This window comes from Streptomyces sp. NPDC090083, from assembly GCF_044747445.1.
In the GTDB taxonomy this organism is placed as follows: domain Bacteria; phylum Actinomycetota; class Actinomycetes; order Streptomycetales; family Streptomycetaceae; genus Streptomyces.
The window spans coordinates 56,028-113,698 of the sequence record NZ_JBIVED010000007.1 but is presented as its reverse complement, the minus strand read 5'-3'; the positions used below and the strand labels follow the sequence as shown (position 1 = coordinate 113,698).

The window sequence follows — 57,671 nt, the reverse complement described above, 5'->3', positions numbered from 1 at the left end:
CTTGGCGGCGGCGACCCAGATGTTGCCGGGCCCGGTGACCATGTTCGCGGGCGGGCAGGACTCGGTGCCGTGGGCGAACATGGCGACGGCCTGGGCACCGCCGACGGCGTAGACCTCGTCGACGCCGAGGAGGGCGCAGGCGGCGAGGATCGTCGGGTGCGGCAGTCCGCCGAACTCGACCTGCGGCGGCGAGGCGAGCGCGACGGACGGGACCCCGGCCTCCTGGGCGGGCACCACGTTCATGATCACGGACGACGGGTAGACGGACCGGCCGCCCGGGGCGTACAGCCCGACCCGGTCGACCGGCACCCACTTCTCGGTGACCGTGCCGCCGGGCACGACCTCGGTGGTGTGGTTCGTGCGGCGCTGCTCGCGGTGGACGAGCCGGGCGCGCCGGATGGACTCCTCCAGGGCCGCGCGGACCTCCGGGTCGAGCCGCTCCAGCGCGTCGCCGAGCGCCTGGACCGGCACCCGCACCTGCTCCAGGCGTACGCCGTCGAACTTCTCGGCGAAGTCGATCAGCGCCGCGTCGCCCCGATGATGCACGGCCTCGCAGATCGGACGCACCTTCTCCAGGGCGGCCGAGACGTCGAAGTCGGCTCGGGGCAGCAGGTCGCGCAGGGCGGGCCCGTCGGGGAGGGCGTCACCGCGCAGATCGATTCGGGAGATCACGGGGACAATTCTCTCAGACGGAGATCGGGCCCCGTTCGCGCGTATCAATGGCTGATACAGAACGTGGCCGGAACCCGGAAGATCCCCTTCACGTCTAGTGTTCCGGGCGTCACGGAGCGGGCATGAACAGCCGTGCGAAACCCGTGAGCAGCCGAGAGGGACGGAAAAGCAGTGACCGAGGGTGCCGGCATCCGCGCGGGGGATCTGCCGGACGATCTGACCGCCGCCGAGGCCGGCATGTGGCAGGCCTTCCGCAATGGCAGCGTGTACGACCTGAGCAGTGGCGACACCGTCGTCGACGATCCGCACGGCGGGCATCCGTGGGGCCCGGAGCGGACGGTGCGGGCCCGCATCGTGTGCTGGCTGCTGCTGGACGGCCCGCCCGCGCTGTCGGGCCGCGTGTCCTCCCTGAAGCTCACGGGTGTGCAGATCAGCGGCGTCCTGGACCTCGCGGGCGGCACGGTCGCGCCGTACGTCGAGCTGAAGGGCTGCCGTTTCGAACGGGAGGTGCTGCTCCCGGAGGCGCGCTTCCAGACCCTGCGGATGGTGGACTGCTCGGTGCCGCGGCTGGAGGCGGCCCGGGTGCACACGGAGGGTGACCTGCATCTGCCGCGCTGCCGCTTCCACAACGGGGTGCGGCTGACCGACGCGCACATCGGGACCGATCTGCTGCTGAACCAGGCGATCGTCTACCGGGACCGCAGCGGGCGCTCGATCGCCGCGGACGGCATGACCGTCGGGCAGGATCTGCAGGCCGAACTCCTGGAATCGCACGGCGAGTTGAGCCTGCGCAGCGCCAAGGTGGGCGTCTCGCTGAGCCTGCGCGGCGCCCGGCTGGCCAACCCGTACACCCGACTCGCCCTGAACGCGCCCCAGTTGACCGTGGGCCGCACCCTGTACCTGACCCCGGCCGGTGTCGGTGGTCCCTGGCTGAGCGGCACGACTCCCGCGCGCGGGACCCGCATCCAGCGGTTCGCCTGCCAGGGCGGGGTGCGGCTGGACGACGGGCGGTTCGGGGACGCGGTGGACCTGGAGCGGGCCCGGTTCACCTTCACGGACGACCAGGAACTGTCGCTGCTCCGCGTCCAGACGCCCGAACTGCGCTTCCTCGGGGAGCAGCCGCAGCGCGGCAAGGTGGTGCTGTCGGGGGCGCGGATCGTCAACCTCATCGACCGGGCGAGCAGTTGGCCGGGCCCCGGCAACCTGCACATGGGCGGTTTCGCGTACGAGAACCTCGTACCGCAGGGCCCGTTCCCGCTGGACGCCCGCCTCGGCTGGGTGGCGGCGGCGACACCGGAGTACAACCCGGAGCCGTACGAACGGCTCGCGACCGTGCTGCGCAACGCCGGGGAGGACGAGGACGCGCGCGAGGTGCTGCTCGCCAAGCAGCGCAGGCGCCGGGAGAGTCTGCCGGTGGCGGCCAAGGTGTGGGGGTTCGTGCAGGACTGGACGGTCGCCTACGGGTACCGGCCGGGCCGGGCCGCGGTGTGGATGGCGGTGCTGTGGGCGGCGAGTTCGCTGGCCTTCGCGCACGCCGACCACGCGCCGGTGAACGGGAACGGGCATCCGCCGTGGAGCCCCGCGCTGTTCGCGCTGGACCTGCTGCTGCCGGTGATCGACCTGGGGCAGGCGGGCCAGTGGCAGCTGCACGGCGGCTGGCAGTGGCTGTCGGTGGTGCTGATCCTGCTGGGGTGGATTCTGGCGACGACGGTCGCGGCGGGCGCCACACGGCTGCTCAGACGCGGCTAGGGCCCGGTCCGCAGCCCGCGCGCACAGCGTTCGAACAGGTGAACAACAGTCACCTTTTGCCTGCCCTTGACCGAAGCGCGTACAACTTTCAGCGGGGTGGCCAATCGGTCTGGCGCACTCCGGATCCGCGGTCTTTCAATGGTCGACACCATGGCTCTGCTGCGCGCGTTCATCCGCACCGCCCGGATGGCAAGGAACACCTCGCGGCTCGCCGCCGGACTGCCGGCCGACGACGAGGTCCTCCTCGACGCGCCCGACGACCGGCTCGGCCCCGCCCTCGTCGCGGCGGGCCGCGGCGAGTACGGCCCGGCGGCCGGCCTGCTGGCCGCGACCCGGGCCGCCGCCGGCTGGGAGGACCGCGACCGCTACACGCGCCGGCTCGCCGCGTTCGCCCGCTGCCGCCCCGAATGGCTCGCGGACTGGCGCGCCGCCGCCCCGCACGACCCGGACGCCCTGCTGGTCGAGGCGCAGCGCGCGGTGGACCGCTGCTGGGAGTCGCCGGCCCGCGCCGAGCTGCTGCGCGAACTGAGCCCGCTGATCACGGCGGCGGCCGAGGCCGAGCCGCGCGACCCGGTGCCGTGGCGCATCGCGCTGGACCGGGCGCGGGGCACGCACGCCGGGCACGCCGAGTTCGAACGCCTGTGGGGCGAGGCGGTCCGCCGCTCCCCGCACCACTACGGCTGCCATGTGGCGGCGCTGGAGTACCTGTCGGCGGCCTGCTGCACCCAGTGGGGCGACACACCCCACACCGCCCGCTGCTCCCACCGCGAGTGCTTCGACTTCGCCGAACCGGCCGCACAGGACGCCCTGCCGGGCTCGCTCGTCCAGGCCCTCCCGGTCCGGGCCGCCTTCGCCTGTCTGACGGGCGGCTGCGCCCCCACGGTCCCGCGCGCCCGCCTGGACGCGGCGGCCGACCTCGCCGTCGCGCTCTCGGCCTCGTACGCGGCGGCCGACCCGTGGCCCGCCGAGGTCCGCAACCTCCTCGTCTACGTCCTGATCCGCCTCGAACGCTGGACGGACGCGCTCGACCAGCTCCGCCTGACAGGCCCGTACGCCACGTCGTTCCCCTGGGACCGGCTCTCCGACGACCCGCTGGGCCAGTTCCTCGAAGTCCGGGACGGCGTACGGATCGCGGTGGCCTCGGAGCTCCCCCTCGGCGGCCCGATTCCGCCCGCTCTGCGGGCGATTCCGACCCTGCCGTGGGCGTTCGAGGACGCACCCGGGTATCCACGGAGTGAGCACGGCGGTCGTGCGCGCTCCGGCGACCATTAGGCTTTTGCGCCGTGACCACCGTCCGGCTGCCGCTCTTCCCCCTGAACTCCGTGCTGTTCCCGGGGCTCGTGCTTCCTCTGAACATTTTCGAGGAGCGCTATCGCGCCATGATGCGCGACCTGCTCAAGACGCCCGAGGAGGAATCGCGCCGGTTCGCCGTCGTCGCCATCCGCGACGGCCACGAAGTGGCGTCTACCGCCCCGGGCATGCCCGACCAGACGGCCGTGCCCGAACGCGGGCCCGCGGCCGGCTTCGGCCCCGACCCGCTCACGTCCTTCCACCCGGTGGGCTGCGTCGCCGACGCGGCGACGATCCGGGAGCGTGCCGACGGCAGCTTCGAGGTGCTGGCGACGGGCACGACCCGGATGCGGCTGCTCTCCGTCGACGCCTCCGGCCCGTTCCTCACCGCCGAGCTGGAGGAGCTGCCCGAGGAGAAGGGCGACGAGGCCGGCGCGCTGGCCGAGGGCGTGCTCCGCGCGTTCCGCCAGTACCAGAAGCGGCTGGCGGGCGCCCGCGAACGCACCCTGTCCACCGGCGAGGCCGAACTTCCCGACGAGCCGGCGGTCGTCTCCTACCTGGTGGCGGCGGCGATGATGCTCGACACGGGGACCAAGCAGCGCCTCCTCCAGGCCCCCGACACCGCCTCCCGCCTGCGCGACGAACTGAAACTCCTTCGCTCCGAGACGGCCATCATCCGTAACCTGCCGTCCCTGCCGGCGTCGGACCTGACCCGTGGCCCGACCAGCCTGAACTGACGCGGGAGTCCCCTGATGGCCAAGAAGCGGAAACAGCAGCAGTCGGGCGGCACCCCGGCGACGGTCGCCCTGACGGCCGCGGGAGTGCCGTACGAACTCCACGCCTACGACCACGACCCCGCCCACCCCTCCTACGGCGAGGAAGCCGCCGAGGCGATGGGCGTCTCCCCCGACCGTGTCTTCAAGACCCTGGTGGCGGACGTCGACGGCACCCTCACGGTCGCCGTGGTCCCGGTGGCGGGCCATCTGGACCTGAAGGCCCTCGCGTCGGCGGTGGGCGGCAAACGCGCCACGATGGCCGACCCGGCCCTCGCCGAACGCACCACGGGGTACGTCCGCGGCGGCATCTCCCCGCTGGGCCAGCGCAAGAAGCTCCGCACGGTCCTCGACGACTCCGCCGGCGCGCATTCTACGATCTGCGTCTCGGCCGGCCGCCGCGGCCTGGAGGTGGAACTCTCCCCCGAGGACCTCACCGGCCTCACGGAGGCGGTACTGGCGCCCATCGGACGTGCGTGACCCCTCGACGGCGGGTCCGTCCTCGGTTAAGCACAAGGGACATGTCGAAGAAAACGCGGAAACGAAAGTGGCGCGTCCGAAAACACCGCGCCAACCACGGCCGCAGGCCGGCGTAGGCGCCTGGAATCGCCACGCCGGACGCGCGTTTCAGCCCGTCCGGCGGGTGAGGACGAGGCCGTCCAGGCCGAAGCGGGGCTCTGGGGGGTGGCAGCCCCCGGGGACGGGACGGGCAGGGGCGGCGGGGGCGAAAACCCCTCGCCGTACCCACCCCTCACGTCAAGCCGTAGGAGTCCCGTACCCGTCCTTGGGAACAGGCCCCTGCTGCAGATACACCGGCTCGGGATCCCGGGGCCCGAACAACGCCGTGAGCCCCAGGTGAACGACGAGCGCGGCCACCGGCCACGCCAGCAACGCCCCCTTCGCCCCCATCTTCAGCGGCGCGGAGAACGTCACCCCCTTGCCCACGGCCTTGGCATGCGCGAGCACGTCCTTCGTGGGCCCGAACCACACCCCCAGCCGCCACGCGATGAACGACGCGAGCAGCCCGCCCAGAGCCAGCCCGGCGACCAGCGGCACTCCCCCACGCCTCCGCAGCAGGAAGACGACGAGCGCGCTCACGACCCCGAAGGCGACGGCGAGCAGAGTGAACGTTCCGTCCACCCCCACGGCCTGCTCCCCTTCGGAGTCCTTGAGGTAGACGACCCAGTTCTTGTCGACGATGTCCCCGACGAGCGGCACATGCGGCGCCAGCCACCACCAGAGCACTCCGAGCAGCACCCCGCCGACCGCCGAGGCGACGGTGACGACGACGGCCTCGACCGCTTCGGTCCTCCAGCCGGGCCCGTCCTGATCGGGCTGCCCGGCGGACGCGTCCTGCGGGCCGTACGCGGGATGTCCGGCGCCCGGGTCGCCCTGGTTGCCCGGGTCACCCGGCGGCTGCCACGGCTCGTGCGAGGACTGGTCACGCGGTGGCGGAGGCGGAGTCAGCGGTGCGGTCACGTTGCCATCGTGCCAGGCCCGGCTGTGCGGCGCGTCACCGGACGGCGGCCCGGCGGTAGGCCCAGGTCGCCACGGCCAGCGAAACGACCCCGACCCCGGCGCATACGGCGAGGTCACCGAGGACGAGCGCCCAGTCCGGATGCTCCCCGAACGTCTGGGCGAAGGCCTCCACGCCGTACGTCGACGGCACCAGATCCCGCAGGAACCGCACCGCGTCCGGCATCCGGTCGGCGGGCAGCACCCCCAGCAACAAGGCCGCCGACATGCCCAACTGCCCGAGCAGCGTGGCGAGTTCGGGCCGGGGCGCGAGCAGCCCGAGGGCGGCGCCGAGCCCGGCGAGGGCGGCCCCGGCGAGCGGGATCACCGCCGCCAGGATCCAGATGTTCCCCATCGGCAGTCCGAACAGCACGCACCCGAAGACGGCGGTCAGCGCGGTCCCGGGCACGGTGAAGGAGGCGTACGCCCCCGCCGCGCCGAGCACCACGGCCGCGGGCGGCACCGGCAGGGTGGCGTAGTGGTCGAGCCCGCCGCTGCCGCGCAGCTGCCCGAAGTACTGGGCGAGGAGGTTGAGCCCGACGTAGGCGACGACGAGCACGGCCGAGCCCGCGACCACGAACTGGGCGTCGTGGCTGCCGCCGTCGACGACCCCGCGCATCATGATCAGGATGCCGACCGACTGGAAGGTCGCCACGAACAGCAGCGGGATCCGCGCGACCCGCGCCCGGGACAGCTGCGCCCGGTACACGGCGGCCATGGACGGCCACAGCCTTGCCTTCGGCCCCAGCTCGGCCGCGCCCGAGGCGGTGGCCTCCGGCACGGCCAGGGAACCACTCGGCAGAACATCGGCGGTTACGACACTCACGTCGCGCTGCTCCTCTCGACGCCGGCAGTCGCCCTGTCCCATACGGATACGACGGCTCGTGTACTCATGCCTTCACCAGCCCCTGCGCGTTGCCGCCCAGTGCCAGGTACACGTCCTCCAGGCTGGGCGTGGCCAGGGTGAAGTCGTCCAGGGCGGCGAACGCGGCCCCGCCGGTCACCGTGGCGACCGCGACCCGGGCCTCCTCGGGGGCCAGCCGGAGCGTCCAGCGGCGGCCCGACTCGACGGCGCGGTCCCGCAGCGCGGCGACCTCCGGGACGTCCAGCGGCGGCTTCTCCCGCCACACCAGCTCGACCCGCACCTCGCCCGCGACCTGTTCCTTGAGCCCGGCGGGGGTGTCGCAGGCGATGACCTTGCCCTGGTCGAGGACGGCGACCCGGTCGAGGACGGTCTCGGCCTCGATGACGTTGTGGGTGACGAGCAGCACGGTGGAGCCGCGCTCGGCCCGGCGCCGGTCGACGGCGGACCACACGGCCCTGCGCGCCACCGGGTCCATCCCCGTGGTCGGCTCGTCCAGCACCAGCAGCGGCCGCTCCCCGACCAGCGCGGCGGCCACACACGCCAGCCGCCGCTGCCCGCCGGACAGCTTCTTCAGCGGCCGCCCGGCGATGGCCGTGAGCCCCAGCTCGTCGAGGACGGCGTCCCGCTCGGCCCGTGCCTCGCGCAGGTCGAGGCCGCGCAGCCGGGCGGTGGTCTCGGCGGCGAGCGACACGGTGAGTTCGTCGAGGGCGGTGGACTCCTGGCCGAGGTAGGCGAGGATCCGCGCGGCCCGCTCCGGGTGGCGCACGATGTCGTGGCCGAGGATCTCGACGCTGCCGGCGTCGGGCCGCATGAGCCCGGTCAGCTGGCGTACGAGGGTGGACTTGCCGGCGCCGTTCGGCCCGAGCAGTCCGAAGATCTCGCCGCGGCGGATGTCGAGGGTGACGTCGTCGGTGGCCCGCACCTCGGGGGTGCCGGGCGCTCCGCGCCGGCCGCGCACCGGCGGATAGGTCTTGCTGAGCCCGCGCACCGCGCACACGACATCGTCACCGTGTCGACATGCCTGTCCCGCGCGCGTACTCACAAGGAACGAGACTACGGGGTCCGGAGCCCCTGCCCGCTCGCGGGTCGGTCGAGAACCGCAAATACCCCGGTAAAGAGCGTCAATCCCCCGCCGGGGCGTGCTCGGCCGCCGTCCGTACGTCGATCTCGCGCCAGAACCCGGCCCGGATCGCGTACCGGTCGTGCTCGTCGATCTGGTCGTCCTTGTGCGCGAGGAGGCCGAACCGGGCGGCGTAGCGCAGCAGTTCGCCGTCGATGCGGTGCGGGACGCGGGGGTACATCCCGGACAGTTTCTGCAGCTGGCCGCCGTGGTCGCCGAGGCGGCCCATCCAGCGGCGGGCGAAGACCTGGCCCACCTCGTAGGGGTCTCCGCCGACCGTGGTGATGTCCTCCTCGCGGTCGGCCCAGCGCTGCTCGGCGGTGGTCAGCTGCGCCAGCGTCGGCATGGAGGCGACCTCGGGCGGCTCGGCGGCGCCGCCCGGCCGGTCGACCCACCCCTTGTCGGAGGACCAGCGCAGGGTCGCGCCGGCGGGCTGCTGGGCGGGCGCGGCGGCGCCGGGGGCCTTCAGGCTCGCCAGGTCCTTGGGGGTGGGCACGCCCTTGGGCGCGGGCACCCGCTCCTGCGTGCCGTTCTCCGAGCCCGGCTCCGCGGTCGCGTGCTCGCTCTCCTCGGCCGGCCGCTCGCGCGCGGCGGGCGCGGACTCGGGCAGCGGCGCGGACAGGATGGCGGCGATCTCCGGCCGCGGCACGGGCGGCGGCGCGCACACCCCGCCGAGATCCTTCGCCCGGACGGCCTGGGTGATCCAAGCCCGGTCCAGCACCCGCCGCTCGTCGGCCTCGGCGACCAGGTCCTCGGACTGGTTGTAGTCCCCGTCGGCGGCCTGCACGGCCCACAGGTGTACGGCGACGCCGTGCTCCTTGGCGGCCATCATGCCCGGCAGCAGATCGCCGTCGCCGGTGACGAGCACGACGTCGGAGCAGGCGCGGTTGCGGGCCAGCTCGGTCAGCTCGGCGTGCATGGCGGCGTCGACGCCCTTCTGCGCCCAGCGGCCGTCGCTGCGGGTCAGGGCGCCGAGGCGGACGGTGACGCGGGGCATCACGCGCAGTCTGCGGTGCTCGGGCTGGGGGACGCGGTCGGGGGCGCCGTCGAACCAGTAGATGCGCAGCAGGGGTCGTTCGGTGTCGGACTCGGCGCGCTCGCGCAGGCCCTGGATGAGGGCGGCGTGATCGACGGTGATCCTGGAACGTGAGGGCTCTCCGGCGAGGAGACTGGCCGCCGCCCCCAGCAGATACCCGGCGTCCACCAGGACGATGCAGCGGTCCACGCGACTCACCCTCTTCCCGGTCGGTTTGCTTCGGGCTTCCTTCGAGTCTGCCCGACCGCACAGGGGTTAACGGCCCGAACTCGATCTTCGGCGTGGCGTGTGCGGATTCGGCTCCTCCACCAACCCTGTCACAGACCGTGATTATCCGAAATGCGATCTCTGTAGGGCTATGTGAATCTGGTCCCGATCCTGGCCCCGAGATCCCTTCAGGAGGTAGATCACCATGGCCAAGAACAGGAAGAACAACCGCGATCAGCAGAAGTCCTCGGCGCCCGACCGCGCTGCGGAGCAGACCAGGTCGTCATCGGCACAGGACCAGGCCGAGCAGCGCATAGCCCAGGCGACTCCGGGCGACATGGCCCGCAAGAGTCGCGAGAAGCGCTTCGGCCACAACTGATCCCTGTTTTTGCGGCTGTCGAGATTCAGGCACGCACCGAGGGGCGCATCCGTCGACGGATGCGCCCCTCGGTCGTGTCTCTCGCTCAGCCGGCCAGGCAGGCCGGGCCGAGCAGCACCTTCAGGTCGCCGAACAGGGCCGGGTCCGGCTTCACCCGGTGCCGGTCCAGGCGCAGGAGGGTGGTCTTGGTCGGGCCCTGGAGCTTGATGCGGACCTCGCTGTCGCCCCGGTGGTGGCTGAGGATCTCACCGAGCCTGCTGATCATCGGCGGGGTGACCCTGGTCGCAGGGATCGTCAGGATCACGGGCGCGTTGGTGCCCGCGTTCGACAGGTCGGGGACCATCAGCTCCATCGCGACCAGCCGCGGCACGTCCTCGCGCTTGTCGAGCCGGCCCTTGACGAACACGATGGCGTCCTCGACGAGTTGGGTCGACACCAGCTGGTAGGTCGCCGGGAAGAACATGCACTCGATGGAGCCCGCGAGGTCCTCGACGGTGGCGATCGCCCACGCGTTGCCCTGCTTGGTCATCTTGCGCTGGAGGCCCGAGATGATGCCGCCGATGGTGACGACCGCGCCGTCCGCGTGCTCGCCCCCGGTGAGCTGGGCGATGCCCGCGTCGGCCTTGTCGGACAGCACGTGCTCCAGGCCGAACAGCGGGTGGTCGGAGACGTACAGGCCGAGCATCTCCCGCTCCTGGGCGAGGAGATACGTCTTCTCCCACTCGTCGGTGGTGAACTCCACGTCGAGTCCGAAGCCGGGCTCGCTGGTGTCCTCGTCGCCCATCCCCCCGAAGAGGTCGAACTGTCCCTCGGCCTCCTTGCGCTTGACCGCCACCACGTTGTCGATCATCGGCTCGAAGTGCGCGGTCAGGCCCTTGCGGGTGTGGCCCAGGGTGTCGAACGCCCCTGCCTTGATGAGGGATTCGGTGGTCCGCTTGTTGCAGGCGGCGGCCTCGACCTTGTCCAGGTAGTCGGGGAACGAGCCGTACTTCCCCTTCGCCTTGCGGGACCTGATGATCGAGTCGACCACGTTCGTGCCGACGTTGCGCACGGCCTCCAGGCCGAAGAGGATCACGTCGTCGCCCTGGGCGGCGAAGTTGTGCACCGACTCGTTGACGTTCGGCGGGAGCACCTTGATCTTCATGCGGCGGCACTCGTTGAGGTAGATCGCGGACTTGTCCTTGTCGTCCTTGACCGAGGTGAGCAGGGCCGCCATGTACTCGGCCGGGTAGTTGGCCTTCAGGTAGGCGGTCCAGTACGAGACCAGGCCGTACGCGGCGGAGTGCGCCTTGTTGAACGCGTAGCCGGCGAAGGGGACCAGGACGTCCCACAGGCCCTGGATCGCCTCGTCGCTGAAGCCCTTCTCCTGGGCGCCCTTCTGGAAGAGGACGAAGTTCTTCGCCAGTTCGTCGGGCTTCTTCTTGCCCATCACGCGGCGCAGGATGTCGGCCTCGCCGAGCGAGTACCCGGCGACGATCTGCGCGGCCTTCTGCACCTGCTCCTGGTACACGATCAGGCCGTAGGTCACCGCGAGGACCTCCTCCAGGGGCTCCTCCAGCTCCTTGTGGATCGGGGTGATCTCCTGGCGGCCGTTCTTGCGCTCCGCGTAGTTGATGTGCGAGTTCATGCCCATCGGGCCGGGCCGGTACAGGGCCGAGACGGCGGAGATGTCCTCGAAGTTGTCGGGCTGCATCTGGCGCAGCAGGGAGCGCATCGGGCCGCCGTCGAACTGGAAGACGCCCAGCGTGTCGCCGCGGCAGAGCAGTTCGAAGGTCTTGGGGTCGTCCAGCGGGAGGGCGAGCATCTCCAGGTCGATGCCCTTGTTGGACTTCACCATCTTGATGGCGTCGTCCATGATCGTGAGGTTGCGCAGGCCCAGGAAGTCCATCTTCAGCAGGCCGAGCGACTCGCACTGCGGGTAGTCCCACTGCGTGATGGTCACGCCGTCCGTGTGGCGGACCCACACCGGGGCGTGGTCGACGATGGGTTCGCTGGACATGATGACGCCGGCCGCGTGCACACCCATCTGCCGGACCAGGCCCTCGACGCCCTTGGCGGTGTCGATGACCTTCTTGACGTCCGGTTCGTTCTCGTACATCCCGCGGATCTCGCCCGCCTCGCCGTAGCGGGGGTGCTTGGGGTCGGTGATGCCGGAGAGGTCGATGCCCTTGCCGAGGACGTCGGCGGGCATCGCCTTGGTGAGCCGGTCGCCCATCGCGTACGGGTAGCCCAGCACGCGCGCGGAGTCCTTGATGGCGTTCTTGGCCTTGATCTTGCCGTAGGTGCCGATCATGGCGACCTTGTCGGCGCCGTACTTCTCGGTCACGTACCGGATCACCTCGACGCGCCGGCGCTCGTCGAAGTCGATGTCGACATCGGGCATGGAGACGCGCTCGGGGTTGAGGAACCGCTCGAAGATCAGGCCGTGCGGGATGGGGTCGAGGTCGGTGATGCCCATGGCGTACGCGACGATCGAGCCGGCCGCGGAACCACGGCCGGGGCCCACCGCGATGCCGTTGTTCTTCGCCCACATGATGAAGTCGGCGACGACGAGGAAGTAGCCCGGGAACCCCATCTGGATGATGACGTCCATCTCGTAGTCCGCCTGCTTCTGGCGGTCGTCCGGGATGCCGCCGGGGAAGCGGCGCTCCATGCCGCGGCGGACCTCCTCCTTGAACCAGGTGACCTCCGTGAACCCGTCCGGGATGTCGAACTTCGGCATGAGGTTCTTGGCCTCGAACATGCCGGAGGTGTCGATCTGCTCGGCGACCAGGAGGGTGTTGCGGCAGCCCTCCTGCCAGGCGTCCGAGGAGTCCACGGCGTACATCTCGTCGGTGGACTTCAGGTAGTAGCCGGTGCCGTCGAAGCGGAAGCGGTCCGGGTCGGAGAGGTTCTTGCCGGTCTGGATGCAGAGGAGGGCGTCGTGCGCGACCGACTCGTGGGCGTACGTGTAGTGCGAGTCGTTCGTCACCAGGGGCGGGATGCCGAGCTTCTTGCCGATGTCCAGCAGGCCGTCACGGACCCGGTGTTCGATCTCGATGCCGTGGTCCATCAGCTCCAGGAAGTAGCGGTCCTTGCCGAAGATGTCCTGGTACTCGGCGGCGGCCTTCAGGGCCTCGTCGTACTGGCCGAGGCGCAGCCGGGTCTGGAGTTCGCCCGAGGGGCAGCCGGTGGAGGCGATGAGCCCCTCGGACCACTGGGAGATGGTCTCCTTGTCCATGCGCGGCCACTTCTGGAGCCAGCCCTCGGCGTACGCGTCCGAGGAGAGCTTGAAGAGGTTGTGCAGGCCCGTCTTGTTCGCCGCCCAGATCGTCTTGTGGGTGTAACCACCGGAACCGGAGACGTCGTCCCGCTTCTGGTGCGGCTGGCCCCACTGGATCTTGCGCTTGTTGCGCCGGGACTCGGGGGCGACGTACGCCTCGATGCCGATGATCGGGGTGACACCCGCCTTCTTGGCCGAGTGGAAGAAGTCGTAGGCCCCGTGCAGGTTGCCGTGGTCGGACATCGCGATATGGGTCATGCCCATCTCGTTGCACGCGTCGAACATGTCCTTGAGCCGCGCGGCACCGTCCAGGAGCGAGTACTGGGTGTGGACGTGCAGGTGCGTGAACGGCGGCTTTGACACGGCTTGGCCTCCAGGGAAAACGAGGGACGACGGGCAGCGGGCGGTCTGGGGGGACGAGACCGAATCCTATGCCTCGCCACTGACACACGAGATGAATACCGTGACGCGGAGCGTCTCGTCGGGGAGTGGTGGCCGGGTGACGGGTGGGCGGGCACTCCCACGTACCTTCGAGCGTTGGAAGGTGACGACAGACCCGTCACATGTCACGCACCACCTGTACCGGGAGGCACAGAGCGATGTCGGTTCCGCAGCTCAACGACGAGCACCGCGGCGAGGAGATCCTTGCCGTCTTCGACACCGCCTTCGGCGAGCTCCTGGCCGCCGACCCGGCCGCGTTCCGGGTGAAGTTCCGGAAGATGGCAGCGTCGGCCTTCGCGTTCTACCGGGGCACGGCGGCGCTCTTCTACCACGACCTGGACGCCGAGAAGCGGGGCGGCCCGTACCTGGACGACCGCACCTCGCGCGTGTGGATCCACGGCGACCTGCACGCCGAGAACTTCGGCACCTACATGGACTCGAACGGCCGCCTGGTCTTCAACGTGAACGACTTCGACGAGGCCTACGTCGGCCCCTTCACCTGGGACCTCAAGCGCTTCGCCGCCTCCGTGGCGCTCATCGGGTACGCGAAGGCGCTCAGTGACGAGCAGATCACCGAGCTGGTGCAGGTCTACGCGGGCGCGTACCGCGAGCGGATCCACGCGCTGGCGACCGGCGCGAAGAGCGACGAGGTGCCGCCGTTCACGCTGGACACGGCCGACGGCCCGCTCCTGGGCGCGCTGCGCACGGCCCGCTCGCTGACCCGCTTCGAGCTGCTGGACTCGATGACGGAGATCCGTGACTTCGAGCGCCGCTTCGCACCGGGCGGCGGCTCCATCGAGCTGGACGCGGCGACCCGGTACAAGGTCCTCGCCGCCTTCGACGGCTATCTGGAGACGCTCCCGGAGTCCTCCCTGGACCGCCCGGACTCGTACCGCGTGAAGGACGTCGTCGGCCGCCGAGGCATCGGCATCGGCTCGGCCGGACTGCCGTCGTACAACATCCTTCTGGAGGGCAACAGCGACGCCCTGGAGAACGATGTGGTGATCTACATCAAGCAGGCCCAGACGCCGGCCGTCTCGCGGCACATCACGGACCCGGCGATCCGGGACTACTTCCAGCACGAGGGCCACCGCACGGTCATCTCGCAGCGCGCCCTCCAGGCGCACGCGGACCCGTGGCTCGGCTGGACCGAGCTGGGCGGGGCCGGGCAGCTGGTCGCCGAGGTGTCGCCGTACGCGGTGGACCTGGACTGGAGCGACATCGACGACCCGGAGGAGATCGCCGCCGTCGTCGCGGACCTGGGGCGGGCCACGGCGGCGATGCACGCGGCGGCCGACGACCAGTCCGGCGAGTCCCTGGTGCCGTTCTCCACGGAGCGGGCCATCGACGCGGCCATCGCGGGCGACGAGGACGGCTTCGCGGGCGTGCTCGTCGACTTCGCGCACACCTACGGCGCACGCGCGCGTGCCGACCACCAGACCTTCGTCGACCTGTTCCGCAACGGCCGGATTCCGGGTCTGTAACCATCCGCGCGCTCACAGGAACCCTTTAGCGGTGCCTTACCGGAGCACGTGACAGACTCTTCTCCGCTATGGACATATCCGGGATCCAGCTCAGGGCCGTGCGCGCGGCGCTGTTCACGGCACTGGTCGTGACGCTCAGCACCGCGTCGCACGTGCTGCTGTCCCGGGCCCCCCTGCCGCTCGGCACGGTGGCGGCGATCACCGCCACCGTGTTCGTCATCGCGTACGCGCTGGCGGGCCGCGAGCGCGGCTTCGGCCGGATCGCCGCCCTCCTGATCCCGCTGGAACTGGCCGCCGACACGGTCTTCACCACCGGCCAGCACGCCTGCTACGGCAGGGCGGGCGGCCCGGTCGCCGGACCGCTGCGCGCGGTCGGCCTGGACGTGCTGTGCAGCGGCGGCGACGTGGGCACCTCGCTGGCCCGGGTGACGGGCGAGCCCCCGCAGGCGGCGGCGCTGCTCGCGCACACCGACGCCACCGCCGCCTGGCTGCTGCTGGCCGCGCACCTCTGTGTCGGGCTGCTGGCCGCCGCCTATCTGCGCCGCGGTGAGCGCGCGATCTCCGAACTGCTGCGCGCGGCGACCGCGGTGGGCTTCCGCCCGCTGCTGCTGGCCGTCGCCGCGGTGACGGGCCGCCGCACCGCGCCGGTCCGCCGGCTGCTGCGCCCGACGCACCGCACGGCCACCGCCCGTGAGCGGCTGCTGGTGCACTCCCTGGGACGGCGTGGACCGCCGTGCTCGGTCCTCCTCGCGGTCTGAACGCACCACAGGTACCTGAGCACCTCCGAGTCCCCCACACGTATTCCGCGTACGACGTGTACGCGTCCCATATGGAGATCACCAACATGAGCAAGCGGAACAGCGCAGCGGCGAAGTCGGCGGCCCGTGAGCGGCTGCGCGCCGAGCGCGAGCGCCAGGCCAAGCGCGCGAAGGTCAAGCGGCAGCTGGTCGTCGCCGGTTCGGTCGTCGGCGTCCTCGCGATAGCCGGCGGCATAGGCTACGCCGTCGTCCAGAACAACAAGCCCAGTTACTGGGAGGGCCTGAAGGACGCCAAGGTCACCGCCCCGGCGAACACCTCGGGCACCAAGGGCACGACGGTCGTCATCGGCAAGGCGAGCGCGAAGAAGACGCTCAAGGAGTACGAGGACCCGCGCTGCCCGGTCTGCGCCCAGTTCGAGCAGACCGTCGGTTCGACCGTCGTCAAGGACGTCGACGATGGCAAGTACAAGATCCAGTACATCGGTGGCACGTTCATCGACAACCACGACAACGGCGTGGGCTCCAAGAACGCGCTGAGCGCCCTGGGCGCCGCGCTGAACGTCAGCCCCACCGCGTTCCTGGAGTACAAGTCGGCGCTGTACTCGACGAAGTACCACCCGGAGGAGACGACCGACAAGTTCAAGGACGACAGCTACCTGATCAAGGTCGCCGACACGGTCTCCGCGCTGAAGAACAACACGGCGTTCCAGACCGCCGTGAAGAAGGGCACCTACGACGCCTGGGCGATGGCCATGTCGAAGACCTTCGACAACAACAAGGACGGCGTGACGGGCACCCCGAGCTTCGTCATGAACGGCAAGATGCTGACCGCCGACTCCTCGGGCAACCCGCCCATGTCGGTGGCCGACTTCAACCGGGTCGTGGACGCGGCGCTCAAGAGCTGAGTCGACGGGCGGTGGAAGAGCGGGCGAACTTTTGCGAGTTCGCCCGCTCTCGTTGATACCGGTCAGTAACCTGATCGCTCGTGACCAGTCGATACAGAGCAACCGAGGGTGTCAACCCGCCCTCCCCGCGCCGCCGTACGGTCGTCAAGGCCGCGGCCGCCACCGCCGTTCTGGCCGGCCCGCTCGTCGCCGCGCTGCCCGCCGGAGCCGCCACCGAGACGCCCGCCTTCCTGCACGGCGTCGCCTCCGGGGACCCGCTCCCGGACGGGATCCTGCTGTGGACCCGGGTGACGCCCACCGCCGAGGCCGTCCCGGGTTCGGGGCTCGGCCCGGACACCGAGGTGAGCTGGACCGTCGCCCGGGACAAGGCGTTCACGAGCGTCGTCTCCCGGGGCTCCCTCACCACGAGCGCCGCCTCCGACCACACCGTCAAGGCCGACATCCGCGGCCTGGAACCGGCCACCGACTACTGGTTCCGCTTCTCGGCGGGCGGCACCGACTCCCCCACGGCGCGCACCCGCACCGCGCCGGCGGCGGACGCCGACGTGACCGGCCTGCGCTTCGGCGTCGTCACCTGCGCCAACTGGGAGGCGGGCTACTTCTCGTCGTACCGCCATCTCGCGGCCCGCGGCGACCTGGACGCGTGGCTGCATCTCGGGGACTACATCTACGAGTACAAGTCCGGCGAGTACGGGACGCGCGGCACGGTCGTACGGCCGCACGCGCCCCTGAACGAGATCATCACGCTCGCCGACTACCGCACCCGGCACGGCAGATACAAGACCGACCCCGACCTCCAGGCCCTGCATGTGAAGGCGCCGGTCATCGCGATCTGGGACGACCACGAGTTCGCGGACAACGCCTGGTCGGGCGGCGCGGTCAACCACACCGAGGGCGCCGAGGGCACCTGGACGGCCCGTCAGGCGGCCGCGAAACAGGCGTACTTCGAGTGGATGCCGGTCCGCCCGGCGATAGCGGGCACCACCTACCGGCGCCTCCGCTTCGGCAGGCTGGCCGACCTCTCGCTGCTCGATCTGCGCTCCTTCCGCTCGCAGCAGGCGAGTTCGGGCAGCGGCGCGGTCGACGACCCGGACCGCACGATCACGGGCCGGGCCCAACTCGACTGGCTGAAGGCCGGGTTGAAGGCCTCGGACACCAAGTGGCGGCTGGTCGGCAACTCGGTGATGATCGCGCCGTTCGTCATCGGCTCGCTCACCGCCGACCTGCTCACACCGCTCGCCAAGCTGCTGGACCTGCCGCAGGGCGGCATCGGCGTCAACACCGACCAGTGGGACGGCTACACCGACGACCGCCGTGAACTCCTCGCCCACCTGCGCTCGAACGCGATCGGCAACACGGTCTTCCTCACCGGTGACATCCACATGTCCTGGGCCAACGACGTACCGGTGGACGCCGGCACGTATCCGCTGTCGCCGTCCGCGGCGACGGAGTTCGTGATCACCTCGGTGACCTCCGACAACCTCGACGACCTCGTCAAGGTCCCCGAGGGCACGGTCTCCGCGCTCGCCGCGCCCCTCATCCAGGTCGCCAACCGGCACGTCCACTGGGTCGACACGGACCGCCACGGCTACGGCGTCCTCGACATCACCGCCGACCGCGCGCAGATGGACTACTACGTCCTGTCCGACCGCACCTCGCCGACCGCGACCTCGTCCTGGGAGCGGTCGTACCGTACGCGCAGCGGCACGCAGAAGGTCGAGCGGACGTACGACCCCGTGTAGCTACAGGCTGTCGAGGAAGCCGAGCGACACCCGCCAGGTGGCCTCGGCGGCCTCCTCGTCGTAGTCCGGGAGGCCGGGGTCGGTGTACAGGTGGCCGGCTCCGGCGTACCGGTAGATCTCCACGTCGGCTCCCGCCCGGCCCATCTGCAGGTACCAGGAGCTGAGCCAGTCGTCCGTCTCGAACTGGTCCGGCTCGGCGACGTGCAGCTGCACCGGCAGACCGTCGACGGAGGCGGTGGCCGCGATGTCCGAGGTGCCGTGCAGGAGCAGCAGCCCGCGGGCCTTCTCGTCGCCGAGGGCGAGGGTCTGCGCGACGGAGGCACCGAGCGAGAACCCGGCGTAGACGAGCCCGCGCTCCGAATAGGGGGCGGCGGCCAGCACGGCCCGCTTCAGCAGTTCGTCCTTGCCGATCCCGTCGTTGAAGGCCATGCCCTCCTCGACCGTCTCGAACGTACGCCCCTCGAAGAGGTCCGGCGTCCACACCTCGTGGCCCGCCGCGCGCAGCCGCTCGGCGGCCTCGCGGACAGCCGGCCGGGGACCGTACGTCGAGTGGAAGAGCATGATGTTCATGAAGCCATCGTGCCAGTACGGTCGGACGCATGGAGAACGTACTGCGCCCGCTGATCGTCATCGGCGGCTCCGTCGTCCTCACGCTGCTCATCGGCTGGGTCACCGACCTGCTGCTGCGGAAGGCGGACGCCCGACACGACGACACCACCCTGTGGGGACTGCTGCGCCGAGGCCGCGTGCCCTACCACCTGCTGCTCTGCGCGGCCTTCCTCAGAGGCTCCTACGACCAGGCCCAGCTCCTGGAGGAACACCGGGTCGGCATCGGCCAGACCCTGACCCTGGTGCTGATCGGCGCCACCGCCTGGCTGATGATCCGGATCGCCGCCGCGGTCGTGGAGGCGTCGTACTCGCGCTACGCCCGCGTCTCCCACGACGCGGCCCGGGTCCGCCGGGTGCGGACCCAGGTGACCTTGATCATGCGGGTGGTGGCCGCGATCGTCGGCGTGGTGGCGGTCGCCGCGATGCTGCTGACGTTCCCGGCGATGCGCGCGGCCGGTGCCTCGCTGCTGGCCTCGGCGGGCGTCCTCGGCATCGTCGCCGGTGTCGCGGCGCAGTCCACGCTCGCCAACCTCTTCGCGGGGCTGCAGATCGCCTTCGGTGACATGGTGCGGATCGGCGACACCGTGGTGGTGGACGGCGAGTGGGGCACGATCGAGGAGATCACCCTCACCTTCCTGACGGTACGGACCTGGGACGAGCGCCGGATCACCATGCCGGTGTCGTACTTCACGTCCAAGCCGTTCGAGAACTGGTCGCGCGGCACCCCGCAGATGACCGGCATCGTCTACTTCCAGGTCGACCACTCGGCCCCCGTCGACGCGATGCGCGAACAGCTCCGCGACATCCTCCGCGCCTGCCCCGCCTGGGACGGCCGCAACTACGGCCTCGTCGTCACCGACACCACGCCCAACACGATGGAGGTCCGCGCCCTGGTCACGGCGAAGGACGCGGACGACATCTGGACGGTCCGCGTCACCGTCCGCGAACAGATGATCCGCTGGCTGTACGTGGAGCACCCGTACGCCCTGCCCCGCGTGAACACGGCGGACGCGGCCCCGATCCCCTCGGACGATCCGTCACCGAACGGCGCGGGCGGGGGCCGGACGCCGCACGAGCCTCCGCGGGGCAACCGGGGGTGAGGGCGCGCGTCCACCGGGGGCCGCGGCCGGCCGTCGCCCGGCTCCGGGCCCCCGGTCCGGTCCGCTCCCCCTCAACGCCCGCGCTCGGCCCCGCCGTTGACCTGGATCACCTGCGAGGTGACATGCCCGGCGGCCGGTGAGGCCAGCCAGTGCAGGGTCGCGGCGACGTCCCCGGGTGTACCGGCCCGCCCGGTGGACGTGTCGCCGATGAGCCGCTCGCGCCGGGCCGGGTCGATCCGCGGGCCGAAGAACTCCGTGTCCTCGATGTACCCGGGCGCGACCACGTTCACGGTGATGCCGCGCGGCCCGAGATCCCGGGCCAGATCATGGGCGTACGGATGCAGCGCGGCCTTGGCCCCGCCGTACGCCCCGCTGCCCGAACCCCGGTACGCGGCGATGGAGCTCACGAACAGCACCCGCCCGCCCGGTTCCGCGAGCCGCGTGCGCAGGGCCTCGGTGAGCAGCGCGGCGCTCAGCGTGTTGATACGGAAGGTGACCGTCCAGTCGTGCGCGACCCGGTCCAGCGGATCCTTGCTCGCGCTCTCCGGCTCCAGCGCTCCCGTACCGCCCGCGGCGTGCACCAGCACGTCCACGGTCCCGAACTCCTCGGCGACGAACCGCGCGACCCCGCGCACGACCTCGGGCTCACTCAGGTCCCCGGCATAGGTCGACGCACCCGGCACCGCCGCCTTCTCCAGGACCTCGCGCCGCCGCCCGAGCAGCAACACCCGGTCCCCGTCGGCCGCGAAGACATGCGCCGCGGCGAGCCCGATCCCCGTACCACCACCACTGATGACCACGTTGCGAACCATGGCGCGAGCCTACAAAGAGGGTGGGGCCGACGACGGCCGATTCGGCCGATGGCCGCCGACAGCGCCCGGCCCACGGGAGAGCGGCCCGCCTCCCGGCCGCCCGTGACGGCCCGGTGCGCGCGGGAGCCTCACCGCAGACTGCGGACGTCGAGATGCCGCAGCACCCGGTCCACGATCTCCGGGTCCGCCCCCGGCTCACTGCGCGCCGCCAACACCTCGTGCCGGGCCGCGCTCATCATCTCCGCCTGGATCCGCCGCATCTTCTTCACCCGCTTCGCCCGCTTCTCGTAGGCCTCCCGCCGCTCCCCGTCCCCCACCTCGGGAGAGATCCGCACCCCGATGTCGAAGGCCCGCCGCAGCAGTTGCTCGGACACCTCCTCCGGCAGCTCCTCCACGTCCTCGATCTCCCGCAGCCGCCGCTTCGCGGCCTTCGCCGCCCGCACCGCCAGTTCCTTCTCGAAGGCCTGCTCGCTGTCGGTGTCGGCCCGCACCCCGAGCTTCTTCACCAGCCACGGCAGTGTGAGCCCCTGGAGCACCAGCGTCGCCATGATCACGCCGAACGCGATGAACACGATCTCGTCCCGGTCGGGGAACGCCGACCCGTCGTCCATGGTCAGCGGAATCGCCAGCGCCAGGGCGACGGACGCCACCCCGCGCATCCCCGCCCACCACATGATCACGGTCTCCCGCCAGGACGTCGGGATCTCCTCGTCGTAGTCCCGTTTGGCGTGCAGCCGTTTCGTCAGCCAGGTCGCGGGCAGCAACCACGCCAGCCGTACGACGACCACGACCCCGACGATCGCGGCGGCCCAGCCCAGCATCTCGCCCCACCGGCCGGACGCGGTCCGGATCGCGTTGTGCAGTTCGAGTCCGATGAGCCCGAACGCGACCCCGGTGACCAGCGTGTCCACGACGTCCCACACGGTCGCCCCGGCGAGCCGGGTCAGCACGTCGTCCGCGCCGAAGGCGTACTCGGAGAGGAACAGCGCGGTGGTGAGCACGGCGAGGACACCGGAGCCGTGCAGTTCGTCGGCCAGGACGTACGAGGCGTACGGCACCAGGAGGGTCAGGCCGATCTGGAGGGTGGCGTCGTCGAGGAGCGACATCAGTCTGTTCGCAGCCCAGCCCAGCGCCACACCGACCACCACGGCGACGACGGCGGACAGTACGAAGTCGATCCCGGCACGCCAGAAGTCGAAGCTCCCGCTCACGGCGGCGGCGATCGCCACGTGGTAGAGCACGATGGCCGTGACGTCGTTGAACAGGCCCTCGCCCTCCAGGATCGACACCAGCCGGCGCGGCAGCCCGAGCTGCCCGGCGACGGCGGTCGCGGCGACCGGGTCGGGCGGCGCCACCAGCGCACCGAGCGCCACGGCGGCAGCTATCGGCAGCCCCGGCACGATCGCGCTCGCGACGGCGGCCACGGCGAGGGTCGTGACGAACACCAGGGCCACGGCCAGCAGGAAGATGGGCCGGATGTTCGCGGTGAACTGCCGCCAGGAGGTACGCCGTACGGCCGCGTACAGCAGCGGTGGCAGCAGCAGGGGGAGGATCAGGTCGGGCGGGACGTTCACGTTCGGCACGAAGTCGGCCACCGCGAGGACTATCCCGAGGAGGGTCATGAGCACCGGCGCCGGCAGACCGAACCGGTCCCCCAGCGGGACGCTCACCACAGCCCCGAGCAACAGGACGAAGAGGAGGGCCAATTGATCCACGGTCAGGGCTCCGGCGGGATCTCGACGTCAACTAGCGGACGCCCAAGCCTGCCACGCCGCCCGCCCGACCAGCACTTTCGACGCCCGTCGGATGCCGAGCCCCTCACGGACCGCGCCCGCGGCCCCGCTCACCGGGCCGGGGTCAGCGCCCGCCGCATCGCCCGGTGCGGAATACCGGCGTCCGGGAACTCCGGCCCGTACGCCTCGTAGCCGAGCCGCTCGTAGAACCCCAGGGCATGCGTCTGCGCGTGCAGATCCACGGCGGCCAGACCGCGCGCGCGTGCCGCGTCCTCGATGGCCCGCACCAGCGCGACCCCGACGCCGAGCCCGCGCGCCTCCTTGCTCACGGCCAGCCGCCCCAGGGACCCCACGGTGACGTCCCCGCCGGTCTTCGCCGCGGCGGCCTCCCCGAACAGCAGACGCCCGGTCCCGAGCGGCACCCCGTCCTCCCGCACGGCCAGCACATGCGTCGCCACCGCGTCGTAGGCGTCGTACTCGATGTCCTGGTCCACGCCCTGCTCGACGACGAAGACCTCCTTGCGCACCGCGAAGCAGGCCTCACGGTCGGCCGGGTCCTCGGCGACACGCACCGCGTACGAGGCCGGGCTCATGCGTACGTCTCCTCGCGCACCAGGTCCAGCGCCTGCTGGAGGTCGTCCGGGTAGCCGCTCTCGAACTCGACCCACTGGCCGTCCGCGGGATGCTCGAAGCCGAGCCGCACGGCGTGCAGCCACTGGCGGGTCAGCCGCAGCCGCTTGGCGAGCGTCGGGTCGGCGCCGTAGGTCAGGTCGCCCACGCACGGGTGGCGGTGGGCCGCCATGTGCACGCGGATCTGGTGGGTGCGGCCGGTCTCCAGCTTCACGTCGAGCAGGGAGGCCGCGCGGAACGCCTCGATGAGGTCGTAGTGCGTGACGGACGGCTTGCCCTCGGCGGTGACGGCCCACTTGTAGTCGTGGTTCGGGTGGCGGCCGATGGGGGCGTCGATGGTGCCGCTGGTCGGGTCGGGGTGGCCCTGGACCAGCGTGTGGTAGCGCTTGTCGACCGTGCGCTCCTTGAACTGGCGCTTCAAGGAGGTGTAGGCCCGCTCCGACTTGGCGACGACCATCAGCCCGGAGGTGCCGACGTCGAGGCGGTGCACGATGCCCTGGCGCTCGGCGGCACCGGACGTCGAGACGCGGTACCCGGCGGCGGCCAGACCGCCGATGACCGTGGTCCCCGTCCAGCCGGGACTGGGATGGGCGGCGACGCCGACCGGCTTCACGATCACGATCACGTCGTCGTCGTCGTAGACGATCTCCATGCCCTCGACCGGCTCGGCGACGATCTGCACGGGCGCGGGCGCCTGCGGCATCTCCACCTCGAGCCACGCCCCGCCGTGCACACGCTCGGACTTCCCGACCACCGAGCCGTCGACCGTGACCTTCCCCGCCGCGGCCAGCTCGGCGGCCTTCGTACGGGAGAAGCCGAACATGCGGGAGATGGCGGCGTCGACACGCTCGCCCTCCAGACCGTCGGGCACGGGCAGGTTGCGGATCTCGGGAACTGTGCTCACCCGGTCGAGTATGCCGGACGGGTCCGACACCGCCTTACCGAAGCCCCCGCGGCGGGCGGTACCGCGACCGGCGCGACCGCCCGCGCGGTCAGTCCTTGTGGACGGTGCCGTCCGGGTCCAGGCCGCGGAAGGAGAGCAGCACGATCAGGATGCCGCCGCACACGATCGCCGAGTCGGCGAGGTTGAAGACGGCGAAGCCCTTGGGCGCGATGAAGTCGACGACCTCGCCCTGGAAGACGCCGGGCGAGCGGAAGATCCGGTCGGTGAGGTTGCCCAGCGCACCGCCCAGCAGCAGGCCGAGCGCGATGGCCCACGGCAGGCTGTAGAGCTTGCGGGCCAGCCGGGCGATCACCACGATCACGGCGGCGGCGATCATCGTGAAGATGACCGTGAAGGCCGCGCCGAACCCGAAGGCGGCGCCCGGGTTGCGGATCGCGTGGAACTCCAGCCAGTCCCCGAACACCTCGATCGGCGCGTGGTGCTCCAGCTTGGCGACCACCAGCAGCTTGCTGACCAGGTCGAGGGTGTACGCGAACGCGGCCACCACGAACAGGACGGCGATCCGGCGTTTGCCCCTGGGGGGCGACGCAGTGTCACCCCGCTCCGGCTCGGCCCCCGCCGTCTCTGGGGTATCCGGCGTACCGATGATGCGCTCCGCCTCTGCCACGTGAGTCCCTCAGCCTAGGTACCTAACTCAGGACGAGGGTACGGCACACCTGTCGGGGGCCTCAGTACCGGCGTTCCTGCTTCTGCTTGCACTCGACGCAGAGGGTGGCCCGGGGGAAGGCCTGCATACGGGCCTTGCCGATCGGGTTGCCGCAGTTCTCGCACAGGCCGTAGGTGCCGGCGTCCAGCTTCCCCAGGGCGCGCTCGGTCTGGATCAGCATCTCGCGCGCGTTGGCGGCCAGCGCCATCTCGCTCTCGCGCGTGATGTTCTTGGTGCCGGTGTCGGCGTCGTCGTCGCCCGCGCCGTCCCCGGAGTCCCGCATCAGACCGGCGAGGGCCCGCTCGGTGGAGGTGATCTCCTCGCTCAGCCGCGCGGCCTCGGACTGCAGCTCGGTACGGGCCTCCTCGACCTCCTCCGGCGTCCAGGGGTCCTCTCCCGGGCGTACCGCGAGCTCACCGGGCACCGCCGCGACCCGCGCCTTCGGAACGGCCCTCTTCGCCGCCGTGGCCGTACCCGGAGTCTTCTTCGCAACCACCGTCGTGGCTCCCGTCTGCTCCGCGGCCTGCGCCGCGCCCGCCTTGGCCTTCTTGGCCGCGCTCTTCTTCGTGCCGGTGGCGCTCGTCGCGCCCGTGGCGCTATTCGTGCCCGTCGCGCTCTCCGTGGAACCGCTCTTCGTACCGGTGATGCTCTCCGGAGGACCGCTCTTCGCGGACGTGCTCTCCGGGGCGGCGATTTTCTTCGCGGCCGTTCTCTTCACGGCTGCTTTCTTCACCGCCGCCTTCTTCGCGACCGCCTTCTCGGCGACCGTCTTCTTCGTGACCGCCTTCTTCACGGCGGTCTTCCTGGTCACCGTGGCCTTGGGAGCGGCAGCCGCCTCCGAGGCCCCCGTTTCCTCGGCCGTGGCCGTCCTCTTCGTCACGGTCGTCTTCGTAGCCGTCGCCTTCTTCGTAGCCGTGGATCTCGCGGTGCTCTTCCCGGCCGCCGCCCCCTTCGCGGCCCCCGGTCTCCCGGCCCCTTCCCCGGTCGCCTTCTTCGAAGAAGCCGCCTTCGTAGCGACCGCCTTCTTCGCCGCGGTCTTCTTCGTTGCGGTCTTCTTCGCCACCATGGCCGCGGCCCCTTCTCACATTTTGTGATCACGCACGCGAATCGTGCTGGGACGATAAATCGACTTGAGTCCCGCGGCAACGGGGCACGCCGCCCGATACGTCCACCCCCCTGGCCTCACGCGACGAGCCTTCATCCGTTGTGCCCAGCTCCCCGCCGGGTAATCCGCCCGGTCCGGCACCCCGAACGCCGAACGCGTGTTCAGCGCCATTCGAGTCACGCGGCGGGTCGGCGGGTCTCCCGCCGGGACCCCCGGAAAACCGGTCGGCCGTTGTCCGTGCGGCCCCGTACACTGGGCGGAGCGAGAAGCGTGGATGGGGACGAGTAGCGGCGTACGCAGCCCAGAGCGACCCGGGGACGGTGGAAGCCCGGGGGCGAGCGCGACGTGAAGATCACCCCGGAGCCGCCGGAAGAAAGCCGCAGCCTCGGGGCAGCGGCCGGTAGACCCGGTATCGCGACCCCAATGAGGGGGCTCACTGATGCGCGGGACGCACCGGGGAGCCAAGGAGGGTGGTACCGCGGGAGCGCGCCGCACACGGCGTACGGAAAACCGTAGCTCTCGTCCCTCCGGACGGAAGGCAGAAAGTCCGCCGGAGGAAGCTCGCTGATGACAACGCCGACGTACCGCCAGGTACCCGCCCAGGTCGACCTGCCCGCGCTCGAGCACGCCGTGCTCGACTTCTGGCGCGAGCAGAAGATCTTCGCCAAGACCCTGGACCAGTCCGAGGGGCGCCCCGAGTGGGTGTTCTACGAGGGCCCGCCCACGGCCAACGGCATGCCGGGCGCCCACCACATCGAGGCGCGCGTCTTCAAGGACGTCTTCCCCCGCTTCCGGACCATGCGCGGCTACCACGTGGGCCGCAAGGCCGGCTGGGACTGCCACGGCCTCCCGGTGGAGCTGGCGGTCGAGAAGGAGCTGGGCTTCACCGACAAGCAGGACATCGAGGCGTACGGCATCGCCGAGTTCAACGCCAAGTGCCGCGACTCCGTGACCCGGCACACCGACGCCTTCACCGAGCTGACGACCCGCATGGGCTACTGGGTCGACCTCGACGACGCCTACCGCACCATGGACCCCGAGTACATCGAGTCGGTCTGGTGGTCGCTGAAGGAGATCTTCAACAAGGGCCTGCTGGTCCAGGACTACCGCGTCGCCCCCTGGTGCCCGCGCGACCAGACGGGCCTCTCGGACCACGAGCTGGCACAGGGCTACGAGACGGTCGTCGACCCCTCCGTGTACGTCCGTTTCCCGCTCACCTCCGGTCCGCTGGCCGGCCGTGCCGCACTCCTGGTCTGGACGACGACCCCCTGGACGCTGGTGTCCAACACGGCCGTCGCCGCCCACCCCGAGGTCACCTACGTCGTCGCCACGAAGGGCCCCGACAGCGCAGAGCAGCTCGTCGTCGCCGAGCCGCTGCTCGCCAAGGCCCTCGGCGAGGGCTGGGAGACCACCGGCGAGACCTTCACCGGCGCCGAGATGGAGCGCTGGACGTATCAACGTCCGTTCGAGCTCGTGGAGTTCCCGGAGCCCGCCCACTACGTGGTGAACGCGGAGTACGTGACGACCGAGGACGGTACGGGTCTGGTCCACCAGTCCCCCGCCTTCGGCGAGGACGACCTCAAGGTCTGCCGCGCGTACGGCCTTCCGGTGGTCAACCCGGTCCGCCCGAACGGCACCTTCGAGGAGGACGTCCCGCTCGTGGGCGGTGTCTTCTTCAAGAAGGCCGACGAGAAGCTCACCGAGGACCTCCGGGACCGCGGTCTGCTCTTCAGGCACGTGCCGTACGAGCACAGCTACCCGCACTGCTGGCGCTGCCACACCGCGCTCCTGTACTACGCGCAGCCCTCCTGGTACATCCGCACCACGGCCGTCAAGGACCGCCTCCTCCAGGAGAACGAGAACACCAACTGGTTCCCGGACACCGTCAAGCACGGCCGGTACGGCGACTGGCTGAACAACAACATCGACTGGGCCCTGTCCCGCAGCCGCTACTGGGGCACCCCGCTCCCGATCTGGCGCTGCGAGGACAACCACCTCACCGTGGTGGGCTCCCGCGCGGAGCTGACCGAGCTGACGGGCACCGACCAGTCGGCCCTCGACCCGCACCGCCCGTTCATCGACGCGGTCACCTTCGCCTGCCCCGAGTGCGGCGGGACGGCCACGCGCGTGCCCGAGGTCATCGACGCCTGGTACGACTCGGGCTCGATGCCGTTCGCGCAGTGGGGATACCCGTACAAGAACAAGGAGCTGTTCGAGAGCCGCTACCCGGCGCAGTTCATCTCCGAGGCGATCGACCAGACCCGCGGCTGGTTCTACACGCTGATGGCGATCGGCACCCTGGTCTTCGACAAGTCGTCGTACGAGAACGTCGTGTGCCTCGGTCACATCCTCGCCGAGGACGGCCGCAAGATGTCCAAGCATCTGGGCAACATCCTGCAGCCGATCCCGCTGATGGACCAGCACGGGGCGGACGCGGTGCGGTGGTTCATGGCCGCGGGCGGCTCCCCGTGGGCGGCCCGCCGCGTGGGCCACGGCACGATCCAGGAGGTCGTCCGCAAGACCCTCCTGACGTACTGGAACACGGTCGCCTTCCAGGCACTGTACGCCCGCACGTCCGACTGGGCGCCCAGCGCGGCGGACCCGGCCCCGGCCGACCGCCCGGTCCTGGACCGCTGGCTGCTGTCCGAACTCCACGCGCTCACCGACCAGGTGACGCAGGCTCTGGAGTCCTACGACACCCAGCGCGCCGGCAAGCTCCTCTCCGCGTTCGTCGACGACCTGTCGAACTGGTACGTCCGCCGCTCCCGCCGCCGTTTCTGGCAGGGCGACAAGGCCGCGCTGCGCACCCTGCACGAGGTCGTCCGGACGGTCACCCAGCTGATGGCCCCGCTGACCCCGTTCATCACCGAGCGGGTCTGGCAGGACCTCATCGTCCCGGTCACCCCGGACGCCCCGGAGTCGGTCCACCTGTCCTCCTGGCCGGAGGCGGACCTCTCCGTCATCGACCCCGAGCTGTCCCAGCAGATGGTCCTCGTACGGCGTCTGGTGGAGCTCGGCCGGGCCACGCGCGCGGAGTCGGGCGTCAAGACGCGCCAGCCGCTGTCCCGCGCGCTGATCGCGGCCACGGGCTTCGGCACGCTGGACCCGGAGCTGCACGCGCAGATCACGGAGGAGCTGAACGTCGAGGGGCTCGCCTCGCTCAGCGAGGTCGGCGGCTCCCTGGTCGACACCACGGCGAAGGCCAACTTCCGCGCCCTGGGCAAGCGGTTCGGCAAGCGGGTCCAGGAGGTGGCCAAGGCTGTGGCGGACGCGGACGCTGCCGCCCTCTCCCTGGCGCTGCGCGAGGGCACGGCCTCCGTCGAGGTGGACGGCGAGACCATCACGCTGGCCCCGGATGAGGTGATCATCACAGAGACCCCGCGCGAGGGCTGGTCCGTTGCCTCCGACTCGGGCGCGACGGTCGCCCTCGACCTGGAGATCACCGAGGAGCTGCGGCAGGCCGGACTGGCCCGTGACGCGATCCGGCTGATCCAGGAGTCCCGCAAGAACAGCGGCCTGGACGTCGCCGACCGGATCGCCCTGCGCTGGACGTCCACCGACCCGGCGGTCATCGCGGCCCTGTCCGAGCACGCGTCCCTGATCGCCGACGAGGTCCTCGCCACGGACTTCGCCCAGGGCGAGGCGGACGACAGCTACGGCACCCCGTTCACGGACGAGGGCCTCTCGCTGGTGTTCCGCCTGCACAAGGCGTAGGCACCACCGGGCACCGGAAGGGCCCGGCCTCCTTCATGGAGGCCGGGCCCTTTCCGTACGCCCAAGGCGGGTCGACTCACGTGAACCAGCACTCAACTCGCGTAAAAAGGGCGGGGCCCCGGATCGATATCCGGGGCCCCGCCCTGAACGCTGCCGACGCCCAAGGCGTACTAGAGGCCGGTCAGTTGTCGTCCTCGTCGATCAGGAACCCGCGCATCGGCGAGGGAGCCTGGCCCATCGGGGACGGGCCCTGCGGCCGGACCGGAGCCATCGGCTGGGTCATGGCCGGGGACATCTGCTGCTGGCCGCCGTAGGACGGACCGGCGGGCGGCGGGCCGCCCATGCCCTGGTTGCCGCCGTACGACGGGGCGCTCGCGCCGGCCGGGGCCATGGAAGGCGCCGGGGACGGCGGAAGCGACGCGGTCGCCGGAGTGCGCGGCGGGGCCAGCGAGTCGTCGGCCTGGGTCTCCAACTGACGCAGCTGGGACTCCAGGTAGGACTTCAGACGCGTGCGGTACTCGCGCTCGAAGCCGCGCAGGTCCTCGACCTTGCGCTCCAGCGTGGCGCGGGCGGACTCCAGGGAGCCCATCGCGACGCGGTGCTTCTCCTGCGCGTCCCGCTCCAGGGCGTCGGCCTTGGCACGGGCGTCACGCTCAAGGCCCTCGGCGCGCGAACGGGCCTCGCCGACGATCTTGTTGGCCTCGGAACGGGCCTCGGCGATCGCCTGGTCGGCGGTCTGCTGAGCCAGCGAGAGGACACGGGCGGCGCTGTCGCCACCGGGGCCCTGCTGCGGCATGCCGCCGCCCATCGGACCGCCCATGGGGCCGCCCATCTGCTGCTGCATCTGGGGCTGACCCTGCATCGGGCCCTGGCCCATCTGCTGCATCTGACCCTGCATCGGGCCGCCCTGGCCCATCGGACCCTGGCCCATGGGGCCCTGACCCATCGGACCCTGACCCTGCGGGCCGCCCTGGCCACCGGGGCCGGCGGGCAGCTGCGGGGCACCGCTCGGCAGCTGGGGCGGGCCGCCCATGGGGCCGCCCATCTGCTGCTGCGGCGGTCCCGATATCCCGGCGGGCACCGGGGCGCCCGGACCGCGCATGCCTTGCGGGGGCATGCCCTGCTGGGGCATGCCGCCCTGCTGCATGCCACCTTGCTGCATGCCGCCCTGCTGCTGGTCCTGTTCGGGGGGCTTGCGCATGTTCTGTTGGTTCTGCGCGGCCGCGCGCGTGGCGGCGGCCAGCTTGGCGCGCAGGTCCTCGTTCTCCCGCAACAGGCGGGTCAGTTCGGCTTCGACCTCGTCGAGGAAGGCATCGACCTCGTCCTCGTCATAGCCTTCTCGGAGGCGGACGGTCGTGAACTGCTTGTTCCGCACGTCCTCGGGGGTCAACGGCATCTCTTCACCTCAACGTAGTCATCGGCAGTCGGCAAGACCGTATCGTCCACTGTCACCTCGCGAGATTGCCCACGATAGAGATCAAGATGTAGACGATGATCATCAGGACGAAGAAGGACAGGTCGAGCGCCACGCCCCCGAGACGCAACGGCGGGATGAACCGCCGCAGAAGCTTCAACGGTGGATCGGTGACAGTGTAGGCGGCCTCCAGAACGACCACCATCGCCTTGCCGGGTTGCCATGAGCGGGCGAACTGAAAGACGTAGTCCATGACCAACCGGAAGATGAGCACGATGAGGAACACCATCAGCGCGATGTAGATCACCTGCGCGAACACGCTCATGGTCTGTCTTTCCCTCTCCCCTGTTCCGTGCTTCCTAGCGGCTGCCTGTCTCAGCTCTGATTGAAGAACCCGCCCTCTGCGATGCGGGCCTTGTCCTCGGCCGTGACATCGACGTTAGCAGGCGACAACAGGAACACCTTCTGCGTCACCCGCTCGATGCTGCCGTGAAGACCAAACACCAAACCGGCCGCAAAGTCGACAAGTCGCTTCGCGTCTGTGTCATCCATCTCAGTCAGATTCATGATCACCGGGGTGCCTTCACGGAAGTGTTCCCCGATGGTACGGGCCTCGTTGTAGGTCCGGGGGTGAAGCGTGGTGATCCGGTAAGGCTCTCGTTCCGACACGACCTTGGGCATGATCACCGGTGCGTTCTTCTCCAGGGACTGGCGTTCTTGTGTGATGGATGCCACGGGCGCGATACGCGCCGGACGCCCTGATTCCGCACCCAGGGAAGCGGAATGGGACACCGGGTCACGAGGAGCCGGAGGCTGCACCACTCGTACCGGTTCGTCCCTTTGGGACTGATGCGAGCCGTGTGACTGGTGTGACGGCTCATGCCGTCGACGGTCCCGCTCGGGCTCCGGGTCCAGTTCGGGTTCGAAGTCGTCATCGGGGTCGAAACCCCGGCCGTCGTACCCATCGTCCTCCACGAGGCCGAGGTAGACCGCCATCTTGCGCATCGCGCCGGCCATGCTCTGAGTCCTCCGCTCTGTGGTGGATCGGCTGACGACTGCCAAGTGCCCGCGATCCACGAGGTCGTTACGCCCGCCTTGCGGCGGCATTGACCATATTTTCTGCTGTGGTCCGACTTCCTGGCGACGTTACCCGAGCCTGGGGCGCACGCCGAGTACCGCAGTGCCGACGCGTACATGTGTCGCTCCGGCTGCCACGGCCTGTTCGAGGTCCGCACTCATCCCTGCGGACACCATGTTCGCAGCCGGATGGGCTCGGCGCAGGTCAGTCGACAAATCCATCAACCGCCCGAACGCCTCCTGTTGGCGTCCGGCGTACTCGCCGGTGAGCGGAGCGACGGTCATCAGCCCGTCGAGCCGCAGCCCCGGCGCCGCCGCGACGAGATCGGCCAACTCCCCGACACCGCCCGGCGCCACGCCGCCCCGCTCGCCCCGCCCGCTCACTCCCGCGTCGAGCGCGACCTGAAGGAGACAGCCCAGCCGGCGCCCCGTCCGCTCGGCCTCCTTCGACAGCGCGGTGACGAGCCGGGCCCGGTCGACCGACTGCACGACATCCGCGTAACCCGCCACCGATCGCACCTTGTTGGTCTGCAACTGACCGACGAAGTGCCAACTCAGCGCCAGATCAGCGCACTCGGCGGCCTTGGGCGCGGCGTCCTGGTCCCGGTTCTCGGCGACGTGACGCACCCCGAGTTCCGCCAGGATCCGCACATCGCTCGCCGGATAGGTCTTCGTGACCACGATCAGGGTCACTTCTTCCCGCTTGCGCCCGGCCGCCGCACAGGCGGCGGCGATGCGCTCCTCGACTTTCGCCAGATTTGCGGCGAGTTCGCCCCTACGGTCCGTCATGTCCCGTCAGTCCAGCCAGACATAGCTCGCCAGCCGCCCGGTGGTCCGGTCGCGGCGGTACGAGAAGTGATCGTCGGATTCACGGGTGCACACCGGCGACTGCGCCCGGTCGCGCACCCCGAGCCGGTCGAGCTGCGCGTGTGCGCCGGCGGTCACGTCGACCGCGGGAGTGCCCCAACTCGTCTCGGCGTGCGCCGCCGGTTCCACCGCGGCGACGTCGGCGCGCATGTCGGCGGGCACTTCGTAGCACCGGCCGCAGACGGCGGGTCCGGTGCGGGCGACGATCCGGGCGGGATCGGCACCGAGTTCGACCATGGCCCGTACGGCGGCGGGGACGACCCCGGCGACCATGCCCGGGCGTCCGGCGTGGGCCGCGCCCGCGATCCCGGCGACCGGGTCGGCGAGCAGGACCGGAGTGCAGTCGGCGGTCAGCACGGCGAGGGCGAGACCCCGCCGGGCGGTGACGAGCGCGTCGACGGAGGGGATGTCCGAGTCGCCCCAGGGCGCCTCGACGACCGCCACGTCGGCCCCGTGCACCTGGTTCATCCAGACCACCAGGCCGGGGTCAAGCCCCAGTGCCTTGGCGGCCAGTTCACGGTTGGTGCGGACGGCGTCGGGGTCGTCGCCGACCGCGCCGCCGAGGTTGAGCTCCTCGTACGGAGCGGCGCTCACCCCGCCCCACCTGTCGGTGAAGGCGAAGTGCGCGCCGCTCACGGTGTCGAGCTGTCCTATCACTTCAGGAAGTCCGGTACGTCCAGCTCCTCGGCGGCGCTGTCCGAGTAGGTCCGCGACGGCGGGACCGGCGGGGCGACCGGGAGGTCGGCGACCGGCTCCGGGGCCGGCTCCGGCTCCTCCTTGGGCTTCACGCTGCCGAGCGAGCCGAAGGACGGACGGTTCTCCTGCCGTACCGGGGTCGGCTCGTCGCGGCGGGCCGAGGACGAGCTGGTGCCCGTCTCGCGGCGGGTCGGCGGCTGGCCGCCGTCGAAGCCGGCCGCGATGACCGTGACCCGGACCTCGTCGCCGAGGGCGTCGTCGATGACGGCGCCGAAGATGATGTTGGCCTCGGGGTGGGCGGCCTCGCTGACCAGCTGGGCCGCTTCGTTGATCTCGAACAGGCCGAGGTCGGAGCCGCCGGAGATGGAGAGCAGGACGCCGCGGGCGCCGTCGATGGAGGCTTCGAGGAGCGGCGAGGAGATCGCCATCTCGGCCGCCGCCACCGCGCGGTCGTCGCCGCGGGCCGAGCCGATGCCCATGAGGGCCGAACCGGCCTCGGACATCACGGACTTGACGTCGGCGAAGTCGAGGTTGATCAGGCCGGGCGTGGTGATGAGATCGGTGATGCCCTGCACACCGGAGAGCAGGACCTGGTCCGCCGACTTGAAGGCGTCGAGGACCGAGACCTGGCGGTCCGAGATGGACAGCAGCCGGTCGTTCGGGATGACGATGAGGGTGTCGACCTCTTCGCGGAGTTCGGCGATGCCGTCCTCCGCCTGGTTCGCCCGGCGCCGTCCCTCGAAGGTGAACGGGCGGGTGACCACGCCGATCGTGAGGGCGCCCAGGGAGCGCGCGATGTTGGCCACGACGGGGGCGCCGCCGGTACCGGTGCCGCCACCCTCGCCGGCCGTCACGAAGACCATGTCGGCCCCCTTGAGGACCTCCTCGATCTCCTCGCGGTGATCCTCGGCGGCCTTGCGGCCGACGGCCGGGTTGGCGCCGGCGCCGAGTCCGCGGGTGAGTTCGCGGCCGACGTCGAGTTTGACGTCGGCGTCGCTCATCAACAGCGCCTGCGCGTCGGTGTTGATGGCGATGAACTCGACGCCCTTGAGACCGACCTCGATCATCCGGTTGATGGCATTGACACCACCGCCGCCGACACCGATGACTTTGATGACTGCGAGGTAGTTCTGCGGTGCTGCCACGTCGAAGGCCTCTCGCCTCGAGTTACGTGTCGTCGATCGCGGTGTTCCGCGACCCGACGACGGATGCCGAATGGGACGGTCCGTAGCGCCGACCCGAACCCTAACGTTGAAGTTTAGGGTTACCAGTGTGTCCGTTCCTTGAAGTCTTCTGAACAGGACACTAAGTCGACAAGCGGCGCACGTTCAACGAACACGCCGAACCTCCCGTTTTTCTTTTCACCCTATGTGATCAGCCGTAGCGCTGCCCAACCAGGGTGCTGGCCTGCGCGAATGTGCGTCAACTCCCGGCTGACGCAGGGGCGGTGGGAACGCTGACATCGAAGTGCCGGGCGCCGGAAGCTGCTTTCATGAGAGCGGTGAGCGTACGCGCCTTCGCGGCGCCCTTGTCGCCGCTTCCCCATGCCACGGTCCGGCCACCGGTCAGCTCCAGCGAGATGTCGTCGTAGGAACGGACCTTGACGACCTGTGTGGTGCGGGCGACCGCGGCCGGAATGTCACCTGCCACCCGTACCGCCTCGCGGACGAGTCGGGTCTCGCCGAAGCGGCGCAGGCCGGCCGCGGACGAACCCGACCGCGAGAGCGCCAGTTCGAGGGTGGGGACGGCCTTCGGCGGCGTAGGGACGGTGGCGAACCGCACGCCCTCGTCGTCCACTTCGACGTATTCCCCGCCCTTCTTCTCCACCAGGACCGGGATGCGTTCGGTCACTTTCAGCCCGATTCCATGTGGCCAGGAACGGACGACGTCCACCGCGTCGATGCGGGGCAGTTCGCGGCGGAGGCGGGCTTCGATGGCGTCGGTGTCGACGGAGACGAGCGGTCCGCCGACCGGAACTCCGGCGGCTTCACGCACCTGTTGGGGCGTGAGGACCTCGGTGCCGGAGACCGACACCTTCTCGACCCGCAGCCACTGGGAGCCGTAGAGCAGCCAGACCGTGACGGCGCCCAACACGACGACGGCGAGGGCGAGTACGACAATCAGACGAAGACGCCTTCGTCCCAGGCGCCGGACAAGGGGCGGGCCGGACGACTCCTGTTGGCGTTCACCGCGTTCGGCGGTGCTCGGTCCGGCCACGCTCCCCTGCCTCTCTCACATAGGACTAACGGTGCCGCGAGGCGATCGCCTCGTACACCATGCCGACGAGCAGGTCGTCGGCGTCGCGGCGGCCGAACTCGCTTGCCGCGCGCGACATCTCGTACAGCCGGTGCGGGTCGGCGAGCACGGGCAGGACGTTGCCCTGGACCCACTCGGGCGTCAGTTCCGCGTCGTCGACCAGGAGTCCGCCGCCGGCCTTGACCACCGGCTGGGCGTTCAGCCGCTGTTCGCCGTTGCCGATGGGCAGCGGGACGTAGGCGGCCGGGAGTCCGACGGCGGAGAGTTCGGCGACGGTCATCGCGCCCGCGCGGCAGAGCATCATGTCGGCCGCGGCGTACGCGAGGTCCATCCGGTCCACGTACGGTACCGGGATGTAGGGGGGCATCCCCGGCATCTGGTGCACCTGCGGCAGTTCGTTCTTCGGGCCGACCGCGTGCAGGATCTGGATTCCGGCCTGCTGGAGGTACGGCGCGACCCGCTCGACCACCTCGTTGAGGTGCCGGGCGCCCTGGGAGCCGCCGGAGACCAGCAGCGTCGGCAGGTTCGGGTCGAGGCCGAACGCGGCCCGGGCCTCGGGCCGTACGGCCGCGCGGTCCAGGGTGGCGATCGTGCGGCGCAGCGGGATGCCGATGTAGCGGGCGTCCCGCAGCTTGCTGTCCGGGGTCGAGACGGCGACCTTGGCCGCGTAGCGCGAGCCGATCTTGTTGGCCAACCCGGGCCTGGCGTTGGCCTCGTGGATCACGATCGGCACCCCGAGGCGCTTGGCCGCGAGATAGCCGGGCAGTGCCACATAGCCGCCGAAGCCCACGACGCAGTCCGCCTTGGTGCGCTCCAGGATCTGCTCGGCGGCCTTGATCGTGCCGCGCAGCCGGCCCGGCACGGTGATCAGTTCCGGGGTGGGCTTGCGCGGCAGCGGGACGGCGGGGATCAGCGCGAGTTCGTAGCCCCGCTCGGGTACGAGACGGGTCTCAAGTCCGCGCTCCGTGCCCAGGGCCGTGATCCCCACGGTGGGGTCCTGCCTGCGCAGGGCGTCCGCGAGGGCGAGCGCCGGCTCGATGTGGCCGGCGGTCCCCCCACCGGCGAGTACGACATGCACCGAAATTCACCGCTCTCCGGACGAACGCGCCGCCGAGGCACGCCGTCTCATCGTGTTCCATCTCCGGGGCCGTTGGCCGGAACCGGTACCCCCGCTCCCCCGCTTTCTACCAAAGCGGGGTTGCCGCATCGCAAGCGCCGCCCGCGCAGCGGGGTCGTCGCGCGCGAAGGCGATCAGCAACCCGATGGCGAACATGGTCGGCAGCAGGGCGGAACCCCCGTAGGAGAACAGCGGGAGCGGGACGCCGGCGATCGGCAGCAGGCCGAGCACCGCACCGATGTTGATCACCGCCTGAGCGGTGATCCAGGTGGTCACGCCTCCCGCGGCATACCTCACGAAGGGGTCCTCCGTGCGTCCGGCCACGCGGATACCCGCATAGCCTAGAGCCGCGAAGAGGGCGAGCACGGACAGTGTGCCCGCCAGACCCAGTTCCTCACCGGTGACGGCGAAGATGAAGTCGGTGTGGGCCTCGGGGAGTTGACCCCATTTCTCCACACTCGCCCCGAGCCCGGAGCCGAAGATCCCGCCGGACGCGAGCGCGTAGATCCCGTGCACGGCCTGCCAGCAGTCGGCGACCCCGGTCTTCGGCTCGGTGGCGCCGATGCAGGCGAGCCGGGCCATGCGGTTGGGGCTGGTCTTGATGAGGATCACACCGATCACGGCCGCGATCGACAGCACCCCGGCGAAGAGCCGGGTCGGCGCCCCGGCCAGCCAGAGCAGGCCGAACAGGATCGCGGTGAGGATGATCGCCGTGCCCATGTCGCCGCCGAGCATGATCAGCCCGAGCAGCATGAACGCGACCGGCACCAGCGGCACCAGCATGTGCTTCCACTGGGACAGCATCGCCTTGTCCTGCTTGCGGGCGAGCAGGTCGGCGCCCCACAGCACGAGGGCCAGCTTGCCGAACTCGCTGGGCTGGATCTGGAAGGAGCCGCCCAGCGAGATCCAGTTGCGGTTGCCGTTGACCGACATCCCTATCCCCGGCAGCTGCACCAGCGCCATCATGAAGACGGCGCCCGCGAGGATCGGATAGGCCAGCGCCCGGTGCAGCTTGACCGGCATCCGCGAGGCGGCCAGCGCCAAGACCCCGCCGATACAGGCCGCGAGGAACTGCTTGCGGAAGAAGTACGAGCCGGGCAGGGAGAGTTGGAGCGCCGTGATCTGGGAGGCCGAGTAGACCATCACCAGACCGAGCACGGTGATCAGCACGCTGCCGCCGGCGATCAGGTAGTAGGCGGTCAGCGGCCGGTCCCAGGCCCGGCGGGCGTTGGCGTAGAGCCGTCGTACGGGGTTGTCGCGTACGGTCCTGGCGGCTGCGGGACGTCTGGGGGGCCGCTGCTGCACGGGCGGCCGGCCGGTACGGCTACTGGGCATCAGCGCCTCCGCTTGCGTCGGTCAGGCGCCGAGTTCGCGAACCGCCTGGGCGAACGCGTCACCGCGCTTGGTGTAGTTGGCGAACATGTCCATGGAGGCGCAGGCCGGGGCCAGAAGCACCGTGTCGCCGGCGGCGGCGAGTCGCTGTGCCTCCTGGACAGCCGCGAGCATCGCCCCAGTGTCGGTCCGGTCGAGGTCGACGACGGGTACTTCCGGCGCGTGTCGCGCGAGGGCTTCACGGATCAGGGCGCGATCGGCGCCGATGAGCACCACGCCCCGGAGGCGCTTGGCCGACTTGGCGACGAGTTCGTCGAAGGTGGCGCCCTTGGCGAGTCCCCCGGCGATCCACACGATCGACTCGTAGGCCGCCAACGAGGCTTCCGCCGCGTGGGTGTTGGTGGCCTTGGAGTCGTCGATGTACGCGACGCCGTCCACGTCGGCCACGTGCGCGATCCGGTGCGCGTCGGGCGTGAAGGCCCGCAGTCCGTCCCGTACGGCCTTGGCGGGCACCCCGAAGGCGCGCGCGAGGGCTGCCGCGGCAAGGGCGTTGGCGATGTTGTGCGGGGCCGGCGGGTCGACGTCCGCGACCTCGGCGAGTTCCTGCGCGTTCTTCTGCCGGTCCTCGACGAAGGCACGGTCCACCAGGATGCCGTCCACGACGCCGAGTTGGGAGGGCGCGGGGCTTCCGAGGGTGAACCCGATCGCCCGGCAGCCCTCCTCGACGTCGGCCGCGCGGACGAGGTCCTCGGTGGCCCTGTCGGCGACGTTGTAGACGCAGGCGACCTGATTGCCTTCGTAGATACGGCCCTTGTCGGCGGCATACGCCTCCATAGAGCCGTGCCAGTCGAGGTGGTCGGGCGCCAGGTTCAGGACGGCGGCCGAGTGGGCGCGCAGCGAGGGCGCCCAGTGGAGCTGGTAGCTGGAGAGTTCGACGGCGAGGACGTCGTACTGCTCGTCTCCGAGGACGGCGTCCAGGACCGAGACGCCGATGTTGCCGACCGCCGCCGTGCGCAGGCCGCCCGCCTTCAGGATGGAGGCGAGCATCTGGACGGTGGTGGTCTTGCCGTTGGTGCCGGTGACGGCCAGCCAGGGGGCCGCCCCGGGGCCGCGCAGCCGCCAGGCCAGCTCCACGTCCCCCCAGACCGGAACGCCCGCCTCACGGGCCGCCGTGAACAGCGGCTTGCCGGGCTGCCAGCCGGGGGTGGTGACGATCAGTTCGGTGCCGTCGGGCAGGGACGATCCGTCGCCGAGCCGCACGGTGACGCCGAGCGCCTCCAGGTCGGCCGCCTGGGCCCGGGAGCGCTCGTCGTCGCCGTCGTTGACGACCGTGACGCGCGCGCCGAGTCCGTGCAGGACCTTGGCCGCCGGGATCCCGGAGACACCGAGTCCGGCGACGGTGACGTGCTTGCCCTCGAAGGAGAGCCCCTGCCCATCGGTCACTTTTCCGCTGCCCATCCCGCGTAGAAGAGGCCCAGGCCGACGATCACGCAGATGCCCTGGATGATCCAGAAACGGACCACCACGAGCACTTCGGACCAGCCCTTGAGTTCGAAGTGGTGCTGGAGCGGGGCCATGCGGAAGACCCGCTTGCCGGTGAGCTTGAACGAGCCGACCTGGATGACCACCGACATCGTGATGAGGACGAAGAGACCGCCCATGATGGCGACCAGCAGCTCGGTGCGGGAGAGGATCGCCAGACCGGTGAGGACACCGCCGAGGGCCAGCGAACCGGTGTCCCCCATGAAGATCTTGGCCGGCGAGGTGTTCCACCACAGGAAGCCCAGGCAGGCGCCCATCAGCGCGGAGGCGACGACCGCGAGGTCGAGCGGATCGCGCACCTCGTAGCAGGCGTTCGGGTTGGTCAGGGTCGTCGCGTTGGCGCAGGACTCCTGGAACTGCCAGACACCGATGAAGGTGTAGGCGCCGAAGACCAGCACGGAGGCGCCGGTGGCCAGGCCGTCCAGACCGTCCGTCAGGTTCACGCCGTTCGACATCGCGAGGATCATGAACAGCGCCCAGATCACGAACAGGATCGGGCCGATCTTCCAGCCGAAGTCCGTGATGAACGACAGCTTCGTGGAGGCCGGGGTGTTGCCGCGGGCGTCCGCGAACTGCAACGACAGCACCGCGAAGCTGATGCCCACGATGAGCTGGCCGGCCATCTTCGCCTTGGCCCGCAGGCCGAGCGAACGCCGCTTGACGATCTTGATGTAGTCGTCCAGGAAGCCGACCAGGCCCATGCCCACCATCAGACCGAGCACCAGCAGACCCGAGTAGGTCGGCGTGTAACCGGTGATGACCTTGGACAGGAAGTAGGCGGCGACCGTCGCGAAGATGAACGCGATACCGCCCATCGTCGGCGTACCGCGCTTGCTCGCGTGCTCGCGCGGGCCGTCGTCGCGGATGTACTGGCCGTAGCCCTTGCGGGCCAGCAGCTTGATCAGCAGCGGGGTGCCCACCAGGGTCAGGAACAGGCCGATGACTCCTGAGAACAGGATCTGCTTCATCATCGGGCGGCAACCTCACCCTCGGCACCGGTCTCGATGAGCGCCTGCGCCACGCTCTCGAGCCCGACCGACCGGGACGCCTTCACGAGAACGACGTCTCCCGGGCGCAACTCGCTGCGCAACAGGTCGACCGCCGCCTGTGCGTCGGACACGTGCACCGACTCCTCACCCCACGAACCCTCGTTATATGCGCCCAGTTGCAGCCAGGACGCTTCCCTGCCCCCGACCGCGACGAGCTTGCCGACATTGAGCCGGACGGCCAGCCGTCCGACCGCGTCGTGCTCGGCGAGCGCCTCGTCCCCGAGCTCGGCCATCTTGCCGAGCACCGCCCACGTCCTGCGTCCCTTGCCCATGGCCGCGAGCGCGCGCAAGGCGGCTCGCATGGACTCGGGGTTCGCGTTGTAGGCGTCGTTGACGATGGTCACGCCGTCCGAACGCTCGGTGACCTCCATCCGCCAGCGGGAGAGGGAGCCCGCCTCGGAGAGCGCGGTGGCGATCTCGTCTGCGGACATGCCCAGCTCATGGGCGACGGCGGCCGCGGCGAGCGCGTTCGACACGTGGTGCTCACCGTACAGGCGCATGGTCACTTCGCTGCACCCGGAGGGTGTGTGAAGGCTGAAGGCGGGCTGTCCGCTGTCCGTGAGTCTCACGTTCTCGGCCCGAACGTCCGCTTCGCCGGACTCTCCGAAAAGGATCACCTTCGCCTTCGTACGGGACGCCATGGCCCGTACGAGCGGATCGTCCGCGTTGAGGATCGCGGCGCCGCCGTCCTCGGCCGGAGGGAGGGCTTCCACGAGTTCGCCCTTTGCCTGCGCGATCTGCTCCCGGCCGCCGAACTCGCCGATGTGGGCGGTGCCGACGTTGAGGACGAGGCCGATCCGCGGGGGCGTCAGATCCGTGAGATAGCGGATGTGACCGATTCCGCGGGCGCCCATCTCCAGGACGAGGAACCTCGTCTCGGCGGTGGCGCTCAGCGCGGTCAGCGGCAGCCCGATCTCGTTGTTGAACGATCCCGGCGTGAACACCGTGGGCGCCTTGCGCGAGAGGACCTGCGCGATGAGGTCCTTGGTGCTGGTCTTGCCCGCCGAGCCGGTCAGGGCCACGAGCGTCGTGCCGAGGCGCCGTACGACATGGCGGGCGAGGGCGCCCAGGGCGCTCTGGACGTCGTCCACGACGATCGCGGGGACGCCGACCGGGCGGGACGCCAGCAGGGCCACCGCGCCCGCCTCGACGACCGCTTCCGCGAAGTCGTGGCCGTCGACGCGTTCGCCGACGAAGGCGACGAAGAGGGTGCCTGGTTCCACTTCCCGGGAGTCGCGGACCACCGGGCCGGTGACCTGGACGGACGGATCCGGTATGTCGTGCGTCTGCCCGCCGACGACTTCTGCGATCTCGGCGAGGGAGAGGGCGATCACAAGTTCATCCCCTGGGTCTTCAGGATTTTCATCCCTGGGTGTTCTGGATGGCTTCGCGAAGCACCTGGCGGTCGTCGAAGGGACGGACCACTCCGGCGATGTCCTGGCCCTGCTCGTGGCCCTTGCCCGCGACCAGCACGGTGTCGCCCGGCTGTGCGCGGGCGACGGCGGCGGCGATGGCGGCGGCCCGGTCTTCGAAGACCTGGACCTCGCCGCGCTCGTGCGCGGGCACGGAGGCCGCGCCCTGGAGCATGGTGGCGAGGATCGCGAGGGGGTCCTCGGAGCGGGGGTTGTCGGAGGTCAGTACGGCGGTGTCGGCGAGCCGGGCCACCGCGGCGCCCATCGGCTCCCGCTTGGTGGTGTCCCGGTCCCCGCCGCAGCCGAGCACGACGTGCACCTTGCCCTCGGTGACCTTGCGCAGCGCGCGGAGAACCGATTCGACGGCGTCCGTCTTGTGGGCGTAGTCGACGACCGCGAGATACGGCTGCCCGGCGTCCACGCGCTCCAGCCGGCCCGGCACGCCCGGTACCGCGGCGATGCCGTCGGCGGCGAGCTGCGGGTCGAGGCCCGCGGTGGCCAGGGCGGCGATCGCGGCGAGGGTGTTGGCCACGTTGAAGGAGCCGGCCAGCGGCGAACGGGCCGTGATCAGCTCGCCCTTGGGGCCGACCGCGGTGAACGTGGAGTCCATCGGGCCGACTTCGACGTCCTCGGCGCGCCAGTCGGCGTCCGGGTGGCCCTCGGCGGAGTAGGTCGTCACGGGAACCGTGGCCTCGGCGACGAGCCTGCGGCCGTACTCGTCGTCGAGGTTGACCACGCCCTGCCGGCTGCGCAGCGGGGTGAACAGCTGCGCCTTGGCCTGGAAGTAGTCCTCCATGCCCGAGTGGAACTCCATGTGTTCCGGGCTGAGGTTGGTGAAGACGGCGATGTCGAAGACGCAGGCGTCGACCCGGCCGAGGACCAGCGCGTGGCTGGAGACCTCCATGGCGACCGCGTCGACCCCGCGCTCCAGCATGACCGCGAACAGGGCCTGGAGGTCGGTGGCTTCGGGGGTGGTGCGCTCCGACTTGATGCGCTCGTCGCCGATGCGCGTCTCGACCGTGCCGATCAGACCGGTGGACCGGACGGTTTTCAGGCCGCCCTCCACGAGGTAGGCGGTGGTGGTCTTGCCGGAGGTGCCGGTGATCCCGATCTGGAGCAGATCGCGGCCGGGGTGGCCGTAGATCGTGGCCGCCAGCTCGCCCATCCGCCCGCGCGGATCCTCCACGACCAGGACGGGCAGGCCCGTCGCGGCGGCGCGGTCGGCGCCGGCCGGGTCCGTCAGGACGGCGACGGCGCCGAGGCCGGCCGCCTGGGTGACGAAGTCGGCGCCGTGCAGGCGGGCGCCGGGCAGGGCGGCGTACAGGTCGCCGGGGCGGACGGCGCGCGAGTCATGGGTGATGCCCGTGACCTCGGCGCTCGTCGTCGGCGCGGCGGTGCCCAGTTGGGCGGCGAGGTCCGCGAGGGATGTGGCGGAGAGCTGCGCCGGCCTGGGCGGCCCCGGGTATGTCACGGATACGCCCTTCTGGGGGGTTTGGGACTGATCGGCGGTTGGCACGGCGGTGAGCGTACCGGGCGCACCGGCCCCCGAGCGAAGTGAGGGGCGGGGCTCGCCCTGGTTCCCGGACTGGGAGGTGATCATGGTCACGGATCGGTTCCTGGCTGTTGCGCTGATCAGGGCGTGAAGGTCACGGGCAGATTCGCGGCCTTGGCCCCGGTGGGCGGGACCTGGAGGGTCTTGAGGGCGAACTCCATCACCTGCTTGTAGATCGGTCCGCAGATCTGACCGCCGAAGTAGCTTCCGCTGGTGGCGTTCTGGATCGCGCAGTAGACGGTGATGCGGGGGTTGTCGGCGGGCGCGAACCCGGCGAACGACGAGGTGTATCCCTTGTACTTGCCGGTGGCCGGATCCACGCGGTTGGCGGTGCCGGTCTTGCCTGCCACCCGGTACCCCGGAATGGCGGCCTTACCGCCCGTGCCCTGTTCGTCGTCCACCACGGACTCCAGCATCTGGGCGAGGGTCTTCGCCGTCTTCGCGCTGATGACCCGGGTCTTCTTGGGCGTCGCCGCGGGGGTGAAGCGGCCGTCGGGCCCCTTCGTGCCGCGCACCAGCGTGGGCTCGATCCGGACACCGCCGTTGGCGACCGTCGAGTACACGGAGGCCGCCTGGAGGGCGTTGAGGGACATGCCCTGGCCGAAAGGAATCGTGTACTGCTGCGAGGTCGACCACTTGGAGGCGGGCGCGAGGATGCCCCGGGTCTCGCCGGGGAAGTTCAGCCCGCTGTAGCTGCCGATGCCGAACTTGCGCAGATACGAGTACAGGACCTCGTTGGCCTGGCCCTGGGTCTTGCCGAGCTGGCCGGCCGCCTCGATGGTGCCGATGTTGCTGGACTTCGCGAGCACGCCGTTGAGGGTCAGGTTCCAGGTCGCGTGGTCCACGTCGTCCTGGAAGAGCCGGTCGCCCCTGTGCAGCCGGTTCGGCACGACGACATGCGTCAGCGGGGTCGCCGCGTTCTCCTGGAGCACGGCGGCCATCGTCATGACCTTGGCGGTGGAGCCGGGCTCGTAGGCGTCCTGGAGGGCCGCGTTGCCCAGGGAGGCCGCGTTGGCCTGCGCGAGGTCGTTCGGGTCGAAGCCGGGCGCGTTGGCCATGGCCAGGATCTCGCCGGTGCGGGTGTCCTGCACTATCACGTACCCGCGGTCCGCCTTGGACTTCTTCACCTGCTCGGTGATGGCGTTCTGCGCGGCCCACTGGATGTCCCGGTCGATCGTCAGCTCGACGTCGGAACCCGGCACCGCCGGAGTCTCCGTGGAGCCCGCGGTCGGCACCTGGACACCGCCGGACTGGGCGTAGCGGACCTTGCCGTCCTTGCCCGTGAGGTCCTTGTTCAGCTGCTGCTCGACCCCGCCGCCGCCCTTGCCGTCGGCGTTGACCCAGCCCAGTATCCCGGCGGCGAGATCGCCGTTCGGGTACACGCGCTTGGTGGTGGGGACGGCGAGGACACCGGCCAGGACGTTGACCGTGGTGGGGTCGGTCGAGGACTTGGTGGTGAGCGCGCTCTTCAGGTCCTTGATCTGCTTCCAGACCTGCGGGGTCTGCCGGTTGGCGAGCACCACATAGCGCAGGTTCTTGTTCGCGGGCCTGAGCTTCTTGACGACGGAGGCCTGGTCCACGCCGAGGATCGGGGCGAGGAGTGCGGCGGCCTGCTCGGGCCCGTCGTCGACCTTCAGCTGCTTGCGGGTGAACAGCGTCGGGTCGGCGGTGATCGTGTACGCGTCGACGCTGGTCGCCAGCGCGACCCCGGAGCGGTCGGTGATCTCGCCGCGCTCGGCGGCCAGGACGTAGTCGACGTACCGGTTCTGCGCGGCCTTGGCGGCGTACGCGCTCGCGTCGACCGCCTGCACCTGCAGCAGCCGTACGACGAAGGCGATCAGGACGAGGGTCAGCGCCAGGCTGATCATGCGCAGCCGGGGGCGGGGGCTGCCGAGCCGGAGGGAGCGCGGGCCCGCGGGGCGGCCGGAGGAGTACGCCGGGGGCGAGGCCGGCCGGCGGGCGGGGCGGGCGCCGGAGGCCGGGCGGCGCCGGGGGGTGCCGCCCCCTTCCGGCCGTTCGGGCCTGGCCGGTCCTGGTACGCGGCGGCGCGGCGGTTCCCTGTCGGACACTTCCGTCACCTGCCGGGAGTCGTGGTCGGAGTCGGGGAGGGCGGTACTGCGGTGGGGGTCGCCGGCACGGCCGGGACCGGGGTCCGGGCCGGACCCGCGGCCGGGGTCGAGGCCGGCGCCTGCGGACTGCTCGGGCTCGGGCTCGGGCTGCCGACCAGGGCCTCGGGGGCGAGGACCGCCGGTGTGGTCGCCGCGGTCCGCGCGGCGGCCTGCTCGGGGACACCCTTCACGGTGCCGTTCGGGTCGAGGAAGGCGGGGTCCCCGCCGGGCACCATGCCGAGTTCGTGGGCGCGGCGCTGGAGGGCGTCGGGGGCGGAGTAGGCGTCGACGTCCCGCTGGAGGGCCTGTTCCTCGTCGGTGAGGCTCTTCGTCTGCTTCTGGAGGTCGTCCAGCTTGAACTGTCCTTCGCTGAGCGCGGAGTTCAGCACGAGCAGTCCGATCAGGCCGCCGCCGAGAAGGAGCACGACAAGGAGGACGAACGGGGTCCTGGCCGCCTGGGCCCCGCCGGTCTGCGCGGGGCCGGTCGGGAAGAGCCGCGCCAGCCGGGCGGCCCTGCCCCTCAGTTCAGGTTTCCTGCTCACCCACGCCCCCGAGTTGGTTTTCCGAACCCACCCACACGCGCGGGCCATGCGCTCACGCGCCGCGCCCTCACCCCGTACTCAGTCAACGACGTCCTCCCTGATGCGCTGAGCCCCCCGCAGCCGCGCGGGTGCCGCCCGCCGGTTCTCGGCGACCTCTTCCTCGGTGGGAAGTTCGGCACCGCGCGTCAGGAGCTTGAGCCGGGGCTGGTACTGCTCGGGCACGACGGGCAGCCCAGGAGGCGCGGTGTTGGCGGCTCCGGCCGCGAACACCTGCTTGACCAGGCGGTCCTCCAGCGAGTGGTACGACAGGACGGCGATCCGGCCGCCCACCGCAAGGGACTTCACCGCGGCGGGGATCGCGCTCTCCAGGACGGACAGTTCGCCGTTGACCTCGATGCGCAGTGCCTGGAAGGTGCGCTTGGCCGGGTTGCCGCCGGTGCGCTTGGCGGCCTGCGGCAGCGAGTCGCGGATCAGCTCGACGAGCCGCGCGCTGTTGCCGAACGGCTCCTTGTCGCGCTCACGGACGACCGCGGACACGATCCGCTTGGCCTGCTTCTCCTCGCCGTACGCCCGCAGGATGCGGACGAGTTCGCCGGGCGCGTACGTGTTGAGGACCTCGGCGGCGCTGATGCCGGTCGTCTGGTCCATGCGCATGTCGAGCGGGGCGTCCTGGGCGTAGGCGAAGCCGCGGTCGGCCTCGTCGAGCTGCATGGAGGAGACGCCGAGGTCGAACAGGACGCCCTCCACGCGCGGGACGCCCAGGCGCTCCAGCACGTCGGGCAGCTCGTCGTAGACGGCGTGCACGAGGGTGGCGCGGTCGCCGAAGGGGGCGAGGCGCTCCCCGGAGAGGCGCAGCGCCTCCTTGTCGCGGTCGAGGGCCACGAGCCGCGCCTCGGGGAACCGGGTCAGCAGGGCCTCGCTGTGCCCGCCGAGGCCGAGGGTGCAGTCGACGACCACCGCGCCCGGCCGCTCCAGCGCGGGGGCCAACATGTCCAGGCACCGCTGGAGCATCACCGGGACGTGTCGACTGTTGCTCAAGGGGCCCTCTCAGGTCCGGCGGGCCGTACGCACCGCCGGGTCCCCACCCGCTGACGAAAGGGAAGCCTGCCGGCGCCGAAAGCGTCAGCCGACCGGGAGCGGGAGGAGGCCGAGCCGTACGTACGCGCCGCGCACGTGGGGAGAATCCGGAAAATCGCCGGGGTCTCCGGGAAAAGTCCAGCAGGGAGAGCCTCGTCTCCCGCTCCGCGCAACTTTAGTCCACGCCGTCCCGCGGTCAATCAACCGGCCTGCGCGTCGCGGACCGGGGTGCGTGCGATGCGCCAAAACGGGAAGAATCACCCACGCGGGTGCACCCCCGCCACCCGTGTGGGTTACCTCACAAGAGGACGCAATGACGCTCTTTTTCCCGTCCCGCACCGCGACCGATGCGCCGTTGACCAGTACCGTCATAGGTATGACGACCTCCGCATCCGTACCCACAGAGTCCGAAGGCGCCATAGCTCGCGGCGACACCGTGACGGACCGCCTCGTCGAGGCGAACGGCCAGTACGCCGCCGCGTTCACCGACCCCGGGATGGACGCCCGCCCCGTCCTCCGGGTGGCGGTGGTGGCCTGCATGGACGCCCGTCTCGACCTGCACAAGGCGCTCGGCCTCCAGCTCGGCGACTGCCACACGATCCGCAACGCGGGCGGAGTCGTCACCGACGACGTCATCCGCTCCCTCACCATCAGCCAGCGGGCACTCGGCACCCGCAGCGTGGCCCTCATCCACCACACCGGCTGCGGCCTGGAGTCCCTCACCGAGGAGTTCCGGCACGACCTGGAGATGGAGGTCGGCCAGCGCCCCGCCTGGGCTGTGGAGGCCTTCCGGGACGTCGACCAGGACGTACGGCAGTCCATGCAGCGTGTGCGGACCTCGCCGTTCCTGCTGCACACTGATGATGTGCGCGGCTTCGTCTTCGACGTGAAGTCGGGCCTGCTGCGCGAGATCGACCCCGCCTGACGCACCCGCCCGCCCCGAAACCGCACGCCTCGGACCGCCCAGAAGGTCATAAGACCCGACAAAGCGAAGGCAGTTGTCCACAGGCGAGTGACACGAACCGGTAACGGCAACAAGAATGCGGGTGTGGCGTCGCGCGGAACTTTTCCCGCGCGGTGTCCGTGTTTCGGGGTGGGCCGGTCCGCATCACAGGCGTCGGCCCATGGAAAGAACGGGCCGAGGAGGGCCGGGTGACGACCTATGACGATCGAGCGAGCCTTACAGATCTGACCGCCACTGTGGAGCGAGTCCGCAGTTCGGTGGAAGGAGTGATCGAGGGCAAGCCCGAGGTCGTACGGCTTTCGCTGACCGTGCTGCTCGCCGAGGGACATCTTCTGATCGAGGACGTTCCCGGCGTGGGCAAGACAATGCTGGCCAAGGCGCTGGCCCGGTCGATCGACTGCTCGGTGCGGCGAATCCAGTTCACGCCCGACCTGCTGCCCTCGGACATCACCGGTGTGTCCATCTGGGACCAGCAGCAGCGGGACTTCGAGTTCAAACCGGGCGCCATCTTCGCCCAGATCGTGATCGGCGACGAGATCAACCGCGCCTCGCCGAAGACCCAGTCCGCACTCCTGGAGTCCATGGAGGAGCGCCAGGTCACCATCGACGGCCAGACCTACGAACTGCCCAGCCCCTTCATGGTGGTCGCCACGCAGAACCCGGTCGAGATGGAGGGCACCTACCCGCTGCCCGAGGCCCAGCGCGACCGCTTCATGGCGCGGGTCTCCATCGGCTATCCCAGCGCCGACGCCGAGCTGCAGATGCTGGACGTCCACGGCGGGGTGAACCCGCTGGACGACCTTCAGCCCGTGGCCCACGCGCACGACATCGTCAAGCTGGTCGAGGCGGTCCGCGGCGTCCACGTCGCCGACCCGGTCCGCAGGTACGCGGTGGAGCTGGTCGGCGCCACCCGCAGCCACCCGGACCTCAGACTCGGCGCCTCCCCGCGCGCGACCCTGCACCTGCTGCGCGCGGCGAAGGCCTCCGCCGCCCTGAGCGGCCGTGAGTACGCGCTGCCGGACGACATCCAGGCCCTCGCGGTCGCGGTCCTGGCCCACCGCCTGCTGCCCACCGCCCAGGCCCAGCTGAACCGCCGTACGGCGGAGCAGGTCGTCCAGGAGATCCTCCAGCGCACCCCCGTGCCCGCGGCACCGGCCCCGCAGAGCGGCCTGGGCCTCGGAGGGTACGGCCAGCAGCCGCCCCGGAGGCTGTGATGACCACCGGGGAGGCGGAGACCGACCGGGACGAGAAGGGCGGTGTCCGTACGGCCCTGGCCGGGCTGACCACCCGCGGCCGCTCGTTCCTGGCCGCCGGGATCGCCGCCGCGGTCTGCGCGTACGTCCTGGGGCAGAGCGATCTGCTGCGGGTCGGGATGCTGCTCGCGGTGCTGCCGCTGGTCTGCGCGACGGTGCTGTACCGCACCCGCTACCGGGTGGCCGGCAGCCGCCGGCTCTCCCCCGGGCGCGTGCCCGCCGGCTCCGAGGCCCGCGTCCACCTGCGGATGGACAACGTCTCGCGGCTGCCCACGGGCCTGCTGATGCTCCAGGACCGGGTGCCGTACGTGCTCGGTCCGCGCCCCCGTTTCGTCCTGGACCGGGTCGAGGCGGGCGGCCGGCGCGAGGTGTCCTACCGGGTCCGCTCCGACCTGCGCGGGCGCTACCCCCTGGGCCCGCTCCAGCTCCGCCTGACGGACCCCTTCGGGATGTGCGAACTGACCCGCTCCTTCTCGACCTTCGACACCCTGACGGTCATCCCGCGCGTGGAGGCCCTCCCCCCGGTCCGCCTCAGCGGCGAGGCCAAGGGCTACGGCGACGGCCGCAACCGCTCTCTGGCCCTGGCGGGCGAGGACGACGTGATCCCGCGCGGGTACCGCTACGGCGACGACCTGCGCCGCGTCCACTGGCGCTCCACCGCCCGCTACGGCGAGCTGATGGTGCGCCGCGAGGAGCAGCCCCAGCGCGCCCGCTGCACGGTCCTGCTGGACACCCGGGGCATCGCCTACGCGGGCCAGGGCCCGGACTCGGCCTTCGAGTGGGCCGTGTCCGGCGCCGCCTCCGTCCTGGTGCACATGCTGGAACGGGGCTTCTCCGTAAGACTGTTGAGCGACACGGGTACTTCGGTGCCCGGCCAGGACGCGGACGGGTTCGCGGGCGCGAGCCAGGAGTCGGCGGACGCGGCCGGACTGATGATGGACACCCTCGCGGTGATCGACCACTCGGACGGCTCGGGCCTGTCCCGGGCCTACGACGTCCTGCGCGGCGGGAACGAAGGACTGCTGGTGGCCTTCTTCGGCGACCTCGACGAGGAACAGGCGGCCGTGGTCGCCCGGATGCGCCAGCGCAGCGGAGGCGCCCTCGCCTTCGTGCTGGACAACGAAGGCTGGGTGCGCGAGTCGACCGACGTGCCCGGTCCCGGTGACGGTCCCGAGGAGCGGCTGCGGATGCTGCGCGACGCGGGCTGGACCGCCGTGGCCGTACCGCGCGGCGCGTCCCTGACGGAGCTGTGGCAACTGGCGGACCGGGAGCGGAACGGCATCACCGCCGCCGGCCTCGGGGAGGGATGGGCATGAGCGGGCGGGCACGACTGGCCGTCTGCGCCTGGGTGGCCACGCTGATGGCCTCCTGCGCGATGCTGCCCCTGGTCTCCCCGGCGACCTGGATCATCCAGGCCGCCTTCATGCTGGCGGTCCAGACAGGCGTGGGCGCGGCGACCCGGCGGGTCCCGCTGGCCCGGCCGCTGACCGTCGCGGCCCAGGCCCTGGTCACCCTGCTGATGCTGACCCTGGTCTTCGCGCACGCGCAGGCGCTCGCCGGGTTCGTCCCGGGCCCCGAGGCCTTCCAGCACTTCGCGGACCTGCTGCGGGAGGGCTCCGACGACGTCTCGCGGTACGCGATCCCGGCACCGCTGCACGACGGCATCCGGCTGATGCTCATCGGCGGTGTCCTGGTGATCGGCCTCGCGGTGGACACGCTCGCGGTCACCTTCCGCAGCGCGGCCCCGGCCGGACTGCCGCTGCTCGCGCTGTACTCGGTCGCCGCCGGACTGTCCGAGAGCGGTGTCAGCTGGCTGTGGTTCCTGCTCGCAGCCGCCGGCTATCTGATGCTGCTGCTGGCGGAGGGCCGGGACCGGCTCGCCCAGTGGGGCCGGGTCTTCGGCGGGGCACCGCGCACCACCCCGGGCTCGGAGTCCTCGGGTCCGCTCGCCCCGGTCCGCACCGGGCGGCGGATCGGCGCGGTCGCCGTGGCCATCGCCCTGCTGCCGCTGCCGACCATCTCGGGCGGCCTGCTGGACGCGACCGGGACGGGTGTGGGCGCGGGCGGCGGAGGCGGCGGCACGATCTCCGCGGTCAACCCGCTGGTCTCGCTGCGCGACAGCCTGAACGTGGACGAGAACCGCCAGGTCCTGTCCATGAGCACGAACACGAACGACGTCTCGGGCATGTATCTGCGGATCGTGTCCCTGGACGACTTCGACGGCACCACCTGGAAGCCGTCCCAGCGGCACATCGAGAGCGTGCCGAACACGTTCCCCACCCCGACGGGCCTCGGCGCCGACATCGAGCGCACGGAGATCAGGACCCGCATCTCGGCCGCCGACTGGTACGCCCAGGACTGGCTGCCGATGCCGTACCCGCCCAGCGGTGTGCGGATCAACGGCAGTTGGCGGTACGAGCCCGTGGGCATGACGGTCGTGGGCGACCACGGGCAGAACACCCGGGGGGTGTCCTACGAGGTCACCAGCCTGGACGTGCAGCCGACCGCGGACCAGCTGGCCGAGGCGCCCGAGCCGTCGACGGCCCTGCGCAACCAGTACACCAAGGTGCCGAAGTCGCTGCCCGCGGTGGTGGCCGAGACCGCCCGCAAGGTCACCGCGGGCTCGACCAGCCACTACGAGCAGGCGGTCAAGCTCCAGGACTACTTCGCGGTGACCGGCGGCTTCCAGTACGACACCCAGGTGGACGTCGGCACCGGCCGGGACGCGATCGCCAAGTTCCTGAAGGACAAGCAGGGTTTCTGCGTCCACTTCTCCTTCGCGATGGCGGCGATGGCCCGCACGCTGGGCATCCCGGCCCGGGTCGCCGTGGGCTTCGCGCCGGGCACCCCGGAGGCGGACGGCACGGTGTCGGTGGGTCTGAAGGACGCGCACGCCTGGCCCGAGCTGTACTTCGAGGGCGTGGGCTGGACCCGCTTCGAGCCGACCCCGAACCGCGGCTCGGTTCCCGCGTACACGCAGTCGACGACACCCGGCAGTGACGTCCCGGACCCGGCCAGGCCCTCGGCCTCGACGAGCACGGCGCCCTCCGCGGCCCCCTCGGCGAGCGAGAGCTGCACGGCCCAGCTGCGGAGGCTGGACGGCTGCACCAGCCAGGCCCCGGCACTCGCGACGGGCGGTGACCCGCGGGGTCCCTGGTGGTACGTGCAGATGGTGGCCCTCGGCCTGGGCGCGCTGCTGCTGCTGACGATCCCGCTCTCGCCGATGCTGTGGCGGACCAGGACGCGGTCGGTACGGCTGGGCGCTCATGGCCGTACGGAGTCCGGCGCGGCGGTCCACACGCTGGCAGTGTGGGAGGAACTGACCGATACGGCCTGGGACTTCGGGATTCCGCCCGACGACTCGCTGACCCCGCGCAAGGCGGCGGCCAGGATCGTGCGGCTCGGGGAGCTCGACCCGGTGTCCGCCGCGTCGGTCCACCGGGTGGCGGACGCCGTGGAGCAGGTCCTCTACGCGCCCCGGCCGCAGCCGGCCTCCGGGCTGGCGCAGGACGTACGGCGGGTGGCCGTCGCCTTCCGGGACACGTCCGGCCGCTCCGCGCGGCTGCGCGCACTGGTCGCCCCGCGCTCGACCGTCCGGGTGGTGTGGGCGCTGTCGGCCTGGCGGACCTCGGTGACGAAGCGGGCGGCGGCGCTCCGGCCGACGCTGCGCAAGCCGTCCGGGCAGCAGGGCTAGGAAGCGCGGCAGGGCATACGTGAGGGGGTGACCACCGGTTCGGTGGTCACCCCCTCACTCGTCTTCGAGGAGCCGCGGTACCGCTGCGGGGCCCGGTGCTGCTACTGGCCGCCCTGCTGTTCGTCCCGGCGGCGCTGCCAGCGCTGCTCGATCCGATCCATCACGGAGCGCCGCTGCCGTCCCTGGCGGCGGGCGTGCGGGGCGCCTGCGGCGGGCTGTTCGCCAGGCTTGGGGGCCTTGCGCCAGCCGGTCACGGCGAGTACCGCACAGCCCAGCATGACGAGGAATCCCACCACGCTGACCCAAATCTGCTTCGCGACCATTCCTGCCATGAGGAGCGCAATACCTACGAGGAAGCCGGCCACCGCCTGGTAGACCCGTCGCCGGGTGTACGTGCGCAGCCCGCTTCCCTCAAGCGCTGTCGCGAACTTGGGATCTTCGGCGTACAGCGCTCGCTCCATCTGCTCGAGCATTCGCTGCTCGTGCTCCGAGAGCGGCACGGAGTCCTCCTCATCGTGCAGTCGCCGGGGCGACCCGGGGGGTCCCTTCAGGATAGGCAGGGAATCGCCCCCGTGAAACCCGCCCCTCTACGCCAATTGACCAACCGGAATCCGCCATGGCCGTCCGGCTCGCTGAAGCTTCCATTCCCCAGCGGCCGTCCTGTCATGCCGGGCGGTCTCCCTCGATCATACGGCGCCGAGCCCCCGATCGGGGGGCCTGTGGCGTACTCCATGTGCTGTCGCGCCCCTGATCAGGGCTACGGCACAGGAGGAGGCTCACGCCTCTGCGGCACCCCGTGCCTCACCGAGCACATGAAGCTGCGTGGCCACGGAGTGGAACGCCGACAGCTCGGCCGCCGCGGCCTCCAGCTTCAGCAGCGCCTCCAGGGCGCCGGGCTCGGTGTCCACCAGCACTCCGGGCACGAGGTCGGCGAAGACCCGCACCCCGTGCACGGCGCCGACGGCGAGGCCGGCGCCCTCGACGAACCCGGCGAGCTGTTCGGCGGTGAAGCGGTGCGGGACGGGATCGGCCTCGCCCCAGCGGCCGTTCGGGTCGTCCAGGGCCTGCCGGGCCTCCGTGAAGTGGCCGGCGAGGGCGCGCGCGAGCACGGCGCCGCCGAGACCGGCGGCGAGGAGGCTGAGGACGCCCTCGGGGCGCAGCGCGGCCACCACCGTGCGGACGCCCTCGGCGGGGTCGTCCACGTACTCCAGGACGCCGTGGCACAGCACCGCGTCGTAGCCGCCGCGCTCGACCACGTCGAAGAGGCCGTGGGCGTCGCCCTGGACGCCCTGGACGCGGTCGGCGACCCCGGCCTCGGCGGCGCGGCGTTCCAGCGCGAACAGCGCGTTCGGGCTGGGGTCGACGACGGTGACGCGGTGCCCGAGGCGGGCGACGGGCACCGCGAAGTTGCCGCTGCCGCCTCCGGTGTCGAGGACGTCCAGCGCGTCCCGACCCGTGGCCTTGACCCGGCGGTCGAGGGCGTCCTGGAGGACGTCCCAGACCACGGCGGTACGGAGGGAGGCGCGGGGGCGGCTCGGGTCCGACACGGCAGTTGACTCCTCGGCGCGGCACCGCCTGCGGACGGCGGAGCGAACGGGCTGCCTCCCCGGCCCCGGTGGCTGGCGGAGGGAGGGCTTCAGGCGTCTTCCACCCTATTGCCTCCGGTGCCGTACCTGGTCATGTGTCTCGCGCGGCGAACGCCGCGTGCTCAGCCGGCGCGGTCTCCGGGCCGCTCCGGGTCCTGGCGCGGCTGGGGCAGGACCGGCTGGAGGACGAGCATGCGCTCGACCAGGCGCAGGAACATCGCCACGTCGCGGATGAGGTCGTCGGCGTCCCGGCGGGTCGCCGCGCCCTGGATGCCCGCCTCGGCCCGCGCGCGGCGCCGGGCGCCGGAAGCGAACAGGGCACTCCACTCGGTCAGTTCGGGGGCTATCTCGGGGAGGACTTCCCAGGCGCTGCGGATGCGGGCCCGGCGCCGGGCGGTGGGCTCCGGCTGGGCGCGCGCGGCGAGGACCGCGGCGGCGGTGCGCAGGGCGGCCAGGTGGGCCGTCGCGTACCGCTCGTTCGACGTTTCGAGGACGGCTGCCTCGTCCAGTCCGGCGCGGGCCTGGGCGAGGAGGTCGAGGGCGGCTGGTGGGGCCGTGGCCCGGCGGAGCACGGGGTGCACGTCGCTCGCCGGGCCGGTCAGTGAGGGGGCAGGGCCGGAGGCGCGGCGCCGGCGGGCGGCGGCTGCGGACGAGTTGGCCATGACGAACCTCCTGTCGTCGTGTGACGGCACGCCCAGTCAGGTAGTGCCGTATGTGACCCATCGTGGGGTATGGCACTGACAATCCGTTCTGACCTGCGCTTTTGCTTCGATCGAAGGTTCGGGTTACTTTTTGCACTGACCAGTCAGTTCAAAATGTTCGACGCACAGGGGCAGGGGGCGGGGAACCGTGGGCGGGGTCGGTGTCACAGCCGAGGACTTCGGGCTGAGGGGACCGCGCGGCTGGGCGTTCCGGGGGATCTCCCTGGACGCCGGGCCCGGGTCGCTGATCACCGTGGAGGGGCCGTCGGGGTCCGGGCGGACGAGTCTGCTGCTCGCGCTCACCGGGCGGATGAAGGCGTCCGAAGGGACCGCCTCCGTGGGCGGGCTGACGCTGCCGAAGCAGTCGGCCGCCGTACGGCGGATCAGCGCGCCGGCCCATGTCGCCGGGGTCACCGACCTCGAACCGGCGCTGACCGTCGGCGAGCACCTGCGTGAACGGGCGCTGCTGCAACGGCGGTTCGGGGACTCGGTGCGCGGACTGCTGCGCCCCCGGTCCGAGCGGGCCGTCGAGGCGGGGCTGCGGATCGAGCGGGCGCTGACCGCAGCCGGGCTGGACCCCGAGGCGCTGCCCAAGGGCACCAGGACCGCCGTACGGGATCTGGAACGGCCGCAGGAGCTGCGGCTGTCCGTCGCGCTGGCGTTGATCGGGCGGCCCGCGCTGCTCGGTGTGGACGACGTCGACCTCAAGCTCTCGGATGCCGAACGGGACGAGATCTGGGCGCTGCTGAGGTCGATCGCGGATGCCGGGACGACGGTCGTGGCGGTATCCACCGAGGGGACGGAGAAGGCCGATGCACACGCCACGACTGGCCGGGCTTGAGCTGCGGCGCTTCGGCAGGGGGAGGCTGCCGCGCGCCGCGCTGGTCGCCCTCCTGCTGCTGCCGCTGCTGTACGGCGCCCTGTACCTGTGGTCCTTCTGGGACCCCTACGGCCGCCTGGACCGCATCCCCGTGGCGCTCGTCAACGACGACAAGGGGGCGAGTGCCGACGGCAAGAAGGTCACCGCGGGCGACGACATCACCAAGGGGCTGCTCGGCAGCGGGACGTTCGACTGGCACGAGGTGAGCGCGTCCGCCGCGCGGAAGGGCGTCGAGGACGGCACGTACTACCTGTCGCTGACCATGCCTGCCGACTTCAGCCGGCGCGTCTCCTCCAGCGCGGGCGACGACCCGGAGACGGGCGCGCTCCAGGTACGGACGAACGACGCCAACAACTACATCGTCGGGCAGATCTCCAGGACGGTGTTCAGCGAGGTGCGGTCGGCCGCGTCCACGAAGGCCTCACGGACCTTCCTGGACCGGATCTTCGTGTCGTTCTCCGACATCCACGGCCAGACCGTGAAGGCCGCGGACGGCGCCGACAAGCTCAAGGGCGGCATCGGGACGGCCGAGGCGGGCTCCAAGGATCTCGCCGACGGCCTGAAGGACGCCAAGAAGGGCAGCGGCAAGCTCTCCAAGGGCCTCAAGAAGCTCGACACGGGCGCGGGCACCCTGGCGGACGGCTCCGCGCAGGTGGCGGCCGGGACCCAGACCCTGGCGGACAAGGTCAACGGGGCCGCCGACAAGGTGGGGCCCTTCCTCAAGGACAACGAGAAGACCATCGGGGACACCGCCCGCCTGGTCGCCGACTCCGCCGCGACGATCCGCGCCAACCTCGACGTGCTGGTGAAGACGGCCCCGGTCGCCGCCAAGGGCGCGCACGCGGCCTCGGACACCCTGGACGAGGTCTACAAGGCGCGCTGCGAGAACGTCGTCCTGAAGGATGACGCCTGCCCCGACCTGAAGAAGGCCGCCACGGCCGCCTCCGACGTGGCCGAGGTCGCCGACGACGTCAACGCCCTGGTCGTCGACCAGCACGGCGACCTGAAGAAGCTCGACGCGAACCTGGCCACCCTCCAGAC

At 71.1% G+C, this 57,671-nt stretch carries 49 protein-coding genes (2 of these 49 cut by a window edge); 17 read left to right on the top strand and 32 right to left on the bottom strand.

The genetic code is table 11. The annotated features are described in order from the left end of the window. Nucleotides 1–672, bottom strand: the 5' end (the start) of a protein-coding gene (gene hisD, locus ACIPTO_RS24820; protein WP_401195652.1) for a histidinol dehydrogenase. It extends 675 nt beyond the left edge of the window; only the first 672 of its 1,347 coding nucleotides appear in the window; its start codon is at nt 670–672; the stop codon falls past the left edge of the window. Between the two features lie 171 nt (nt 673–843). On the opposite strand from hisD, the gene ACIPTO_RS24815 reads away from it, so the two are divergent. The 4 genes from ACIPTO_RS24815 to ybaK all read left to right on the top strand — a co-directional run bounded on the left by ACIPTO_RS24815 (nt 844) and on the right by ybaK (nt 4,964). Then, nucleotides 844–2,421 (top strand): oxidoreductase, encoded by a 1,578-nt coding sequence (locus ACIPTO_RS24815; protein WP_401195650.1) that lies wholly within the window; start codon nt 844–846, stop codon nt 2,419–2,421. A gap of 138 nt (nt 2,422–2,559) precedes the next feature. Further along, entirely contained in the window at nt 2,560–3,693 is a 1,134-nt protein-coding gene (locus tag ACIPTO_RS24810) for a hypothetical protein (protein ID WP_366319793.1), read from the top strand. A gap of 11 nt (nt 3,694–3,704) precedes the next feature. Continuing rightward, the gene (locus ACIPTO_RS24805; RefSeq protein WP_366319795.1) at nt 3,705–4,448 is read left to right on the top strand and encodes an LON peptidase substrate-binding domain-containing protein; all 744 of its coding nucleotides are present in this window, start codon (nt 3,705–3,707) and stop codon (nt 4,446–4,448) included. A gap of 15 nt (nt 4,449–4,463) precedes the next feature. Continuing rightward, nucleotides 4,464–4,964 (top strand): Cys-tRNA(Pro) deacylase, encoded by a 501-nt coding sequence (gene ybaK / locus ACIPTO_RS24800; RefSeq protein ID WP_366319797.1) that lies wholly within the window; start codon nt 4,464–4,466, stop codon nt 4,962–4,964. A 276-nt stretch (nt 4,965–5,240) separates the two neighbouring features. Here the strand turns inward: ybaK and ACIPTO_RS24795 are convergent, their stop codons facing one another. The 4 genes from ACIPTO_RS24795 to ACIPTO_RS24780 all read right to left on the bottom strand — a co-directional run bounded on the left by ACIPTO_RS24795 (nt 5,241) and on the right by ACIPTO_RS24780 (nt 9,209). After that, nucleotides 5,241–5,963 (bottom strand): DUF2567 domain-containing protein, encoded by a 723-nt coding sequence (locus ACIPTO_RS24795; protein WP_366319799.1) that lies wholly within the window; start codon nt 5,961–5,963, stop codon nt 5,241–5,243. A 34-nt stretch (nt 5,964–5,997) separates the two neighbouring features. Continuing rightward, nucleotides 5,998–6,825: an ABC transporter permease gene (locus ACIPTO_RS24790; RefSeq protein WP_366319801.1), complete on the bottom strand. Its 828-nt coding sequence runs from the start codon at nt 6,823–6,825 to the stop codon at nt 5,998–6,000. Between the two features lie 64 nt (nt 6,826–6,889). Continuing rightward, nucleotides 6,890–7,861 carry an ABC transporter ATP-binding protein gene (locus tag ACIPTO_RS24785; protein ID WP_366319803.1) on the bottom strand — a complete coding sequence of 324 codons (972 nt, stop codon included), beginning with the start codon at nt 7,859–7,861 and terminating at the stop codon, nt 6,890–6,892. Between the two features lie 124 nt (nt 7,862–7,985). Further along, a complete protein-coding gene (locus ACIPTO_RS24780; RefSeq protein WP_366319805.1) occupies nt 7,986–9,209 on the bottom strand; it encodes an NYN domain-containing protein in 1,224 nt (407 codons plus the stop codon). A gap of 223 nt (nt 9,210–9,432) precedes the next feature. On the opposite strand from ACIPTO_RS24780, the gene ACIPTO_RS24775 reads away from it, so the two are divergent. Then, the gene (locus tag ACIPTO_RS24775) at nt 9,433–9,606 is read left to right on the top strand and encodes a hypothetical protein (RefSeq protein ID WP_366319807.1); all 174 of its coding nucleotides are present in this window, start codon (nt 9,433–9,435) and stop codon (nt 9,604–9,606) included. A gap of 85 nt (nt 9,607–9,691) precedes the next feature. On the opposite strand, the gene dnaE is transcribed toward ACIPTO_RS24775, so the two are convergent. Beyond that, nucleotides 9,692–13,231, bottom strand: a complete 3,540-nt coding sequence (dnaE, locus tag ACIPTO_RS24770; protein ID WP_366319809.1) for a DNA polymerase III subunit alpha — start codon at nt 13,229–13,231, stop codon at nt 9,692–9,694. A gap of 236 nt (nt 13,232–13,467) precedes the next feature. Between dnaE and ACIPTO_RS24765 the strand changes: the two genes are divergently transcribed. From ACIPTO_RS24765 to ACIPTO_RS24750, 4 genes are all read left to right on the top strand, one after another. Then, on the top strand, nt 13,468–14,793 hold the full coding sequence (locus ACIPTO_RS24765) for a DUF2252 domain-containing protein (protein WP_366319811.1): 1,326 nt from the start codon (nt 13,468–13,470) through the stop codon (nt 14,791–14,793). Between the two features lie 68 nt (nt 14,794–14,861). Then, on the top strand, nt 14,862–15,551 hold the full coding sequence (locus ACIPTO_RS24760; protein WP_401195643.1) for a hypothetical protein: 690 nt from the start codon (nt 14,862–14,864) through the stop codon (nt 15,549–15,551). Between the two features lie 86 nt (nt 15,552–15,637). Further along, nucleotides 15,638–16,456, top strand: coding sequence for a DsbA family protein (locus ACIPTO_RS24755; RefSeq protein ID WP_366319815.1), 819 nt, complete (start codon nt 15,638–15,640; stop codon nt 16,454–16,456). Nucleotides 16,457–16,536: 80 nt separating this feature from the next. Further along, the gene (locus ACIPTO_RS24750; RefSeq protein WP_401195641.1) at nt 16,537–18,198 is read left to right on the top strand and encodes an alkaline phosphatase D family protein; all 1,662 of its coding nucleotides are present in this window, start codon (nt 16,537–16,539) and stop codon (nt 18,196–18,198) included. Here the strand turns inward: ACIPTO_RS24750 and ACIPTO_RS24745 are convergent, their stop codons facing one another. Further along, a complete protein-coding gene (locus ACIPTO_RS24745; protein WP_401195639.1) occupies nt 18,199–18,768 on the bottom strand; it encodes a dienelactone hydrolase family protein in 570 nt (189 codons plus the stop codon). Nucleotides 18,769–18,797: 29 nt separating this feature from the next. Between ACIPTO_RS24745 and ACIPTO_RS24740 the strand changes: the two genes are divergently transcribed. Beyond that, nucleotides 18,798–19,907 (top strand): mechanosensitive ion channel domain-containing protein, encoded by a 1,110-nt coding sequence (locus ACIPTO_RS24740; RefSeq protein ID WP_366319821.1) that lies wholly within the window; start codon nt 18,798–18,800, stop codon nt 19,905–19,907. 71 nt (nt 19,908–19,978) lie between these two features. On the opposite strand, the gene ACIPTO_RS24735 is transcribed toward ACIPTO_RS24740, so the two are convergent. The 6 genes from ACIPTO_RS24735 to ACIPTO_RS24710 all read right to left on the bottom strand — a co-directional run bounded on the left by ACIPTO_RS24735 (nt 19,979) and on the right by ACIPTO_RS24710 (nt 25,758). Beyond that, nucleotides 19,979–20,719 carry an SDR family NAD(P)-dependent oxidoreductase gene (locus tag ACIPTO_RS24735; RefSeq protein ID WP_401195636.1) on the bottom strand — a complete coding sequence of 247 codons (741 nt, stop codon included), beginning with the start codon at nt 20,717–20,719 and terminating at the stop codon, nt 19,979–19,981. 128 nt (nt 20,720–20,847) lie between these two features. Next, nucleotides 20,848–22,434 carry a Na+/H+ antiporter gene (locus ACIPTO_RS24730; RefSeq protein WP_366319825.1) on the bottom strand — a complete coding sequence of 529 codons (1,587 nt, stop codon included), beginning with the start codon at nt 22,432–22,434 and terminating at the stop codon, nt 20,848–20,850. A gap of 128 nt (nt 22,435–22,562) precedes the next feature. Beyond that, complete coding sequence (locus ACIPTO_RS24725) at nt 22,563–23,045, bottom strand: GNAT family N-acetyltransferase (RefSeq protein WP_401195633.1); 483 nt, start codon at nt 23,043–23,045, stop codon at nt 22,563–22,565. Continuing rightward, nucleotides 23,042–23,986: an RluA family pseudouridine synthase gene (locus ACIPTO_RS24720; RefSeq protein ID WP_366319829.1), complete on the bottom strand. Its 945-nt coding sequence runs from the start codon at nt 23,984–23,986 to the stop codon at nt 23,042–23,044. The genes ACIPTO_RS24725 and ACIPTO_RS24720 overlap by 4 nt, the downstream gene beginning before the upstream one ends. 88 nt (nt 23,987–24,074) lie before the next feature. Then, nucleotides 24,075–24,653 (bottom strand): signal peptidase II, encoded by a 579-nt coding sequence (gene lspA / locus ACIPTO_RS24715; RefSeq protein WP_366319831.1) that lies wholly within the window; start codon nt 24,651–24,653, stop codon nt 24,075–24,077. Between the two features lie 61 nt (nt 24,654–24,714). Next, nucleotides 24,715–25,758 (bottom strand): TraR/DksA family transcriptional regulator, encoded by a 1,044-nt coding sequence (locus ACIPTO_RS24710; protein ID WP_401195631.1) that lies wholly within the window; start codon nt 25,756–25,758, stop codon nt 24,715–24,717. A 606-nt stretch (nt 25,759–26,364) separates the two neighbouring features. Between ACIPTO_RS24710 and ileS the strand changes: the two genes are divergently transcribed. Next, nucleotides 26,365–29,511, top strand: a complete 3,147-nt coding sequence (gene ileS, locus ACIPTO_RS24705) for an isoleucine--tRNA ligase (RefSeq protein WP_366319837.1) — start codon at nt 26,365–26,367, stop codon at nt 29,509–29,511. A gap of 181 nt (nt 29,512–29,692) precedes the next feature. Here the strand turns inward: ileS and ACIPTO_RS24700 are convergent, their stop codons facing one another. The 16 genes from ACIPTO_RS24700 to rsmH form a co-directional block, all read right to left on the bottom strand. Next, nucleotides 29,693–30,907, bottom strand: coding sequence for a DivIVA domain-containing protein (locus tag ACIPTO_RS24700; protein ID WP_401195628.1), 1,215 nt, complete (start codon nt 30,905–30,907; stop codon nt 29,693–29,695). A gap of 52 nt (nt 30,908–30,959) precedes the next feature. Then, on the bottom strand, nt 30,960–31,250 hold the full coding sequence (locus tag ACIPTO_RS24695; protein ID WP_019062316.1) for a YggT family protein: 291 nt from the start codon (nt 31,248–31,250) through the stop codon (nt 30,960–30,962). Between the two features lie 50 nt (nt 31,251–31,300). Beyond that, nucleotides 31,301–31,942: a cell division protein SepF gene (locus tag ACIPTO_RS24690; protein ID WP_366319841.1), complete on the bottom strand. Its 642-nt coding sequence runs from the start codon at nt 31,940–31,942 to the stop codon at nt 31,301–31,303. A 129-nt stretch (nt 31,943–32,071) separates the two neighbouring features. Beyond that, a complete protein-coding gene (locus tag ACIPTO_RS24685) occupies nt 32,072–32,791 on the bottom strand; it encodes a YggS family pyridoxal phosphate-dependent enzyme (protein WP_401195624.1) in 720 nt (239 codons plus the stop codon). A gap of 6 nt (nt 32,792–32,797) precedes the next feature. After that, entirely contained in the window at nt 32,798–33,526 is a 729-nt protein-coding gene (pgeF, locus tag ACIPTO_RS24680; RefSeq protein ID WP_401195621.1) for a peptidoglycan editing factor PgeF, read from the bottom strand. Then, nucleotides 33,523–34,710 carry a cell division protein FtsZ gene (ftsZ, locus tag ACIPTO_RS24675; RefSeq protein ID WP_366319847.1) on the bottom strand — a complete coding sequence of 396 codons (1,188 nt, stop codon included), beginning with the start codon at nt 34,708–34,710 and terminating at the stop codon, nt 33,523–33,525. The genes pgeF and ftsZ overlap by 4 nt, the downstream gene beginning before the upstream one ends. A 277-nt stretch (nt 34,711–34,987) precedes the next feature. Further along, nucleotides 34,988–35,782 carry a cell division protein FtsQ/DivIB gene (locus ACIPTO_RS24670; RefSeq protein ID WP_401195619.1) on the bottom strand — a complete coding sequence of 265 codons (795 nt, stop codon included), beginning with the start codon at nt 35,780–35,782 and terminating at the stop codon, nt 34,988–34,990. A 25-nt stretch (nt 35,783–35,807) separates the two neighbouring features. Then, on the bottom strand, nt 35,808–36,899 hold the full coding sequence (murG, locus tag ACIPTO_RS24665) for an undecaprenyldiphospho-muramoylpentapeptide beta-N-acetylglucosaminyltransferase (protein WP_366319851.1): 1,092 nt from the start codon (nt 36,897–36,899) through the stop codon (nt 35,808–35,810). A gap of 6 nt (nt 36,900–36,905) precedes the next feature. Then, nucleotides 36,906–38,273, bottom strand: a complete 1,368-nt coding sequence (gene ftsW / locus ACIPTO_RS24660; RefSeq protein WP_366319853.1) for a putative lipid II flippase FtsW — start codon at nt 38,271–38,273, stop codon at nt 36,906–36,908. A gap of 21 nt (nt 38,274–38,294) precedes the next feature. After that, nucleotides 38,295–39,728 (bottom strand): UDP-N-acetylmuramoyl-L-alanine--D-glutamate ligase, encoded by a 1,434-nt coding sequence (murD, locus tag ACIPTO_RS24655; RefSeq protein WP_401195615.1) that lies wholly within the window; start codon nt 39,726–39,728, stop codon nt 38,295–38,297. After that, complete coding sequence (gene mraY / locus ACIPTO_RS24650; protein ID WP_366319999.1) at nt 39,710–40,780, bottom strand: phospho-N-acetylmuramoyl-pentapeptide-transferase; 1,071 nt, start codon at nt 40,778–40,780, stop codon at nt 39,710–39,712. The genes murD and mraY overlap by 19 nt, the downstream gene beginning before the upstream one ends. Further along, the gene (gene murF, locus ACIPTO_RS24645) at nt 40,780–42,195 is read right to left on the bottom strand and encodes a UDP-N-acetylmuramoyl-tripeptide--D-alanyl-D-alanine ligase (protein WP_366319857.1); all 1,416 of its coding nucleotides are present in this window, start codon (nt 42,193–42,195) and stop codon (nt 40,780–40,782) included. Before murF ends, mraY begins: the two co-directional genes overlap by 1 nt. A gap of 28 nt (nt 42,196–42,223) precedes the next feature. Beyond that, complete coding sequence (locus ACIPTO_RS24640) at nt 42,224–43,744, bottom strand: UDP-N-acetylmuramoyl-L-alanyl-D-glutamate--2,6-diaminopimelate ligase (protein WP_401195612.1); 1,521 nt, start codon at nt 43,742–43,744, stop codon at nt 42,224–42,226. A 161-nt stretch (nt 43,745–43,905) separates the two neighbouring features. After that, nucleotides 43,906–45,894, bottom strand: coding sequence for a penicillin-binding transpeptidase domain-containing protein (locus ACIPTO_RS24635; RefSeq protein WP_401195610.1), 1,989 nt, complete (start codon nt 45,892–45,894; stop codon nt 43,906–43,908). Nucleotides 45,895–45,899: 5 nt separating this feature from the next. Continuing rightward, nucleotides 45,900–46,475, bottom strand: a complete 576-nt coding sequence (locus tag ACIPTO_RS24630) for a septum formation initiator family protein (protein WP_401195607.1) — start codon at nt 46,473–46,475, stop codon at nt 45,900–45,902. 78 nt (nt 46,476–46,553) lie between these two features. Then, nucleotides 46,554–47,513, bottom strand: coding sequence for a 16S rRNA (cytosine(1402)-N(4))-methyltransferase RsmH (rsmH, locus tag ACIPTO_RS24625; RefSeq protein WP_366319865.1), 960 nt, complete (start codon nt 47,511–47,513; stop codon nt 46,554–46,556). A gap of 415 nt (nt 47,514–47,928) precedes the next feature. Here rsmH and ACIPTO_RS24620 point away from each other — a divergent pair, with 415 nt between their 5' ends. From ACIPTO_RS24620 to ACIPTO_RS24605, 4 genes are all read left to right on the top strand, one after another. Beyond that, nucleotides 47,929–48,477, top strand: a complete 549-nt coding sequence (locus tag ACIPTO_RS24620) for a carbonic anhydrase (RefSeq protein WP_366319867.1) — start codon at nt 47,929–47,931, stop codon at nt 48,475–48,477. Nucleotides 48,478–48,704: 227 nt separating this feature from the next. Then, nucleotides 48,705–49,730, top strand: a complete 1,026-nt coding sequence (locus ACIPTO_RS24615) for a MoxR family ATPase (RefSeq protein WP_366319869.1) — start codon at nt 48,705–48,707, stop codon at nt 49,728–49,730. Beyond that, the gene (locus ACIPTO_RS24610) at nt 49,730–51,085 is read left to right on the top strand and encodes a DUF58 domain-containing protein (RefSeq protein ID WP_366319871.1); all 1,356 of its coding nucleotides are present in this window, start codon (nt 49,730–49,732) and stop codon (nt 51,083–51,085) included. Before ACIPTO_RS24615 ends, ACIPTO_RS24610 begins: the two co-directional genes overlap by 1 nt. Further along, the gene (locus ACIPTO_RS24605) at nt 51,082–53,463 is read left to right on the top strand and encodes a DUF3488 and DUF4129 domain-containing transglutaminase family protein (RefSeq protein ID WP_401195602.1); all 2,382 of its coding nucleotides are present in this window, start codon (nt 51,082–51,084) and stop codon (nt 53,461–53,463) included. Before ACIPTO_RS24610 ends, ACIPTO_RS24605 begins: the two co-directional genes overlap by 4 nt. Nucleotides 53,464–53,564: 101 nt before the next feature. Here the strand turns inward: ACIPTO_RS24605 and ACIPTO_RS24600 are convergent, their stop codons facing one another. The 3 genes from ACIPTO_RS24600 to ACIPTO_RS24590 all read right to left on the bottom strand — a co-directional run bounded on the left by ACIPTO_RS24600 (nt 53,565) and on the right by ACIPTO_RS24590 (nt 55,711). Beyond that, nucleotides 53,565–53,963: a DUF3040 domain-containing protein gene (locus tag ACIPTO_RS24600; RefSeq protein ID WP_366319875.1), complete on the bottom strand. Its 399-nt coding sequence runs from the start codon at nt 53,961–53,963 to the stop codon at nt 53,565–53,567. A 276-nt stretch (nt 53,964–54,239) separates the two neighbouring features. Then, a complete protein-coding gene (locus tag ACIPTO_RS24595) occupies nt 54,240–55,010 on the bottom strand; it encodes a methyltransferase (protein WP_366319877.1) in 771 nt (256 codons plus the stop codon). Between the two features lie 161 nt (nt 55,011–55,171). After that, complete coding sequence (locus ACIPTO_RS24590) at nt 55,172–55,711, bottom strand: SAV_6107 family HEPN domain-containing protein (RefSeq protein ID WP_352183673.1); 540 nt, start codon at nt 55,709–55,711, stop codon at nt 55,172–55,174. A gap of 187 nt (nt 55,712–55,898) precedes the next feature. Here ACIPTO_RS24590 and ACIPTO_RS24585 point away from each other — a divergent pair, with 187 nt between their 5' ends. Together ACIPTO_RS24585 and ACIPTO_RS24580 are read left to right on the top strand one after the other, a co-directional pair. Beyond that, a complete protein-coding gene (locus ACIPTO_RS24585) occupies nt 55,899–56,591 on the top strand; it encodes an ATP-binding cassette domain-containing protein (RefSeq protein WP_401195598.1) in 693 nt (230 codons plus the stop codon). Then, nucleotides 56,563–57,671, top strand: partial view of a YhgE/Pip family protein gene (locus ACIPTO_RS24580; RefSeq protein WP_401195595.1) — the 5' portion only. Its footprint extends 976 nt past the window's final position; the window shows 1,109 of its 2,085 coding nt (coding positions 1–1,109); its start codon is at nt 56,563–56,565; the stop codon falls past the right edge of the window. The genes ACIPTO_RS24585 and ACIPTO_RS24580 overlap by 29 nt, the downstream gene beginning before the upstream one ends.

Bases quoted from the DNA above. Each gene is read 5' to 3' on its own strand.
- ACIPTO_RS24620 (WP_366319867.1), top strand. From the start codon at position 47,929: ATGACGACCTCCGCATCCGTACCCACAGAGTCCGAAGGCGCCATAGCT.
- ACIPTO_RS24610 (WP_366319871.1), top strand. From the start codon at position 49,730: ATGACCACCGGGGAGGCGGAGACCGACCGGGACGAGAAGGGCGGTGTC.
- ACIPTO_RS24700 (WP_401195628.1), bottom strand. From the start codon at position 30,907: ATGCCGTTGACCCCCGAGGACGTGCGGAACAAGCAGTTCACGACCGTC.
- ACIPTO_RS24605 (WP_401195602.1), top strand. From the start codon at position 51,082: ATGAGCGGGCGGGCACGACTGGCCGTCTGCGCCTGGGTGGCCACGCTG.
- ACIPTO_RS24695 (WP_019062316.1), bottom strand. From the start codon at position 31,250: ATGAGCGTGTTCGCGCAGGTGATCTACATCGCGCTGATGGTGTTCCTC.
- ACIPTO_RS24755 (WP_366319815.1), top strand. From the start codon at position 15,638: ATGAGCAAGCGGAACAGCGCAGCGGCGAAGTCGGCGGCCCGTGAGCGG.
- ACIPTO_RS24760 (WP_401195643.1), top strand. From the start codon at position 14,862: ATGGACATATCCGGGATCCAGCTCAGGGCCGTGCGCGCGGCGCTGTTC.
- mraY (WP_366319999.1), bottom strand. From the start codon at position 40,780: ATGAAGCAGATCCTGTTCTCAGGAGTCATCGGCCTGTTCCTGACCCTG.
- ACIPTO_RS24690 (WP_366319841.1), bottom strand. From the start codon at position 31,942: ATGGCCGGCGCGATGCGCAAGATGGCGGTCTACCTCGGCCTCGTGGAG.
- ACIPTO_RS24725 (WP_401195633.1), bottom strand. From the start codon at position 23,045: ATGAGCCCGGCCTCGTACGCGGTGCGTGTCGCCGAGGACCCGGCCGAC.
- ACIPTO_RS24710 (WP_401195631.1), bottom strand. From the start codon at position 25,758: ATGGTGGCGAAGAAGACCGCAACGAAGAAGACCGCGGCGAAGAAGGCG.
- murD (WP_401195615.1), bottom strand. From the start codon at position 39,728: ATGGGCAGCGGAAAAGTGACCGATGGGCAGGGGCTCTCCTTCGAGGGC.
- ACIPTO_RS24775 (WP_366319807.1), top strand. From the start codon at position 9,433: ATGGCCAAGAACAGGAAGAACAACCGCGATCAGCAGAAGTCCTCGGCG.
- ACIPTO_RS24740 (WP_366319821.1), top strand. From the start codon at position 18,798: ATGGAGAACGTACTGCGCCCGCTGATCGTCATCGGCGGCTCCGTCGTC.
- ACIPTO_RS24590 (WP_352183673.1), bottom strand. From the start codon at position 55,711: ATGGCCAACTCGTCCGCAGCCGCCGCCCGCCGGCGCCGCGCCTCCGGC.
- ACIPTO_RS24765 (WP_366319811.1), top strand. From the start codon at position 13,468: ATGTCGGTTCCGCAGCTCAACGACGAGCACCGCGGCGAGGAGATCCTT.
- ftsW (WP_366319853.1), bottom strand. From the start codon at position 38,273: ATGCCCAGTAGCCGTACCGGCCGGCCGCCCGTGCAGCAGCGGCCCCCC.
- ACIPTO_RS24810 (WP_366319793.1), top strand. From the start codon at position 2,560: ATGGTCGACACCATGGCTCTGCTGCGCGCGTTCATCCGCACCGCCCGG.
- ACIPTO_RS24745 (WP_401195639.1), bottom strand. From the start codon at position 18,768: ATGAACATCATGCTCTTCCACTCGACGTACGGTCCCCGGCCGGCTGTC.
- ileS (WP_366319837.1), top strand. From the start codon at position 26,365: ATGACAACGCCGACGTACCGCCAGGTACCCGCCCAGGTCGACCTGCCC.
- ACIPTO_RS24685 (WP_401195624.1), bottom strand. From the start codon at position 32,791: ATGACGGACCGTAGGGGCGAACTCGCCGCAAATCTGGCGAAAGTCGAG.
- ybaK (WP_366319797.1), top strand. From the start codon at position 4,464: ATGGCCAAGAAGCGGAAACAGCAGCAGTCGGGCGGCACCCCGGCGACG.
- ACIPTO_RS24735 (WP_401195636.1), bottom strand. From the start codon at position 20,719: ATGGTTCGCAACGTGGTCATCAGTGGTGGTGGTACGGGGATCGGGCTC.